We start from the raw sequence: 57,671 nt of genomic DNA, 5'->3' as shown, positions 1-57,671 counted from the left end.
TGTCCGCGGGCTCGTCGCCCGGTAGGACAGCTGACACGCTCGCCGATGTCCGGCCCGGTGTGTCGTCCGGCGCGTGGCGTGGCGGGTTGCCCGCTACCTGTCCCGACCGGGACCCCGGCACGTGCCCGGGTCCCGCGTCCCGCTTGGCGCCCGGCGCATGGGTCGGCCCCTCGCCTGGCACACGGGTCTGTGCTTCGCCCGGCGCTTCGCCGAGCAGCGCGGCGACCGCATCGGCGTCCGCCTCCGGCCCCGGGTGCAGGCTCAGCAGACGGAAGGTGCGGGCGGCCGGGGCGGGGAGCCGCTCGTACGACCAGGAGAAGACCGCCTCCACCGCCGCACGCCGGTCCCCGCCCGCGTCCAGGAGGTCGAGCCGCCGCTGCTGGTCGGCCAGCTCCGCCACCAGGTCCGCCAGCCGCGACGACGGGTGGGCGACGGCGAGTTCGGCAGCGACCCGCAGCGCCAACGGGAGACGTGCGCACTGTTCGGCCAGGGTGGCGGCCGCCCCCGGCTCGGCGCTGACACGCGCACCGACGAGTGCGCGCAGCAGGGCGACCGCGTCGGGCGGCGGGAGCGGGCCCAGACCGATACGGCGGGCGCCGTGCAGAGCCACCAGTCCGGCGAGGCTGTCCCGGCTGGTGACCACGACGGCACAGGCCGGCGAGCCGGGAAGCAACGGGCGGACCTGCTCCTCGGACAGGGCGTTGTCCAGGACCACCAGCATCCGCCGGTCGGCCAGTTCGGTCCGGAACCGGCTCGCGCGGTCGTCGACGTCGAGCGGGATCGCGTCACCCGGGACCCCGAGGACGGTGAGGAACCGAGCGAGGGCGTCGCCGGGCGGCATGGGGCGCTCGGGGTCGTAGCCGCGCAGGTTGACGTAGAGCTGGCCGTCGGGGAACCGGTGCCGCGTGCGGTGCGCCCAGTGCACGGCCAGCGCGGTCTTTCCCACCCCGGCAGTGCCCGAGACGACCGAGACGGCCCCGGCGGTCGGGCTGTCCGCCGCCGCGGCCAGCAGCCGGTCCAGTGCGGACAGTTCCGGGTCACGGCCAGCGAAGTCGGGTACGTCCGCGGGGAGTTGCGCGGGTAATCGGTGCGCCGAGGGCGGGTACGGGGGTACGTGGGCCGGCACCTGCGCCGGCAACTCGGCGGCGCTTGCCGTGCCGGGGCCACCGGCGGGAGCGTGCCCGGTGCCGGGAGCGGAAGGCCGGGAGCGGTGGCGCAGCAGAGCGGCATACGCCTCGGCCAGCGCGGGTCCGGGGTCGACGCCGAGTTCGTCGGCCAGTCGACGGCGGCTCCGCCGGTAGACGGCGACCGCCTGGTCACGTCGACCGACGGCCTCGTACGCCCGGATGAGCCGGGCCTGGGCGTCCTCGTCCAGCGGCTGCGCCACTGCGGTCTCCTCCAGGACGGGCAGTGCGTCGGCGCTTCTGCCCGCCGCGATCATGGCCTCGCCGTACTGGGCGACCACCCCACGGCGCTCGTCCGCCAGCGCGACGACCACCGGGTGCGCGGAGAGGAAGGACAGGTCCGCCAGGGGCGGTTGCTGCCACATCCCGAGCGCGTCGGTCAGCAGGGCGGCGGCCCGCTCCTGGCCGCCGCGCCGCCCGTCCCGTCGTACGGTCACCGCCCCGGCGACCAGGTCCCTGAACCGGAGCAGATCGATGGCGTCGTACGGGACGCGCAGCGCGTAGCCGTCGCCGAGCCGGGGGAGCACCGCACTGCGGGCGCGCGGTGGCCGGTCCGGCTCCAGCAGGTGGCGCAGGTGCTTGATGTGGGTCTGGACGACGTTCGACGCGGTCGCCGGCGGGCGCTCGCCCCACAGCGCGTCCGCGAGCCCGAAGAAGGGCAGTTGCTGTCCACGGGACACGGCGAGCAGGGCGAGAACCGCGCGGCGCCGGGGCGAACCGAGGTCGAGGCGGGTGCCGTCCCGCCAGGCGCATACCGGCCCGAGTACCTGAATGCGCATCCGCTCCCCGCCCGCCGTTTTACAACTCCCTCACCATTCCCTTTCTCTATCCCCCTCATCGGCATATCCGGAAGGCGTATTCCGGCCCACTGCCGCGCAGTTGTCACACAGGTCTGTGGGCAGGCGCCCCGCGTTCAGCGCTCGTCGACGGAGAGGTCCGGGTGATCGTCGAGGCGTCGTACGTACTCCTCGATGTGGCGGTACGGGGCGAGGGTGCCGGCCGCGTCGAAGTGGTCGAGGTGGGTGAGTGTCACCCAGAGGTCCCTGTCCGCGGTGCCGAGCTCATCGCCCAACACGTAGGGGTGGCAGGCGAGTTGCCGGTCGAGCCGGGCCAGTGCGGACTCGCATGCTCCGTCGGCGAGCAGGCCGGCGAGGTCGCGGAGGATGTCGGGTGTGTGGTTGCTGACGACGCGTCCGCTCCAGCGGTCGCACAGTGCGGGCGCGGTGAGCGGGCCGTCGTAGTGGTGCCAGGTCGCCTCGTAGGCGCCGCGCAGTGATGCGAAGGCATCCGGCGTCTCCGCGGGGAGCTTCAGAACCGTGGTGGTGAGCGAGCCCGTGAGGCCTAGCAGGTCGAGGACGACCGCTACGCGCCCCGAGTAGGGACAGGCCTCGGACAGGTACAGCTGAAAGCGGTGCGGCGCCGGGTAGAAGCCGCCGGCGAGACCGACGCCGATGCGGCCCCGGAAGCGGTGCGGACGGGTGGCCGAGCCGGCGACGGACGACGTGCCACCGGCAGACGGGCCGCGGCCGGACGAGTGCGGGGCGGTCGTGCGAGAGGCCGCCGTCGTGAAGGTGTCAGTGCTGCTGGAACCGCGGGAAACTGTCTCGGGCATGACTCTCCAGGGGGAACGCGGAGGCCCTGGCCGCCTCGTGGGCGCCAGTGGCGGAACGGAGTGACTGCGCTGCCGTACAGGTCCGGATCGGTCGGACGCGTAGCGGATCAGTAAGCGCTGGAGACACGCGACAAATCGATGTGCAGGCGCCTCGTCAAGCCGTTCCTGGACAATTCCCACCGGTCCTGCCGTCGGGGCTCGCGAGACGCGAGACCACGCTTGCCCCGCCGCTCCGGCGGAACCCGGTCGTCACCCGGGGCACCCCGTCGCGGTGGAAGGGTTGCCTGCCAGCGGGCCGGGGCCGATGACCGCACGAACGGGGAGTCCCCGTACGACGGGCGCTGGCAATCGTGACCGTCCCCGTCAGTGTTGATGCGCTCAGCGTGACCGTCAAGGCGGCGTCTCAGCAGCTGGGCATCCGGCCGCCGGGCCATCGGACAGGCCTCGCCCCTCGTGACGGGAAGCCTCCCGACAAGAACTCCGAACGAGAACTCCGAAGAACTCCCGACAAGAACTCCCTATCGCAGGAAGAAAAGGCACAGCCGTACAGTTGTGCTTGTTGACGACGAGGCGGTGCCCGATAGAGGGCCCGCGAACGCGAGGACGGCCGGATCCCGGTCCGCCGAGCCGGAAGGGCGGAGGTGACGCAGGTGCGAGCGCGAACCGTGTCCCGCCGCAGCGTCCCGAAGGCCGCCCCGCTCCACCGCGTACGCCTCTACTCCCGGCCGCACATCGACCTGCTGCGCGTTGCCGGCGCGCTCTGTTGCTCCTGACCCGAATCCCACGCGGCCGCGCCCTCCGGTGAGGGCCGGCCTTCTCGTACGGTCGATCAGGAAGGCACACCTCTCGTGTCCTCAGCACCTTCTGCCCTGCCCTCTTCCGCGCATCTGCACCTCGCCGTGGCGCTCGACGGCGCCGGCTGGCACCCCGCCGCCTGGCGCGAACCGGTGGCCCGGCCCCGGGAACTGTTCACCGCCGAGTACTGGGCCGACCTCGTCGCCGAGGCCGAGCGCGGTCTCCTCGACTTCGTGACCTTCGAGGACGGCCTGGGACCGCAGTCCTCGCACTTCATCGAGCCGGACGGGCGGACCGACCAGGTCCGCGGCCGGCTCGACGCCGTTCTCGTGGCAGCGCGCATCGCACCGTTGACCCGCCACATAGGTCTGGTGCCGACCGTGGTGGCCACGCACACGGAGCCGTTCCACATCTCCAAGGCCATCGCCACCCTCGATTATGTGAGCTCCGGCCGGGCGGGCCTACGGGTGCAGTTGACGGCACGACAGAACGAGGCGGCGCACTTCGGCCGCCGTACGCTGCCCCGCCTGGACGCCTACGACAGCCCGGCCACGCAGGGCGTGGTGAGCGAACTCTTCGACGAGACGGCCGACTACGTCGAGGTCGTACGCAGACTCTGGGACAGCTGGGAGGACGACGCCGAGATCCGGGACGTGGCCACCGGCCGCTTCGTCGACCGCGACAAGCTCCACTACATCGACTTCGAGGGCAGGCACTTCAGCGTCAAGGGCCCTTCCATCACCCCGCGTCCGCCCCAGGGCCAGCCCGTCGTCAGCGCTCTCGCCCACCAGACCGTCCCGTACCGGCTGGTGGCCCGCTCCACCGACATCGGCTACGTCACCCCGCACGACACCGACCAGGCCCGCGCGATCGTCGCCGAGATCCGCGCCGAACAGGCCCTCGCAGGCCGCGCCGGAGAGCCGCTGCACGTCTTCGGTGACCTGGTGGTGCTCCTCGACGACGATCCGGCCGCCGCGTCCGCCCGCAGGGACCGCCTCGACGCCCTCGTGGGAACGCCGTTCACCAGCGACGCCCGCGTCTTCACCGGCACACCCACCCAACTCGCCGACCTGCTCCAGGAGTTGTGGTCGGCCGGGCTGAGCGGCTTCCGGCTGCGCCCCGCCGTCCTCGGCCACGACCTGCCGGCCATCACCCGGGGCCTGGTCCCCGAACTCCAGCGCCGGGGCGCCTTCCGCCGCGCCTACGAGGCCGACACCCTGCGCGGACTGCTCGGGCTCGCCCGCCCGGCCAACCGCTACGCCGCCAACGCCACCGGCGCTGCTGCCGCCAACGCCGCTGCCAACGCCACCGCCTGAGCCGGACGGAGACCGCAGGACCATGAGCAAGCCGCTGAAGCAGATCCACCTCGCCGCCCACTTCCCCGGCGTCAACAACACCACCGTCTGGAGCGCCCCGGAGGCCGGCAGCCACATCGAGTTCAGCTCCTTCGCGCACTTCGCGCGGACCGCCGAACGCGCCAAGTTCGACTTCCTGTTCCTCGCCGAAGGGCTGCGACTGCGCGAACAGGGCGGAAAGATCTACGACTTGGACGTCGTCGGCCGCCCCGACACATTCACCGTCCTCACCGCGCTCGCCGCCGTCACCCGGCACCTGGGTCTGACCGGCACCATCAACTCCACCTTCAACGAGCCCTACGAGGTGGCCCGCCAGTTCGCCAGCCTCGACCACCTGTCGGGCGGGCGCGCCGCCTGGAACGTCGTCACCTCATGGGACGCCTTCACCGGCGAGAACTTCCGCCGCGGCGGCTTCCTCCCACAGGACGAGCGCTACTCCCGGGCCAGGGAGTTCCTGGCCACCGCGAACGAACTCTTCGACTCCTGGCACGGCGACGAGATCGTCGCCGACCAGGAAACCGGCACCTTCCTGCGCGACGCGAAGGCGGGCGCCTTCGTCCACCAGGGCCAGCACTTCGACATCGAGGGGCAGTTCAACGTCCCGCGCTCCCCGCAGGGCCGCCCGGTGATCTTCCAGGCCGGCGACTCCGAGGAGGGCCGCGAGTTCGCCGCCGCCGGAGCCGACGCGATCTTCAGCAGGTACGCCACCCTCAAGGACGGCCAGGCGTTCTACTCGGACGTCAAGGGGCGCCTGGCCCGCTACGGCCGTACGCCCGACCAACTGCTGATCCTGCCCGCCGCGACCTTCGTCCTCGGGGACACCGACGCCGAGGCGGAGGAACTGGCCCGCGAGGTGCGCCGGCAGCAGGTCAGCGGGGCGACCGCCATCAAGCACCTGGAGTTCGTCTGGAACCGCGACCTGTCCGCGTACGACCCCGAAGGACCGCTGCCCGACATCGACCCCGACCTCGGTGAGCACACCATCGCGCGCGGCCGGGCCCAGGTCCGCATGTATCGCGACCCGCTGGCCACCGCCCGGGAGTGGCGGGAGCGCGCGGCCGCCAACAACTGGTCCATCCGCGACCTGGTCATCGAGACCGGCAACCGCCAGGCCTTCGTCGGCTCCCCGGCCACGATCGCGGCCACCATCGACGACTTCGTCCAGGCCGACGCGAGCGACGGCTTCATCCTCGTCCCGCACATCACCCCCGGCGGCCTCGACGCCTTCGCCGACACGGTGGTCCCGCTGCTCCAGGAACGCGGCGTGTTCCGTACGGAGTACGAGGGCACGACCCTGCGCGACCACCTGGGCCTGGCCCATCCCGATTCCCGTACGAATGCCGCTGTTGCTGCTTCCGCCGCCGACATCGATGAGCGGGGTGAGCGGGTGGCCTCGTGAACGTACCGGCGGTCACCCCGATCGCGTAAGCGCGAGACCACAGAGTGGGGGTCGAAACCGGTCATCTGGCTTGATGCGGATGCCGAAAGGGACCATTCTTGTACACATGGTGACATTGCCGCGCGACGGAGGACCCGCGGCCACGGCCGGTGACGCCATGGCGGTGGTCGACGCGAGCGGCAAGGTCACGGGCTGGAGCGAGGGCGCGCGGCTGCTGACGGGGTACACGGCCGAGGACGTGACCGGGCGGCCGGCGTCGGAGCTGGTGGCGGGGGAGCCGGCGGCGGCCTGGCGGGCCCTGCTGACGCACGGCGACGCGGTCGTGGCCGTGCGCCACAAGGACGGGCGGCGGCTGGAGCCGGCACTGCGGATGTGCCCGCTGCAGGGCGGGAAGGGGCGGCGGCCGGGGTTCGTCGTCACCGCGACCCCGGACCCGGGCGAGCGGACCCTGGGCGAGCTGGCCTTCAAGCAGGCGTCGATGTCCATGTCGATCTTCGACACCGGGCAGCGCTACCTGCGGATGAACGACTTCGCGTGCCACGTCATGGGGCGGCCCGAGGAGGCGTTCCAGTACCGGTACTTCCCCGACACCGTGGAGAACGCGGAGCACAGCCGTGGCTTCCTGCGCCATCTGGAGATCGTCGCCGAGACCGGGCAGCCGGTGCACTACGAGAGCTGGACCCGCTCGCCGTCCGGCCGTCGCATGCACGCCTGGAGCTTCGAGATGTGGCCGGTGCGGGACCGGGCCGGAGAGCTGCTGGGCACCGCGCTGGCCGGGTTCGACAGCAGTGAGCAGTACTGGGCGAGACAGCGGCTGGCCCTGCTGAACGAGGCCGCCGGCTCCATCGGCACCAAGCTCGACGTGATCCAGACCGCCCGTGAGCTCGCCGAACTGGCCGTGCCCCGGCTCGCCGACTTCGCCAGCGTCGACCTGCTGGACTCGGTGCTCCAGGGCGAGGAGCCCGAAACGGGGCCGGTGGAGGACGGTGTGGAGCTGCGCAGGGTGGCCCACCACTCCGACACCCCCGGTGTGCCGGAGGCGGCCATCGACCTGGGTTCCGCCGACGTCTACCCGGCCTTCTCCCCGCCCGCCCGCGCCCTGGCCACCGGCGAGCCGGTGCTCACCCGGACCGGCGACAGCGGCCTCGACACCTGGTTCACCGAGCACCGCGCCCGCTCCGCCAAGCTGCGGGAGGGCGAGGACCACGAGCTGTCGCTGATGGCCGTACCGCTGGTGGCACGCGGCACGACACTGGGCGTGGCCGTCTTCGTGCGCATCCTCACTCCCGAGCATCCCGACGCCTTCGACCTGGACGATGTGTCGCTGGCGGAGGAACTGTCCAGCCGGGCGGCCGTCTGCGTCGACAACGCCCGCCGCTACACCCGGGAGCGCACGACCGCGCTGGCCCTGCAGCGCAGCCTCCTGCCCCAGGTGATGGCGGTGCAGGCGGCCGTCGAGTTCGCCTCCCGCTACCTTCCGGCGCTGTCGCAGGCGGGAGTGGGCGGCGACTGGTTCGACGTGATCCCGCTGTCCGGTACCAGGGTGGCGCTGGTCGTCGGAGACGTCGTCGGACACGGCCTCCACGCCTCCGTGACCATGGGCCGGCTCCGTACGGCGGTCTGGACCCTCGCCGACGTCGACCTGCCGCCGGACGAGCTGCTCACACACCTGGACGACCTGGTCGGACACCTCGCGGCCGACGAGAGCGCGATGATCGGCGAGATCGGCGCCACCTGCCTGTACGCGGTGTACGACCCGGTGTCCCGCCACTGCACCGTCGCCTCCGCCGGCCACCCGCCGCCCGTCGTGCTGTTCCCGGACGGGACGGTGAAGGTCGTCGAGGTGGCCGCGGGACCGATGCTCGGCGTCGGCGGGCTCCCGTTCGAGGCCATCGAGCTGGACGTGCCCGAAGGCGCCGTACTCGCCCTCTACACGGACGGTCTCGTCGAGGCCCGCGATGTCGACGTGGACGCGGGCACCGCCGCCCTCTGCACCGCCCTGGCGGCCCCGGCCCGGAATCTGGAGGACACCTGCGACAACGTCCTCAAGGCCCTGCTCCCGCAGCGCCCCGCCGACGACGTGGCGCTGCTCCTGGCCCGTACCCGAGCCCTGGACACCGACCAGGTGGCCGTCTGGGACCTGGAGTCCGATCCGGCGCTCGTCGCCACGGCCCGGCAGTACGCCACCGAGCAGCTGACCCGCTGGGGGCTCGACGAGGCGGCCTTCGTCACCGAACTCGTCGTGAGCGAACTGGTCACCAACGCCATCCGCTACGGCGGCTCCCCGATCCAGCTCAGACTCATCCGCGACCGTGCGCTCATCTGCGAGGTGTCCGACGCCAGCAGTACTTCGCCCCATCTGCGCCGGGCCCGCACCTTCGACGAGGGGGGCCGGGGCCTGCTGCTCGTCGCGCAGCTCACCGACCGCTGGGGCACCCGGCCGAGCGGCGCGGGAAAGACCATCTGGGCCGAGCAGGCACTGCCGGTCCAGTGAGAACCGGGCCGGGCGCAAGAATCGGGCCGGGCTCAAGAAATCGGACCGGGCCAAGAACTCAAGAACCGGTTCGGCTCAGTCGAGGCCCACGTAGTCGCGCAGGGCCTGGGAGCGGGAGGGGTGGCGGAGCTTCGACATCGTCTTGGACTCGATCTGGCGGATGCGCTCGCGGGTGACGCCGTAGACCTGGCCGATCTCCTCCAGGGTCTTCGCCTGCCCGTCGAGCAGCCCGTACCGCAGGGTGATGATGCCTGCCTCGCGCGGGGTCATATGGGCGAGGATCTCCTGGATGGTGTCCTTGAGCAGGAGGAACGTCACCGCGTCGAAGGGGGAGATGCTCTCGCTGTCCTCGATGACGTCGCCGAGTTCGCTGCCGCCGTCCTCGCCGAGCGGCAGGTGCAGGGAGACGGGGTCCTTGGTGTATCCGTCGAGCTCGATGACCTTGGAGATGGGCAGCTCCATCCGCTCCGCCACCTGCCCCACCGTGGGCTCGACGCCCAGTTCCTGAAGCATCTCCCGGCGGAGCCTGGCCATTCTGTTGATGACCTCCACCGCGTGGACCGGAATGCGGATCGTGCGGCTCTGGTCGGCCAGGGCCCGTGTCAGTGCCTGCCTGATCCACCAGGTGGCGTAGGTCGAGAACTTGAAACCCTTGACGTAGTCGAACTTTTCCACGGCCCGAATCAGACCTGTGTTGCCCTCCTGGATCAGGTCCAGAAAAGTGAGACCCCGTCTCGTATAGCGCTTGGCGATGGAGACGACCAGACGGAGGTTGGCCTCGATGAGGTGGGATTTCGCCCGGTGGCCGTCCTCGACGAGGATTTTCAGCTCGCGCCGGAGCGACGGGTCAAGATCAGGTTCTTCCGCGAGCATGTGCTCGGCGAACAGGCCGGCCTCGATCCGCTTGGCGAGGTCGACCTCCTGTGCGGCGCTGAGGAGGCGGACCCGGCCGATCACCTTCAGGTAGTCCCGGACCGGATCGACCGAGGCACCGTCGGAGCCGAGCCGGGGCTCGGGAGCGTCGGCGTCGTAGTCCGGAGACAGCAGAAGAGTCTCCTGGCCCTGTCCCTGTTGTTGTTCCGGGGTATCCGTCTCCATTGCGGTCAACATCTCTTCCCGTGCCTCAGTTCTTTGTGCAAACTCAACAATGTCGAGCAAGACCTTCGGTCTTCAGGAATCCTGAATTTTCGTCGTCCACGGTGCTGATTGCTCGGCGTGGGAATCTTCATCAGGCTCGCCCCATTACGGTACACCCGCCGGAGCCCCGGTCGGCGGCCCCGCATTGCCTCTGAATGTGGGTGACATGAATCACGTCGTCGGCGCGGTTGATTTTCTCGACGGATTCTGAGCGCCCAAAATTCCGTGGCCCGCACGGCCGGGACGAGCCCATACTTCGACACCGATGAGCACACAGACTTCCGGGGAGATCCCCGAAAAGTTCGCCGCCGGGGACTTCCTGGACCGCTGGGCACTGACGCCGGACGGCCCGACGGCACGCGGTATGGCCTCCGTCGTCCTGCCGGTGACCCGCGCGGACGGCACGCCCGCGGTCCTGAAGTTCCAGGAACTCAGCGAGGACAACGCCGGCGCCGCACTCGGGCTGCGGGTGTGGAACGGCGACGGCGCGGTGCGTCTGCTCGACCACGACCCGGACACCGGCACCATGCTGCTGGAGCGACTGGACGCGGCGCGGCCACTGTCGTCGCTGACCGATGACGACGCCGCCCTGCGGATCCTCGCCGACCTGTTGGCGCGACTGGTCGCGGTGCCCGCGCCGGACGGCCTGCGACGGCTCTCCGACATCGCCGCCGCGATGCTCGACCAGGTACCGCATGCGCTGCCGGCTCTCCGCGACCCCGCCGACCGGCGTCTGCTGCGCACCTGCGCGTCCGCCGTGGCCGAACTCGTCGGCGAGGCGGGGGACCGGCTGCTGCACTGGGACCTGCACTACGACAACGTCCTCGCCGGGCAGCGGGAACCCTGGCTCGCCATCGATCCCGAACCCCTCGCCGGGGACCCGGGGTTCGACCTGTGGCCCGCGCTGAACAGCGGCTGGGACGCGGTGGCGGCGACCGGCGCCGAGGCCCGCGCCGTGCTTCGCCGCTTCGACGTGCTGACCGAGAGGCTCGGCCTGGACCGGCAGCGGGCGGGTGGCTGGACGCTGGGCCGCATTCTCCAGAACGCTCTGTGGGACATCGAGGACGGTAAGACGGCGATCGATCCACCTGAACTGGTCATCGCCTCGGTGGCGTTGGGGCGCTGGGCCGGGAAGGGGTAGGGGGTGACTCCGGGTCGTGTGGTGCGTGCGGGGCGTACCGGGCTGGTCGCGCAGTTCCCCGCGCCCCTGATGGGGCGCCCCTCCTGATCTGGGCCCAAGCGCCGGCGAAAGTTTCGAATAGTCCTGCTCTCGCGATGTGAGCGTTGACCCTGTGGCAACCGGTTCCTACATTGAGCGCGCCTCAGTGAGGCGCGACGGACTCCGTGTGAAGGGACCGCATGACCGTGGGCCACATCCGCAATCCCGTGCTGCCCGGATTCCACCCGGATCCGAGCATCGTGCGCGTCGGCAAGGAGTACTTCCTCGCCACCTCCACCTTCGAATGGTTCCCGGGCGTACCCGTGCACCGCTCGACCGATCTCGCCCACTGGGAGCGGGCCGGTCACATCCTGGACCGGCCCGAACTGCTCGACCTCCGCGGAGTCGCCGACTCGGCGGGTGTGTGGGCGCCCTCGCTCTCGTACCACGAGGGCCGGTTCTGGCTCGTTCACAGCATCGTGCGGACCATCGGGCACCCGTACAAGGACGTCGACAACTACCTGACCACGGCCCCTTCGATCGACGGCCCGTGGTCCGAGCCGGTGTTCCTCAACTCCTCCGGCTTCGACCCGTCGTTCTTCCACGACGAGGACGGCCGCAGTTGGCTGCTCAACATCCAGTGGGACCCGCGCGACGGCCACCCGTCCTTCGCCGGGATCCTGCTCCAGGAGTACGACGCCGAAAAGCGGGCCCTGATCGGGCAGCCGCGCACGATTCTCACGCACGAGGAGCTGATCGAGGGGCCCAACGTCTACCGGCGCGAAGGTTGGTACTACCTGATGCTCGCCGAGGGCGGCACCGGCTGGAACCACGGCATCCTGATGGCCCGCTCGCGCGAGCTGACCGGGCCGTACGAACTGGACCCGGACGGCTCGCTGTTGACTACGCGCGACGCCCCGGAGTGGCCGCTGCGGAAGGCCGGTCACGGCGAGCTGGTCGAGACGCCGGAGGGGGAGTGGTATCTCGCCCACCTGGCCTCCAGACCCGTGGAGACACCGGACGGGCCGCGCTGCATCCTCGGCCGGGAGACCTGTCTGCAACGCGTGGCCTGGACGGACGACGGCTGGCTGCGGCTGGCGGACGGAGGGCGGCGGCCGCGTCTGGAGGTTCCGGCGCCCATGGGGGTGGAGCCTGGACTAGTCGCACTAGCCGCCACCAGGGACGACTTCGACTCGCCCTCTCTGGACGGGAGTTGGAGTTCGCTCCGGACGCCCGCGACCCCCGACTGGCTGACCCTCCGCGAACGTCCCGGACATCTGCGGCTGCGCGGCAGGCAGAGCCCGCACTCGCGGTTCGACCAGAGCCTGGTCGCTCGGCCGCTCACCTCCGTGCGCTGCGAGGTGACGACGGTCGTCGACTTCCGCCCCTCGCACTTCAGCCAACTGGCGGGCCTCATCTGCTGGTACGACACCTCGACGCACTTCTATCTCCGCCTCACCCATGTCGAGGGCCGGGGGCGCGTCCTGGGCGTGGTCCTCACCGACGACGGCGCGTACGGAGAACTCCCTAAAAGCGAACTCGCCACGGACGACTGGCCGTTGGTGCATCTGCGGGCCCGACTCGACGACGCGGAACTCCGTTTCTCCGCGTCGCCCGACGGCACGGTCTGGCATGCCGTGGGCCCCGTCCTGGACGCGAGCAAACTCTCCGACGACTACGGGGACCGGCTGCGGTTCACCGGCGCCTTCGTCGGCATCTGCGCGCAGGACCTGGGCGGGACCCGCACCTCGGCGGACTTCGACTGGTTCGAGATGCGGGAACTCGACGGCCGGCAGTAGGCGTTCTGCGGTTTGCCGATGAACAACCGGTTGTGCCGCTGCTTCGACGGTCGGACCGCGCGTCATCACCTCACCGGCACCGCCGGTCGTCACGCCCCGGACCTCTGGTTCGGGGTGCTCTGTCCACCGGGTCTTTTCGAAAGTCGGTGAAGACCCTTGACGCGGTTTCCGGACAGGAAGAAGCTCTGCGCACCCCATTATGGCAACCGGTTGTCACGATCGCCGTCGCACACAACCCGGAGCAGGAGATGACCAGTTGATGCGCTCACCAGCCGTCGCTCCCCTTGGCCGAGGCCCCTTCCTCACCCGGTCGGCGGCCGGTACCGCCGGAGCGGAGGACGGACCGGAGGCCGCCGACCGGCTGGTGGTGCATCCCGTCCCGACCGGGCTGCCGCTCAACCCCAGCTTCTCCGTCAAGGCCCGCACTCCCGGCGGCGGATGGCGGACGGTGCCCGTTCTGCGCGCCCGGACGAGGACCGTCGACGAGAGGACCGGCGCGGGCGTCGTCAGGAACTCCTCGGTCGCCAACCTGGACTTCACCGGCACGGTCGAGGTCGAGATCACCTCGGCCAAGGGTGCCATCGGCTCCGCACGGATCCGCCCCTTGTCCTACGCCGTCGAGCACGAGGCGAGCGGCGACACCGTCCGTTTCAGCCTCACCGAGCCGCGCAACCTCTCCGTCGAGATCGACGGCGACCTCTACGACAACCTCCACCTGCACGCCAACCCGATCGAGCAGCAGCGACCCGACGCGGACGACCCCGACGTCCTCTACTTCGGCCCCGGTATCCACACGGTCCCGGACGACGTGCTGCAGGTGCCCGGCGGAAAGACGGTCTACCTGGCCGGTGGCGCGGTGCTCAGGGCCCGGGTCGACTTCACCGGCGTCGAGAACGCCCGGCTGATCGGCCGGGGCATCCTGTACGACGCGGACGGCGGCATCACGGTGGCGTTCTCCAGGAACATCGAGATCGACGGCATCCTCGTCCTCGACCCGAGGACCGGCTACTCCTGTGCCATCGGCCAGTCCCAGCAGGTCACCGTCCGCAACCTGCACTCGTACAGCTGCGGCCAGTGGGGCGACGGCATCGACGTGTTCAGCAGCGAGGACGTCCTGATCGAGGGCGTCTTCATGCGCAACAGCGACGACTGCATCGCCCTGTACGCCCACCGTTGGGACTACTACGGCGACTGCCGCAACATCACCGTCCGCGACTCCACCCTGTGGGCAGACGTGGCGCACCCGGTGAACATCGGCACGCACGGCGACCCGGAGCAGCCCGAGGTCATCGAGAACATCGTCCTGAGCAACATCGACGTCCTCCAGCACCGCGAGCCGCAGGTGCTCTACCAGGGCTGTCTCGCCCTCAACCCCGGCGACGGCAACCTCATCCGGAACGTCCGTATCCAGGACGTCAGGGTCGAGGACTTCACCTGTGGCCAGCTGGTCAACCTGCGGGTCATGGCCAACCGGTACAACGCCTCACCCGGCCGGGGCATCGAGGACGTGTACGTGCGGAACCTGACGTACGACGGCACGCACGCGGACACGGCGATCCTGACCGGCTACGACGCCGACCGGCCCATCAAGAACGTCACCTTCCAGAACCTGACGGTCAACGGCACGGTCGTCCACGACGGGATGGGGAAGCCGGGCTGGTTCCTGACCACCGACATGGTGCCGATGTTCGCCAACGAGCACGTGTGGAACCTCCGCTTCCTCGACGGGGCGACGGCCGCCTCCACGGCGGCGCCGTTGATCACCAGCGCGGGCGAGGCGACGGCCACCACGAACCGCGCCTTCAGCCACCTCGTCACCGCGACCGCGCTGCCGACGTCGTTCGACGCCGAGGGGCTGCCGAGAGGCCTGGCGATCGACAAGGGCACGGGGCTGATCTCCGGAACCCCGAAGGCGCCCGGCACCAGCACGGTCACCGTCTCGGCCACGAACGCGGCCGGCACGGCGACCAGATCCCTCAAGCTCACCGTCCGGAACGTGTGAGAGGGGGTCGGTCGTGGCGGGATCGAAAACGCTTTCTGTGCGAACCGAGCAGTACGGGCGAGCCGTACGTACTACAGCACGGTCTCCGCCACCAACCCGCAGGAGGCAAGCGGCAGCAACTCGGGGTGGGTGGCGGCGACCGTCGGCCTCCCCGCTGTGCCGCGACCGACGCGCACCCGGACTGCCTCCAGCGCGGCCGTTTCCCCGATGACGGCGTCGCCCGAACCCCCCTCGCCGATGGAGAGATCCCCGGCTTCGGCGACGACTGCCCCCACCCAAGCGGTCCCGGTCAGTGCGGGTGCGTTGCCGTGCTGCCCCCGGCCGCTGATCCTTCACAGGATTGGAGATGCACAGAATGAGCCGCACATCCCCCCACCAGCACCTCCCCAGCACGGAGTTGAGCCGCCGCGGTCTGCTGAGGACCGCCGGTGGTCTCACCGCCGCCCTGGCCGTCGGCGCCTCCGCCGCGGCCCTCACCGGCAGTACGGCAGCGGCGGCCCCGGCCACCTTCACCCACCCGGGCATGCTGCACGCGTACGGCGAACTCAACCGGGCCAAGGTACGGGTGGCCGCGGGGAACGACCCCTGGCTGTCCGGCTGGAACCGGCTGACCGCCAACTCCCACTCCGCAGGCACCTGGACGGCGCGTCCGCAGGCCACGATTGTCCGCGGCGGCACCGGCGAGAACTACGGCATCCTCTACAACGACATCCACGCCGCCTACCAGAACGCCCTGCGCTGGAAGATCGCCGGCACCACGGCCCACGGCGACAGGGCCCGCGACATCCTCAACGCCTGGTCGGCCACGCTCACCACGGTCACCGGCAACGCCGACCGCTTCCTGGCCGCCGGGATCTACGGCTACCAGTTCGCGAACGCCGCCGAACTCATGCGCGGCTACAGCGGATTCGACCTCGACCGGTTCAGGACGATGATGCTCGACGTCTTCTACCCGCTCAACAACCAGTTCCTCAACAACCACAACGACGCCTGCATCACCAACTACTGGGCCAACTGGGACCTCTGCAACATGAACTCGGTCCTGGCCATCGGCATCCTCTGCGACGACGCCGCCAAGTACGACCAGGCCGTCAACTACTTCAAGAACGGCGCCGGCAACGGCTCCCTCACCCACGCAGTCCCGTTCGTGTACGACTCGCAGGGCCTCGCCCAGTGGCAGGAGAGCGGGCGCGACCAGGGCCACACCATGATGGGCATGGGCCAGATGGGCGCCTTCTGCGAGATGGCCTGGTCCCAGGGCGACGACCTGTACGGGTACGGCGACAACCGGTTCATGAAGGCCGCCCAGTACGTCGCCAAGTACAACCTCGGACAGGACGTGCCCTTCACGACGTACACCTGGGGCACCGGCCAGAACTGTGCCCAGCAGTCGCACACCGTGATCTCCGCCTCGGGCCGGGGGCAGGTCAGGCCGGTGTGGGACATCCTCCACTACCACTACGCCCGCCGGCGCGGGCTGTCCGTCCCGTACATCACCGCCATGGCCGAGAGCGTGCGGCCCGAGGGCGGTGGGGGTGACTACGGCGCCAACAGCGGGGGCTTCGACCAGCTCGGCTTCGGGACACTGATGTACGCCAAGTAGGTGCCGCCTTCCGGCACTTGGGGGAGGGCGCCAATGCCTGCCGGGTGCCGGCCGCCGGTCACCGACGTGTGTCCGGCGGGGGCGCCACCGAGGCCCGTACGACCACGTGGGTGCCCAGGAGCAGGTGCTCGTCGGGGGCGTCGGGGGTGCGGGTCAGGGCCGTGCGGACCGCGAGCCGGCCCAGGTCCTCGTAGGGGACGTGGACCGTGGTCAGCGGCGGGTTGAGGTCCCGGGCGAAGGGGATGTCGTCGTATCCGACCAGGGAGACGTCCTCCGGGACGGAGAGGCCTGCCTCGTGGAGGGCGGTCAGCGCGCCCGAGGCGACCATGTCGGTGGAGGCCATGACCGCGGTGAAGTCGAGGCCCTGGGCGAGGGCCTGGCGGGCGAGGCGGTGGCCCGAGTCGCGGGTGAAGTCGCCGAAGAGGCGGAGGGCCGGGTCCGCGGTGACGCCGCGGGCCCGGTGGGCCGCGAGGTAGCCCTGTTCACGGCCCTGGGCCGTGGTGTTGGACGGGTTGCCGCCCAGGAAGAGGACGCGGCGGTGGCCCTGGGCGAGGAGGTGGGCGCAGAGTGCGTACGCTCCGCTCTCGTTGTCGTATTCGATGACGGTCACCGGGGTGCCCGGGTCCAGGGGCGGGCGGCCGCAGAGGACCAGGCGGGAGCCCGCGGAGGCCAGGGAGTCGGCGATACGGGCCATGCGTTCGCGGTACTCGGCGGTGTCCGCGGTGCCGCCGACCAGGATCACCGCGGCGGCACGCTGGGCGCGCATCATCTCGATGAACTCCAGCTGGCGTTCGGAGTCGCCGTCCGTGCTGCACACGAGGGACAGATGCCCGAGCCGGGTCGCCTCACGTTCCACACCGTGTGCCATGTGGGCGAAGGACGGACCCGTGATGTCGTCGAGGACGAACGCGAGCGTGGGAGTGCCTGCCCCGGCGATGGCCTTGGCGCGGGCGTCGGCCACGTAGTCGAGGTCGCGGACCGCCCGCATCACGCGGGTACGGGTCGATGTGCTGACCGGGTAGTCGCCGCCGAGAACGCGCGACACCGTGGACGCCGATACGCCGGCTCGCGCCGCCACGTCCCGGATGGTGCGTCGGCCCGCGACGTCGCCGGTGGTCTTCCTGGTCATGACCCGCCCCTCTTCTCCGCCCCGGAAGCGACTCGTCCGCCGTCCGGGTGCGCCCCACCCCCGGGAAGTGCGGCAACGCTCGTGGCAACCGGTTCCCGGGCCGGAGGCTAGCAGGGGGAGCGGCGGACGGGGAGGGGGCGGAATTCGGCTGTCACAGGGAGTAGCCCCGCAGCTTTCGGTACAGGGTCGCGCGGGCGATGCCCAGCGCCGCGGCGGCGCGTGCCTTGTTGCCGCCGTGGCGGCGCAGCGACTCCAGGATGGCGGTGCGCTCGGCGAGTTCCATCGGGCTCAGCTGCCGGGTCGCGGGGCCCTCCCGGACGGGGTCCGGGAGTTCGGTGCGTCGCACCGGGCCCGGCACCTGGCGGTGCTCGGCCAACGCCCTGACGAGATGGGCGAGTTCCGTGATGTTCCCGGGCCACGGATGGCGTTCCAGGGCCCGCAGCGCGTCCAGTGTCCAGGTGAGCGGAGGCCGTCCCGGTGCGGGCCTCGGCGCCAGTTCCGGGAGCAACTCCCTGATGTCGTCCGGGCGTTCGCGCAGCGCCGGGAGGGTCACCGAGCGGGCGGCCAGGGTGTCGAGCAGCCGCTGGAGGCAGGGGCCCGGGGGAGTGCCGGGCGTGTACGTGAGGAGCAGCGGCGCGTCCGGGCGTTCGTCGAGCAGGGAGTTGAGGGCGGCGACGTCGGCCTGGGCGAGGCGCTCGGCATGGCGGAGGAGAAGAGCGCGGTCGCTCGCCAGAGTCGTTGCCCAGATGTCCGGTTCGTCGGCCGGACCCTCCGCCGCGTCCACGACCAGCGGATCCAGATCCCCGCGCGCTGTCAGCAACTCCCTTGCCAGGGCGGTCTTTCCGGTGCCGCGTTCCCCGGTCAGGAGGAGGGGCTCCCGGGAACGGGCGAGTTCGGCGGCCTTCGCCGTCGCGTGGCGCCATGGCACCGAGCGCCCCGTGAGCGCGACACGAGGGTGCTGGGCGTGAGGTCGCACCGCCTCGTCGGCGGGCGGCTGGACCACGGCGACCACACCGATGACCGCGCCCCCGTGGCGCACGGGGGTGACATGCGCCGTGCCCGTGCCGTCGGGGAGTTCGAGGTCGTAGGCGACGGAACCGTTCCTGTTCCGCGCCGAGTCGTGCGGCTCGGAGGTGTCGTGCGGCGCAGAAGGGCCGGCCGGCTCTGAGGGGTCGTACGTCTCGGAGGGGGCGGTGTCGTCCCGTCCCGAGCCGTTCGCCGCCGCGGTCCGCTCCAGCACCGCCACCGCGCCCGGCGACAGCATTCCCGCCGCCGCGTCGCTCAGCAGCCGGTTCTTGCCGTCGAGCGCCACGACCGCCGCCCCCGGCCGTGCGGCGGCCCGCTGGAAGGCGTCGAGCAGCACTCGTTCCGTCGTACGGGACCGGGCCAGCAGCTCCGCCTCGACGGCCGCCGCAGTGGCCTCCGCGAGGGCGGCGCCCGGATGCGGCGTACACCCCGTGCACAGGCCGGACGCGACGGTCACGGTGCCCAGGATCTGGCCGTTCTCCGGGGCCAGCACCGGCACGCTGACGGCGGACACGTCCTGCCACAGGTCGAGGAAGTGCTCGGGGCCGTGCACCTCCGAGCGACGCCGGGTGCGCAGGGCGAGAGCCGCGCTGTTGTGCCCGACCTCCTGCTCGGACAGGTCGTGGCACTTCTCGTCGCCGGGCCCGCTCCCGGCCGCCCAGAGCACGCGCAGCCGCTCGTCGGTGAGCACGAGGGCCGACTGCCCGGAGGCGAGGGCGGGGGCGAGCCGTTCGAGCACGGGCCGCGCGGCGGTCAGCAGGGCGGACCGGGCGGGAGGCAGAGGCTCGGTGGGTTCCGTCAAGTCGTGCCGTACGCCGAAGAAGCGGGCACGCCGCCAGGCGGCGACGATCTCCTCCGGCACTCCGTCGGGCAGCGGGCGTCCCGTCAGGAACCGCTCTCGGGCCTGGCGCAGCGGCGTGAGAGCGGGACGGGCGGGGGACTCTTCGGTGGTGGTCACGGCGCCTCCCACCGTACCGGGCATGGTTGAAGAGGTAACAAAGGGGCGCACTCGCCGTGCTCCGCCGCCCGCACCGGAGTCGCGCAAACCCGCACCGGTGTCTCGTAATGAGACACCCGCGCTCCCGCGCACCGCACCATGATCATGAACGGTTGGTGCTGTTCTCATCCTCTGGAGCGTGCCCGTGCACACCGTCGAGCCCGTAGTCGAGACCGACGTACTCATCGTGGGCAGCGGCCCCGCGGGCGCCTCGGCCGCCCTGGCCCTGAGCACCTACGGCGTGCCCAACATCGTGGTCACCCGCTACGCGAGCCTCGCCGACACACCCCGCGCCCACATCACCAACCAGCGCACGATGGAGGTCCTGCGCGACCTCGGTGTCGAGCAGGACGTCGTCGCGCGGGCCACGCCCCAGCACCTGATGGGCAACACCACCTTCTGCACCAGCCTGGCCGGCGAGGAACTGGGCCGCGTCCGCTCCTGGGGCAACGACCCCCTCGTACAGGCCGCGCACGACCTCGCCAGCCCCACCCGTATGTGCGACATGCCCCAGCACCTCATGGAGCCGGTACTCGTCGACGCAGCCGTCGCCCGCGGCACCCACCTCCGCTTCAGCACGGTCTACAAGTCCTTCGTCCAGGACGCCGACGGAGTCACGGTCACCGTCGAGGACCGGCTGCGCGGCGACGAGTACACCATCCGCGCCAAGTACCTGATCGGCGCCGACGGGGGCCGTTCGAAGGTCGCCGAGGACGCGGGCCTGCCCATGGGCGGCCAGATGGGCGTGGCCGGCAGCATCAACATCGTCTTCGACGCGGACCTGAGCAAGTACACCGCGCACCGGCCGTCCACTCTCTACTGGGTGCTCGCCCCGGGCGCCACCGTCGGCGGCATCGGCGCGGGCCTCGTGCGCAACGTCCGCCCCTGGAACGAGTGGATGATCGTCTGGGGCTACGACGTGACCGCGGGCGCCCCCGACCTCACCACCGAGTACGCGGAGTCCATCGTCCGCAGACTCGTCGGCGACGACGAGATCCCCGTGACCATCAAGTCCTCCTCGGCGTGGACGGTCAACGAGATGTACGCCGAGACGTACTCGAACGGCCGCGTCTTCTGCGCGGGCGACGCCACGCACCGCCACCCGCCGTCCAACGGGCTCGGCTCCAACACCTCCGTCCAGGACGCGTACAACCTGGCGTGGAAGCTCAGGCTCGTCCTCGACGGCACCGCCTCGCCGAAGCTCCTCGACACGTACACCGCCGAGCGCGCTCCGGTCGGCAGGCAGATCGTCACCCGTGCCAACAAGTCCATCGGCGAGACCGCGCCGATCTTCGAGGCGCTCGACGGCCTCTCCCCGCAGAGCCCCGAGCAGCTGTGGGCCAACATCGCCGCCCGCAAGGACGCCACCGAGGCCGCCGAGAAGCAGCGTGCCAGGCTCCGCGAGGCGATCGCCTTCAAGGTGTACGAGTTCAACGCGCACGGCGTCGATCTCAATCAGCGGTACGTGTCGGACGCGGTTGTCCCCGACGGTACGGAGGATCCCGGGTTCGAGCGGGACCCCGAGCTCCACCACCAGCCCTCCTCGCGGCCCGGTGCCAAACTGCCCCATGCGTGGATCACGGCCGGGAACCGGACCCTGTCCACGCTCGACGCGGCGGGGCAGGGGCGCTTCACGCTGTTCACCGGGATCGGTGGGGACTGCTGGGTGCGGGCCGCCGAGGCCGTCGGCCTCGATATCGCCACCGCTGTCATCGGGCCCGGGCAGCAGTACGAGGATCCGTACGGTGACTGGGCGCGGCTGAGTGAGGTCTCCGACTCGGGTGTGCTGCTCGTTCGCCCCGACGGGTATGTGGCGTTTCGGTATGCGACGGCTGTCCGCAATGCGGAGGAGTTGCTGGAGGATGCGGTGCGGCGGATTCTCGGTCACGGGTAGCTCTGTGGGTTGTGCGGGTGGGGTGCGGGGTGCTGCGGACCGGCGTGTTCGTACGGGTCGTGCGTGGCTGGGCGCGCAGTTCCCCGCGCCCCTGAGTGCGAATGGTTTGCGTCGCTCACAAGGCGAGGCAGGTTGTACGGGACAGTGATCGTCGGGAAGCGGGACACAGCGGATCAGGAGTCGTCATGACCATCGATGCCAATGGGACCTCGGTCACCGAGGAGGCCGTCGGGAGTCTCGGCGCTGATACCGATCCGCGGTTGCGGGAGTTGCTCACCGGTCTGGTCCGGCACCTTCACGACTTCGCGCGGGAGACGCGGCTCACCCAGGAGGAGTGGGAGCGGGCGATCGGGTTCCTGACGGCGACCGGACAGACGTGCACCGACACCCGGCAGGAGTTCATTCTCCTGTCGGACGTGCTCGGCCTGTCGATGCTGGTCGAGACCCTGAACGCCGACCGCGGCCCCGGCGCCACCGAGTCGACCGTCCTCGGCCCCTTCCACATGACCGAGTCCCCGGTCCGTGAACTCGGCGCGGACATCGACCTGGTGGGCAGCGGCGAACCGTGTGTGGTCAGCGGCCGGGTGCTCTCCCAGGACGGCACCCCGCTGCCCGGCGCGGTCCTCGACGTCTGGCAGGCCGACGCCGACGGCTTCTACGACGTGCAGCAACCGGACCTCCAGCCGCCGGGCAACGGCCGAGGTCTGTTCACGGCGGACGCGGCGGGCCGCTTCTGGTTCCGAACCTGTGTACCGAGCCCGTACCCCATCCCCACCGACGGTCCGGTCGGCGACCTGCTCCGCGCCACCGGCCGGCATCCCTACCGCCCCGCCCACATCCACTTCATCGCCACCGCCGAGGGCCACGCGCCCGTCACCACGCACATCTTCGTGGCGGGCAGCGACTACCTCGACTCGGACGCGGTCTTCGCGGTGAAGAGCAGTCTGGTCGAGGACTTCGCGGAGACCGACGACCCTTCCCTGGCGCGGGAGTTCGGCGTCCCGAACCCGTTCCGGCACGCCCGGTTCGATCTCGTACTGACTCGCGGGGCGAAAGCGTGAACTTCTCGTACGAGGCGCAGCCGATGCGGGTCGTCCTCCGCCCCGGCGCCTCGGTGAGCGCGACGGCCGGGGAGGTCCAACGGCTCGGTCTGCGGCGGGTGTTGGTGGTGTCGGGCGCGCGTGGCGCGGACACCGCGCGGGCGGTCGCCGACTCGCTGGGCGAACTGTGCGCGGGACTGCACGCCGAAGCCCGGATGCACGTCCCGGTGGAGGTCGCCGACAGGGCCGTCGAGGTGGCTCGCGCGGCCGGCGCCGACGGTTGCGTCGCCGTGGGCGGCGGCTCGTCGATCGGCCTGGGCAAGGCGATCGCGCTGCGCACGGGACTGCCCCTGATCGCCGTGCCCTCCACGTACTCCGGTTCCGAGATGACCCCCGTGTGGGGCCTCACCGAGCACGGCGCGAAGCGCACAGGGCGTGACCCGTCGGTCCTCCCGCGCAGCGTGGTGTACGACCCCGAGCTCACCCTCTCCATGCCCGTGCCCCTCTCCGTCACGAGCGGAATCAACGCCGTCGCGCACGCGGTCGAGGCGCTGTACGCCCCCGACACCTCGCCCCTCGTCTCCCTGATGGCCGAGGAGGGCGTACGGGCGATGGCCTCGGCACTTCCGGAGATCGCTGCCGACCCTTCGAACCTGGAGGCCCGCAGCCGAGCCCTCTACGGCGCCTGGCTCTGCGGTTCCTGCCTGGGTGCCACGACCATGGGCCTGCATCACAAGCTCTGCCATGTGCTGGGCGGCACGTTCGGCCTGCCGCACGCCGAGACGCACACGGTCGTCCTCCCGTACGCCCTCGCGTACAACGCGCCGGCCGTTCCCGAGGCGATGGGGGCCCTTGATCGCGCCCTCGCCACCGACGACGCCCCGCTCGCTCTGCGGACCCTGTCCGGACGTCTCGGTGCACCTCGCTCCCTCGCTCAACTGGGTCTCGCCGAGGCCGATTTGGCGGTTGCGGCCGAGCAGGTCGCGGGGCAGGCGTACGCCAATCCGCGCGAGGTCACGCACGAGGGTGCGCTCGCCGTGCTGAAGGCGGCGTTCGCGGGGGACAACCCTCGCGCCGAGCTCCCGGAATAACCACTTCCACCGCACCGAGCTGCGGCTTTCGGAGTACCGGAGCCGTCGCCTCCGGGCCAGGTGTGACGACTGTGAAAACTCCAATCCATGTCTTGACATACGCCTGAAACGATTCTTAGCTGGCTGCGCGCTATCTAGATTCGTGAAGCCGATTCATGAATATGAACGGAGTGTGCGTGCCCATGGGTGACGTACGACGAGGCCGCCGCCTGGCCGCCACGCTCGCCGCGGCGGCGCTCCTGTTCGGAACGGCCGCCTGCGGTGCCGACTCCGACTCCGCCGACAGCGGTGACCCGAACGCCCTGGAGGTGTGGACCCGGAGCAATCCGGACTCCGCGGCCACCTACGACCGCGTGTTCGCCGCCTTCACCAAGAAGACCGGCATAAAGATCGACTATCAGCCGGTCGTCAACTTCGACCAGCAGCTGCAGAGCCGGGCGTCCACCAAGGACCTGCCCGACGTCATGATCAACGACACCGCGTTGATGGGCAGCTACCAGCACCAGGGTCTGCTGAAGCCCATCGACCCCGCGTCGATCTCCGGGCACGGCCAGATCGACGCCAAGACCTGGTCCTCCACCGTGGGGCTCGACGGCAGGCACTACGGCGTCCCGTACTCGCGCCAGGCCATGACCCTGATGGTCCGCAAGGACTGGCGCGAGAAGCTCGGACTGCCGCAGCCGAAGACCTGGCAGGACATGCTCGCGCTCGCCAAGGCCTTCGCCACCCGCGACCCGGACGGCGACGGCAAGAAGGACACGTACGGGATGGTCGCCCCCGGCAGCGCCCAGAACGGCTACGTCGCCTGGTGGGGCGCGAGCTATCTCTGGCAGGGCGGCGCGAAGATCATCGAGCCGGACGGCAAGGGCGGCTACCGGCCCGTCATGGACTCGGCGGCCGCCGTACGCACCGTCAGCTGGATGAAGGACAACCTCTTCTGCGGGGACAAGAACGTCGTCCAGCCCGGCGCGCTGACGGCCGTCACCTCGACCGCCACCAACTTCCAGGACGGAAACGCCGGCATGTACCTCACCGGCCCCTACAACATCGTCACCTTCGACGGGACGCTCGGCAAGGACAAGTTCGAGGTCCTGCCCGCCCCCGCGGGACCGGCCGGCTCCGACGCGCTGGCCGAGGGCGAGAACGTCTACTTCGGCGCCAAGACCGGCAAGGACGAGCAGGAGAAGGCACTCGCCGCGTTCCTCGTCTCGCCCGAGGGCCAGAAGCTCGCCATGACCGGCAAGAACCAGCCCGTCGTCCGTATCCCCGTCAACACCACGCTGGACGCCGCGAAGGTGCACGACGACCCGCGCTGGAGCGTGGTGCAGAAGGCGTACCGCGAGGCCTCCGAGCAGTTCCCGAACGCCCCGGACTTCGCACCGATCAAGCAGGACACCGCCGACAGCCTCAACGCGCTGTTCACCTACTGCGGCAGCGATGTCGGCGCCGGCCTCAAGGAGCTCGACGACACCCTCGCCGGTGACCTCAAGGACCAGGACCTGATGCCATGACCGCAACCGTGACCACAGCCCCCCGGCGGCGCGGAGTCCTCACCAGGAAAGCCCTGCTTCCCTGGGTGTTCCTCGCCCCTGGCCTGCTGCTCGCCCTCGTCTTCAAGTTCGTCCCGATGGGCAAGGGCATCTGGCTCAGCTTCTTCGAGGTACGGCCCTTCCTCGGCGACAGGTGGGTCGGACTCGACAACTACACCCGGGTCCTGACCGACCACCGCTTCCAGGAGGCGATCGGCAACACCCTGCTCCTCGGCATCGGCATGTCCCTCGGCGCCATCGTCGTCGGGTTCCTCCTCGCCCTGCTCCTCGAAGGCCAGGCCCGCTCGCTGAAGTTCGTCCGCACCGCGGTCTTCCTGCCGGTCGTCACCGCGACCGCGGTGGTCGGTGAGCTGTGGCGGCTCATGTACTACCCGACCTCCGACGGCCTCATGAACAGCGCCCTCGGCTTCCTCGGCCTCGGACCCGTGCCGTTCCTCGACAACCCCGACACGGCCCTGTGGGCGACCATGGCCATGGGCATCTGGATGACGGCCCCCTACAACATGGTGATCCTCCTCGCCGGACTCGCCGGCGTGGACCGGACGCTGTACGAGGCCGCCGCGATGGACGGCGTCTCGCTCCGGCAGCGACTGCGGTACGTCACCCTGCCCGCGATCCGCCCAGCCCTCGCCATCGTCCTCACCCTCGCCGCGATCCGCGGACTCAGGGTGTTCACCGAGGTGTACGTCCTCACCGGCGGCGGTCCCGCCGGATCCACCGAGGTGTGGATGACCCGTGCCTACACCCTCGGCTTCACCCGCAACGACATCGGCGGCGCCTCGGCGGCCTCCGTCGTCCTGCTCTGCGTGACGCTGCTGCTCACCGTCACGGTCAACTACTTCCGAAAGAGGGGAGACGTGCGATGAGCGCCCCCGCCCTCGATCCCGTCCGGACCCCGTCCGGTGAGATCTCCGCCGCCCGTGCCCGGCGCGGTGGCAAGCAGGCCCGTACCACCCCCGCCCGCTTCGACACCGCACTCGGCTGGAGCGACAGGCCCGGTCCCGCCTGGGCCCTGCGGATCCTGCTCTGCGCGATCGCCCTCGCGATCTTCGCGGCGCCTTTCCTGACGATCTTCTCGGGTGCCTTCAGCACCAACCCCAGCGGTTCGTCGCTGTCCTTCCTCCCGCACGACTCCACGCTCCTGAACGTCCGCGTGGCCGGCGAGCGGGGCATCTGGGACTACTTCTCCAACTCGCTCGTCATCGCGGGCGGCGGACTGCTGCTCCAGCTCGCCGTCTCGGTGCTCGCCGCCTACGCGCTCGCCCGGCACCGGTTCCGCGGACAGGCCCTGATCCTGACCCTGTTCATGCTCACGATGATGCTCCCCGAGGAGGTCATCGCGATCCCGCTGTCGCTGGTCCTCGGGCATGTCCCGGTCGTCGGACTCGACCTGAAGGGAACCGTCTGGGGCGTGATCCTGCCGCTCGGCGCCTGGGGCTTCTCGGTGATGCTGCTGACCGAGTTCATGAAGGACATACCCACCGAGATCGAGGAGGCCGCCCGTCTCGACGGCGTCGGCGAACTGCGGATGCTGTGGCAGGTCGTCCTGCCGCTCTGCAAGCCCGCGCTCGGCGTGGCCGGTGTCCTCGGCTTCATCATGATCTGGGACCAGTACCTGCTGCCGCTGATCGCCGCCAAGGACCCCACCGACTACACGGTCACCGTCGCCCTGTCGATCCTGCGCACCGATCCCGAGGTCGGCTCGGGTGTGGTCCTCGCCGGTGCCGTCATCGCGCTCGTCCCCAGCCTGGTCGTCTATCTGCTCCTCCAGCGCTCGCTGGTCACCGGCATCGCCGCCGGTGCCACCAAGGGCTGACCTCCACCCCGCAGTTACGAGGGAGACATGAAGTTCCAAGGAGTGCTGTTCTTCCCGGTCACCCCGTTCGACACGAACGGAGATCTCGACGAGGACCGGCTCGCCCAGCACGTCGAGGCAGGCGTCGCCGCCGGAGCGGGTGGCGTCTTCGTCGCCTGCGGCACCGGCGAGTTCCACGCCCTGTCTCCGGACGAGATCGAGCGCGCGACCCGGATCGCGGTGACCACGACCGCGGGCCGCGTACCCGTCCTCGCGGCCGCGGGCGGCCCGGTGCCCGTCGCCGCCGACCAGGCCGCCCGCATCGAACGGGCGGGCGCCGACGGCATCCTGCTCCTGCCGCCCTACCTGGTGAGCGCACCCCAACAGGGCCTCGTGAGATACGTACGGGAGGTCACCGCCGCCACCGAACTGCCCGTCGTCTTCTACCAGCGCGGCTCCGCCCGTCTCACCGGTGAGACGGCCGCCGAGATCGCCGGCCTGCCCGGTGTCGTCGGACTAAAGGACGGCATCGGCGACATCGAGCGGATGCACCGCATCGTGCGGGCCGTACGGGCCGTGCCGGGCACCGAGGACTTCCAGTTCTTCAACGGCCTGCCCACCGCCGAGATGACCGCGCCCGCCTACCGCGGCATCGGTGTCGGGCTCTACTCGTCGGCGGTGTTCGCCTTCGCCCCGGAGATCGCCCTCGCCTTCCACCGGGCCCTCGACGAGGGAGACGAGACACTGGTCGGCACGCTCCTCGACGAGTTCTACGGACCCCTCGTCCAACTCCGCGACGAGGTACCCGGATACGCGGTGTCGCTGGTCAAGGCCGGCGTCACGATCCGGGGCCTGGACGTCGGCGGCGTCCGGGCACCCCTGCTCGACCCCACGCCGGAGCACCTCGCCCGGCTGACGAAAATCATCGCCCACGGCCTGGAGGCAGTCCGCGCATGACCACCCCCGACAGTCGCATCCGTGAACTGATCGTCACGCCGATCGCCTTCCGCGACCCGCCGCTCCTCAACTCCAGCGGCGTGCACGAGCCCCTCGCCCTGCGGCTGATCCTCCAACTCGTCCTGGAGGACGGCACGGTGGGCCTCGGCGAGTCGACCGGGGGTGACATCCGCCTCGAACGGCTGGCAGCTGCCGCGCAGGCGGTCGTCGGCATGGACGTCTTCGACACCACCGCCGTCGCGGCCGCGATCGACTCCGTCCTGCTGCCCACCGTGCCCAGTTCCCACGAGCGCGGCTGGACCACCTCCGCCGTGGAGGTCGCCTGTCTGGACGCCCAGGGCAAGCTCCTCGGGCGCCCGGTCAGCGACCTGCTGGGCGGCAGCGTCCGTGACGCCGTGCCCTTCGCCGCGTACCTCTTCTACAAGTGGGCCGAACACCCGGCGCTCGACGGCAATCCGGCCGTCGGCGACGAGTGGGGCGAGGCCCTCGACCCGGCGGGCATCGTCGAGCAGGCCCGGCTGATGCAACAGCGGTACGGATTCAGCTCGTTCAAGCTCAAGGGCGGTGTCTTCCCGCCCGACGAGGAGATCGCCGCGATGAAGGCCCTCGCCGAGGCCTTCCCGGGGCAGCCGCTGCGGCTCGACCCCAACACGGCCTGGACGGTGGAGACTTCGCAGTACGTGGCGCGGGAGCTGGACGGCTTCCTGGAGTACTTGGAGGATCCCACCCCCACGATCCCCGGCATGGCCGAGGTCGCGAAGACCTCACCCATGCCGCTGGCCACCAACATGTGCGTGGTCGCCTGGGAGCACCTGAAGCCGGCCGTCGAGCAGGACGCCATCCAGGTCCTCCTCACCGACCACCACTACTGGGGCGGGCTGCGCCGCACCCGTGAACTCGCCGCCGTCTGCGAGGCGTTCGGCATCGGTCTGTCCATGCACTCCAACTCCCACCTCGGTATCAGCCTCGCCGCCATGACCCATGTGGCCGCCGTGATCCCGAACCTCGACACCTCCTGCGACACCCACTACCCGTGGAACTACGCGGACGACGTCATCGTCCCCGGCGCCCTGGAACTGCGGGACGGCGCGGTCAAGGTCCCCACGGGCCCCGGCCTCGGCGTCGAACTCGACCACGACGCCCTGGAACGGCTCCACCGGGTCTATCTCGACTCGGGCATGAAGGGCCGCGACGACACCGGATACATGCGGCGCGTCCACCCCGAGTACGAGCTCAAGCTTCCTCGGTGGTGACGCCGGCGCGCCGATGAGGCCGCGCTGACATCGGCGCCCATGAGACCGCGCCGACACGGGCGCCCGTACGCCACTGCTGTGGCGCGGGCGCCCGTAGTGCTGTGGTGGCCGGGACGCCTGTGAAGCCGTGTGGCACCGGCACCCGCAAACTATCGAAACAGAAAGCGCTGTCACGCGTCTCGACAACCGTTTGCCCCCGCCTCATTCTTCAACCAGGTTGTGGCATGAGCGCGACAGGAGACCTCCATGATGAAGCGCAGATCGCTGCTGGCGGCGGCGGGTGGCACACTGCTGGGCAGTGCGCTGGCGACGGGTACCGCCCGCGCCGACGCGACCGTCGCAGTCAACCCCGGTACCAGCTACGGGCGTTGGGAGGGATGGGGGACCTCGCTCGCGTGGTGGGCCAACGTGTTCGGCGCGCGGGACGACTTCGCCGACATCTTCTTCACCACCAAGTCCGTGGCGTACGGCGGCAGGACGCTGCCGGGCCTCGGCATGAACATCGCCCGCTACAACCTGGGCGCGTGCAGCCCGAACAGCGTGGGCGGCCAGTCCATGGTCGCCTCGCCCAACATCCCGGCCTTCAAGCAGATCGAGGGCTACTGGCAGGACTGGAACAACGAGGACCCCACCTCCTCCGCCTGGGACTGGACGGCGGACGCCAACCAGCGCGCCGCCCTGGTGAAGGCCGTCCAACGGGGCGCCGTCACCGAACTGTTCGCCAACTCGCCCATGTGGTGGATGTGCAGCAACCACAACCCGTCGGGCGCGTCCGGCGGCGGCAACAACCTCCAGTCCTGGAACTACCGGCAGCACGCCTCCCACCTGGCGGCCGTCGCCCTGCGCGCGAAGAACAACTGGGGCGTGAACTTCGCGACCGTCGACCCGTTCAACGAGCCCTCGTCGTCCTGGTGGACCGCCACCGGCACCCAGGAGGGCTGCCACATGGACGCCGCCGTCCAGGCCGCCGTCCTCCCGTACATGCGCAGTGAACTCGACACGCGGGGCCTGTCCGGCATCAGGATCTCCGCCTCCGACGAGACGAGCTACGACCTGGCCCGTACGACCTGGAACTCCTTCGGGGCGTCGACGAAAGCACTGGTCAGCCAGGTCAACGTGCACGGCTACCAGGGTTCGGGCGGCCGCCGGGACCTCCTCCACACGGACGTCGTGACGACCGCCGGCAAGAAGCTCTGGAACTCCGAGACCGGTGACAGCGACGGCACCGGTCTCACCCTGGCGAGCAACCTGTGCCTGGACTTCCGCTGGCTGCACCCGACCGCCTGGGTCTACTGGCAGGTGATGGACCCCTCGACGGGCTGGGCGATGATCGCGTACAACGCGAGCACCCTGCAGCCGACCACCGTCCAGACCAAGTACTACGTGATGGCCCAGTTCAGCCGCCACATCCGCCCTGGGATGACCATCCTCGACACCGGCGTGGGCTACGCGGTCGCCGCCCACGACGCCACGCAGAAGCGCCTGGTCGTCGTGGCCGTCAACTCCGGTGCCGCGCAGACGCTCACCTTCGACCTGTCCCGCTTCGCCCAGGTCACGGGCGGCAGCGGCGGGCTCGTACGGCGCTGGAACACGCTCACCTCAGGCAGCGGCGACCTCTACACGGCACGCTCGGACACCTACCTCAACGGCAAGAGCCTGAGCGTGCCGTTCGCCGCCGCCTCGGTGCAGACCTTCGAGATCGACGGTGTCACCGTGTGAGGGCAGCTCCGCCCGCGCCGGTGACCTTCAGGTCGCGCATCCGCCCGGTGTTGTCGAACGAGCCGAAGCCCACCCGGCCGGAGGAGAGCGTGGTGTCGACGGCGGTCATCAGGGGCTGTTTCGAGCCGTCGAGGTAGACCGCGATCTCACCGGTGCCGGGGCAGTGCACCACCCGCACCTTGTGCCAGGCCGAGTCGGTGACGGCCGGTGGCGCACCGGTGGTGCCGTTCCACTGGTCCTCCAGGCGCAGCCGGTCGGCGTCGTTGACGACGAAGATCCCGTTGTGCGGATAGATGGTGTTGTCGGTCGACAGGTGCGCGTAGTAGAACTTCGTGTCCGACTGGTGGCCGAAGACGATGATCACGTCCCGGTTGGTGATCTCGACGGGTGTGTCGAGACGGACCTGTGCGTCGATCCGTACGGAGCCGAAGGCCGGGGGACCCGCGGTGAGCACGGCGTACTCGAAGGGACGTCGGGGACCGGGGCGGGCGGCCCCGGCCTCGGCGAGGATCGCCTCACGCCCGGGGAACCGCCACTTGGACGGGGTGACCGGGGCCCAGTTCCGTCCGGCCATGACGTTGGTGACCTTCGTGCCGCCGGTGTCGCAGGAGGCGAACTTCCGGGTGCCGGTCACCTTCCAGATCCTGCCGTTGGCCTTGGAGAGCAGATAGAGCCCGCCGTCGGCGTCCTGCCCGAAGCGCAGGTCGACCCGGTCGTCCCCGGCCAGGTCCTGCAGGGTCACCCGGGTGCCGCTCTCGTCGTACAGCATCAGGTCGTACAGCTTGGCCAGGTCCGTGCCACCCCGGCGCATGTCCTTGGTGTCGGCGTAGAGGAGCCTGCCGTCGACGAGGTCGCCGAAGACGTACTTGCCGTACAGCTCGGGCAGGTCGCGGTCGCGGAGGACGAAGCCGCCGACGATCGCCCGTCCGACGTCGGAGGTGCAGTTCCAGTCGGCGGGCGGGTCGTGGTCGTAGGCGGCGACGGGATACGTGTAGCCGTACTTCTCGTCGTCGGCGGGCAGCGGCTGGATCTTGGCGCAGGGATCGGTTGCGGCCTTGTCGAAGACGAAGGCGCCCTCGCGTTCGCTCCAGCCGAGGTTGTCGCCGGCCCTCACCTCGTACACGGCCTCTATGGCGTGCTCACCTATGTGGCCGAGGTACATACGGTTGCGGCCGCCGGAGTCCCAGCTGAACCGGTGCGGGTCGCGCATGCCGTACGCGTAGATCTCGCCGAGGGCACCGGCGGTGCCGACGAAGGGGTTGCGGGACGGGATGCCGTACTTGCCGTTGGCGCTGTCGCTGCCCCGCGGATCGATGCGCAGGATCTTGCCGTGCGGCACGGCCAGGCTCTGCGGTTCGCCGTTCCTGGCACCCTGGCCGCCGTCGCCGACGGCGAGATAGAGCAGCCCGTAGTCCTTGTCGTGGGGCCGGGCGGTGGGGTTGAAGTCGATCTGCTGGATGCCGTGGACGCGGCCCGTGAAGCCGATGCGGAGGACCTCGCGGCGAGTGCCCTTGAAGGTGTCGGCGGAGGGGTCGTCGGCCGTCCACTCGGTGACGACGCCGTGGTACACCGTGTTCGACGCCTGCCGCATGTCGGGCACGACGGTGGTGGCGGAGGCCAGCTCGGTGTGGACGGTGTAGAAGCGGCCGTTCTTCTTGAAGCGGGGGTCGAACGTGGCGAACCCGAAGCCCATGCCGAGACCCTGGCTGCCGAAGAACGCGGGGGAGAAGGTGCCGGCGACGTCGAGATAGACGCGCGGGGTGCCGTTCTCGACGAGATACAGCTTGCCGTTGAGGTCCGGCACGGCCATCCGGCCCGAACCGTCGGGGAGTTCGCTCAGGTAGTTGATACGGGCGTGCCGCATCAGACGCGGATCGGTGACGGGACCGTCCGGCGGCACGCTCTTCGGGAAGGCGGCGAACTCCTCGACGGTCAGCCCGATGCCGGAGGTGGTGGGCCGCTCGGGGATCGGGTCGGTGATCGGTTCGGCCGCGTGGGCCGTGGCGCCGGGCAGGGCGACGAGGACGGACAGCAACAGGGCGAGAACGAGTAACGGTGTCAGGACGATGGGCCTGTGGCTGGGCCCGAGTCTGGGTCTGGTGCCGGGGGATCCGGTCATGGCTGTCACTCCTCTGCTGCCTTGTGCGTGACCAGTCGGTACTGCGCTCGGACCAGCGCGGCGTCCACCGCACGGTCGAGGAACATCAGGCTGTCCATACGGCAGTTGCAGGGATTGCCCTCCCGGGTGTTCTGCGGGAAGCTGCCGCCGATCTTGATGCCTCGCGGGTCGGTGGCCGAGGTGCGGTGCGGGCCCGGGCCCGAGAGGTCCCAGGGGTCGCCGGGCACGGTGTAGAAGCCGTCCAGCGGCCTGCCGTTGCGGTAGAGAGCCATCTCACCGCTGTCGAAGTCGAAGGTCGCGGCGAGGAAGACCCACTTGCCGGGCGGCAGCAGGGTCCGCCAGTCCTGGGAGGCCGCGAAGGTCTGGGAGGCGGCCCCGTCGATCCGCCGGCCCAGGGCGACCAGCCGGAGTTCGCCGTTCACGTTGATGAGTTCCAGCAGGGCGCGCACACCATGTCCGTCGGAGTCGCCGGAGAGCACTCCGGCAAGGCCGATCGCGCCGTAGAGGTCGTCGGGGGCGGCCGTGTTGGTGTTGGGGCTCGGGTTCTGCCCGGTCATCCTGAACCACCCCATGACGGTGGTCCCGCGCACCGCGTTGAAGGCGTTCAGCGTCGGCACGCCGGACGCGGAGTACACGCCCGCCTTCCAGTCGTCGTTGCCCGCGGCCGCCGGGTCGGTCTGCCGCACCTGGAGCGAGGTCCGGCTGCCGTGGTGTGCGCCGTCCGGCGCCCGCATCCGGGCGCCGCCGCCCACCAGGTCGATGTCGGTGCCGGAGAAACCCCGGTCGCGTTCGCGGGCCGGATTGCCGCGTACCGGGTGCTCGAAGTCGTAGTGGGCGGCGAGGTGGGGTCTGAGTCCGGGGTGCACGGTGGGTGGTGGCCGGTGGTGGCCGCTCGCCCCGGCCGGGGCCGCGGCGAGAGCCGTGAGAACTGTCAGGAGAACGGCGAGGGCCGCTCCCGCGTACCGTCTGCGTTTGACCATGTCGCTCGCTCCTTTGCGAGGCGTGTCATGACATCGATGTCCTTGCCTGGCATCGCGGGTCCCCGCCGGGTCACCTCTTGGGCGCGGCCGGTGGCTGAGCCGGCCTGCCCCCGAGGTAGAGCTCGCCGAGCTGTGGATCGGCGAGCAACTCCCTTGCCGGACCCGAGATATGGACCCGTCCGAGGTCGAGTACGCAGCCGATGTCGGCGGTCTCAAGGGCGCGGCGGGCGTTCTGCTCGACCAGCAGTACGGCCGTGCCCGCCTCCCGCATCCGCACGATCTGCTCGAAGACCACGCCCGTCGTCTTCGGGTCGAGCCCCATGGACGGCTCGTCGAGCAGCACCACCCGGGGCCTGACCATCAGCGAGCGGGCGAACTCCACCTGCTTCTGCTGGCCGCCGGAGAGCAGCCCGGCCAGGCTCGTCCAGCGTTCGGCGACGAGCGGGAAGAGGTCGCGTACGAAGTCGGCGCGCTCGGCGACGACCGCCTTGTCCTTGATGGTGTAGCCGCCGAGGAGGACGTTCTCGGCGACCGTCATCTCCCGGAAGACGCTGTGTCCCTGGAGGACATGGGCGACTCCCGCGGCGAGCAGTTGCTGCGGCCCGCGGCCGGTGACGTCCACGCCGTCGACCAGGACCCGGCCGGAGCGCGGCGCGAGCAGACCGCTGGCCACCTTCAGCACGGTGGACTTGCCGGCGCCGTTCGGGCCGACCAGGCACACCACGGCTCCGGCGGGCACCCGGACCGTCAGACCGCGCAGCACCAGGGCCGCCCGTCCGTATCCGGCGCGGATGTCGTCGAGTTCGAGAAGGAATCCGGAGTCGGAGTGCGAGGAGGGGCCGGAGCCGGAGGGGGACGGGGAGACAGTGGAGGAGCCGGAGTCAGACGCCAAGGTAGGCCCCCAGGACTCGTTCGTCGGACTGGATCACCGAGGGCGGGCCCTCCGCGATCGGCCGCCCGCGGTCGAAGACGACGATGTGGTCGCTGAGGGACATGACCAGGTCCATGTTGTGCTCGACGATCAGGAACGTCCTTCCCTCGGCGTTGAGTTCGCGCACCAGGTCGCAGATGCGGTCGATCAGCGCCGGGTTGACCCCGCCCGCCGGTTCGTCGAGCAGGATCAGGTCGGGCTCGCTCATCAGGACGCCCGCGAGTTCCAGCAGCTTCTGCTGCCCCCAGGACAGGTTCCGTGCCTCCGCCCTCTCCAGGTGGTCGATGCCCATGCGGGTCAGCCAGTACCGGGCCCGTTCCGTCTCCTCCCGCTTGCGGGCACCGGCGAGCTGGGCCAGGAGGTTCGGCGGGCGTACGGCGACGAGCAGGTTGTCCAGGACCGTCATCCGCGGGAAGACACGGCAGAGCTGGAAGGAGCGGCCGATCCCCGCCCGGGCGATGCGGTGCGGCGGCTTGGCGGTGATGTCCCGGCCCCGGTACGTCGTGCGGCCCGCGTCGGGACGGATCATGCCGGTGACGCAGTTGAAGTACGTGGTCTTGCCGGAGCCGTTCGGTCCGATCAGGGAGTTGACCTTGCCGTGCCGGAAGGACACGGTGGCCCCGTCCAGGGCGGCGACCCCGCCGAAGGTCTTGGTGAGTCCGACGGTCGCCAGGCTCTGCTCACCCTCGTCCGCGCTCACTGCCTCACCTCTCTTTTCCCGTCTCTCTTCCCGTCAGGTCTTTTCCCGTCCGGCCGGTGGTCCGGCCGGACGTCCGCCTCGCGCTCGTCGCGCTCGTCGCGCAGTTCGGCCGCGGTGAGTTCGCGGATCGACGTCTCGCCGGTCCCCCGGACGCGGGCGATCAATGCGGTGGCCGCAGGGATGACCCCGTCCGGCATGAACATCACGACGACACCCAGCAACAGGCCCGCGAAGACCAGGTGCAGCGGCGTGTCCCCGTACTCGAGCTTGGAGTACTCAAGGCCGTACCCGACGATCACGGCCCCGAGCAGCGGCCCGTACAGATGCCGTACGCCCCCGAGGAGCGCCATCAGGACCATGTAGGCCCCGCTCAGGATCGAGAACTGGAAGACGGGGTCGAGGTCGCCGAACCACAGCCCGTAGAGCCCTCCCGCCAGAGCGGTGAAGGCCGCCGAGACCACGAAGACGACGAGCTTGTACGTGTAGGTGGGGGTGCCCAGCGACTGGGCCTTGTCCTCGTCCTCGCGGATCGCCTTGAGGCCCATGCCGAACCGGGAGCGGTCGATGATCCACCAGGCAAGCAGCGCCAGCGCCAGCAGCCCGAGGAACAGGAAGTAGAAGATCTCGTGGTGCTCGGAGCGCAGCTTGCCGGGGAACGGCCGCGGGACCACCAGACCGCGCGAGCCGCCGGTGAACGAGGCCCAGCTCTGGAAGACCAGCAGCATGATCAGCACGAGTGCGATCGAGACGATGACGAAGGACGCGCCGCGTACCCGCAGCGCGGCGTAGCCGACGGGTATCGCGAGCACGGCGACCAGGGCGGCCGCGACGAACAGCGCGACGAAGGACGGCAGTTCGCCCTTGGTGACGAGCAGCCCGGTCGCGTAGGCGCCGAGCCCGGCGAACGCGCCGTGCCCCAGGGAGATGTAGCCGGTGAAACCGCCGACGAAGTTCCAGGAGGTGGAGAGCACCGCGAAGTTGAGGATGGCGATGCCCACGGTCAGTTCGTACGGGCTGGGGGCCATGGACGGGAAGGACAGCGCGACGGCGATACCGGCGAGCAGTGCTCCGAGTCGCAGGAACCTGCCGGTGTGGCGCGGGCGTTCAGAATCTCTGGGCAAGCCGACCCCCGAAGAATCCCTGCGGCCGGACGGCCAACGTGGCGAAGAGCGCGACATAGAACACCGTCTGTGCCCAGGTCGTGCTGAGTTCCAGTTGCAGCAGGCTCTGTGTGAGACCGAGGGCCATGGCGGCGATCGCCGCGCCCGGCACGCTGCCGAGGCCGCCGACCACGATGATCGCCATCAGCGGGCCGATCCAGTGCCAGTGCAGCGACGGATAGATGGTCGAGTCGAGCGAGAGCGCCGTACCGCCGACCGCCGCCGTGGCGAGCCCGAGCCCGAAGCCGTACCCGGCGATCCGGTCGGTGTCGATGCCGACCAGCGCGGCGGCCTCCCGGTGCTGGATCGTCGCCCGCAGCGCCTGGCCGAACCTGCTGTGCCGCATCAGGAGATACAGCCCGAGCAGGGCGGCGGCCGCCAGGCCGAACGCGATGAGCTTGACCACGGCTACGCGCGCGCCGAAGAACTCCAGGCTCGCGGAGGAGTAGTTGAGCCGGATCCGGCGCTGGGTGCCGGAGAAGGCGTACCCGAGAAGCCCTTCGATGACGAGGGCGACGGAGAAGGTCAGGAGTACCGACATCATGGTCAGCGTCGCCGGGCGCAGCCGGGTCAGGAGCAGCCGTTGCATGGCCACACCCGCGACGAAGAACAGCGGCACGGTGACGAGCAGGGTGAGCAGCGGGTCGACACCGGTCTCCCGGTGGGCGTACCAGGCGAGGTAGGCGGCGAGGATCAGGAACGCGGAGTGGGCGATCATCACGACGCGCATGACGCCGAAGTAGAGGGTCAGGCCGGCCGCCAGGAGGGCGTAGAGCCCTCCCAGCAGCACGCCTAGGACGATGCTCTGGAAGACGAGGCTCGCGGAGGGCACGCAGGCATCACCACTTCGGCTTGGGGTGGACCAGGTCGGCTTCCTTCTGTTCCTCGGGCAGGACGATCTGGATCTCGCCGTCCACCCACTGCTGGATCATGTGCGCGCTCTGCGGGCGCCCCTTGTCGTCCCACTTGAGAGGGCCGACGACCGTCTCCACCTCGTTGCCGCGCAGCCACTTCACGAGCTTCTGCTGGCACTCCTCGTCCTGGGAGGCGCACTTGGCCGCCTCGACGGCCGCGGCGACGACCTGTCCCGTGGTGTAGGCGTTGGCCTCGTCCTCCTCAGGGGCCTTGCCGAACTGCTCGGTGTACTTCTCGACGAACTCCTTGTTGCTCGGGTAGTCCGCGTGCTGGGTGTAGCCGGTCGGCGCGAGGATGCCCTCGGTCTTGTTGCCGATGGCTTTGGCGAACTCCGGTTCGGTGGGGGCGGTGGAGAAGGCGGCCATCTTCGGCTGGTAGTTCAGCTGTTGGAGAGCGACGATCAGGTTCACCCCGTCCTGGTACTGCGAGCCGCCCACCACCATGTCGGCCTTGGAGGAGGCGATCTGCGCGGCGATCGAGCCGAAGTCGGTGGTGTTGGGCGGGTAGACCTCGTCGACGATGGTCTTGATACCGCCCTTCTCCAGCTTGTCCTTGAGCCCGTACGCCGTTCCCTGGGCGAAGGGGTCGTCCATCGCGGCGTACGCCACGGACTTGGGCCGCTCCGCCTCGGGCAGCGCCAGGATGTATTCGGCGAGGTGGTTGTAGTGGTCGTTGGCGACCGCCGGGGCCGCGTAGAAGAGGTTCTTGAAGCCCTGGTCGAAGACCTCCGGGGCCGCTCCGGCCGGCTCGACGAAGAGCAGGCCGTACTCCTCCGCCACCCGGGCCGAGGGCACCACGAGGCGGGTGGAGAACGGTCCGAAGACCAGGTCGACCTGGTCCCTGCCGATCAGTTGCTCGTAGTCGGAGACCACGCGGTCGGCGTTCGACTGGTCGTCGAGGATCTTCAACTCGACCTTGCGGCCGAGCAGTCCGCCATTGTCGTTGATGATCTTCGCCCATGCCTTGTAGCCGCGCTGCACACCCTTGCCGGGTTCCGAGAAGTCCCCGGTGAGCGGGAGCGAGACACCGATGGTGATGGGGTCGTCGGGTGAATCCTCCGAGCCGCCACCCGAGCCGCAACCGGCGGCAGTGAGTGCCGTGGCGGACGCGAGGGCGGCAACTCTCCATGAAAGGCGCTGTGTTGTGCTCATCGCTGGACTCCCCTGTCCGCAGGCACTCTCTTCGCCGTTCGAAAGCGCTTTCGCGAGCGCTTGCGTACTATGTAAGCCACGTCACATGAGTTGAGACAAGCGTCGTGCACGGACCGATTGACAAGGCCCTGTTCGGAGGCGGTGACGAATGCCAAGGCCCCGTTCACGACTGCGGCTCGCCGATGTGGCCGAGCGCGCGGGAGTTTCACTGACCACGGCGTCCCGGGCGCTCGCCGGACGCGACGGGGTGCGCGAGGAGGTGGCCGAGCGGGTCCGCCGCATCTCGCGGGAGCTCGGCTATGTCGCCAATCCCCATGCGCGCACCCTGGCGGGCGGTACCGCGTCGACGGTGGGGCTGATCGTCCATCAGATCGACGACCCGTACTTCTCGGAGATCGCGGGCGGGGTCGTGCAGGTGGCGGGCGAACGCGATCTGATCGTCCAGATCTGCCACTCCGGCCGGAATCCGCAGAACGAACTGCGTCAGATCCGCCATCTGATCGCCCAGCGTGTCGGCGTCATCATCATCGCGGGCTCCGGGTACGTCGATCCCCGGATGGAGGCCGAGTCCAGGGCCGAGCTGTCCGCCTTCCAGGACGCCGGCGGGCGGCTCACGGTGATCGGCCGTCACTTCCTCAACGCGGACGCGGTGCGGCCCGACAACAAGGAGGGGGCGGAGACCGTCACCGGCCATCTGCTGTCGCTCGGGCACCGCCGGATCGCGGTGGCGGCGGGGGAGATGCTGCTGTCCACGGTCGCCGACCGGTTCGCGGGGGTGACGGCGGCGTTGGAAGGAGCCGGACTGTCCTCGGACGAACTGCCGTTGGCGCAGGCCGAGTTCACCCGGGACGGCGGGCGCGACGCGGCCGAGCGGATCCTGCGCGACCACCCGGACACCACCGCGATCGTCGCTCTCAACGACGCCATGGCCATCGGCGTCCTGTCCGCACTCCGCGCCCACGGCGTACCGGTCCCGCACCGGATGTCGGTCGCCGGATTCGACGACGTGTCGTTCGCGGCGGACCTCGCCCCCGGCCTCACCACCGTGCGGCTTCCCCTCGCCGAAATGGGCCGGCAGGCCCTCGCGATGGCTCTCAGGCCGCCCGCCTCCCGGCCCCGCCGGAAATCCACCGGCCATGTGCTGGTGGTACGCGACTCCACGGGGCCCGCGCCCTCGCGGTGAGGCCCGGGCGGGCTCGCGGTGTCCGGACGCCGCACCGTCGAACCACTGTCGCGTGTCGAGGCACTGTCTCGTATTGAGACACCCACGCCGTGGACGGCTGGATCATGATCATGAGTGGCTCACGTCCCGGTTCGCCGTGCCCGTGTCCGTGCGGCCCACGGGCCTGCCGGGTGCGTGGGAGGGCGTCGAGCCGTGGCTAGCAACGGAATTGAGAAGACAGGTGAACATCATGGCCCTCGGGCTGCTTCGGCGTCGGCGTTCCAAGGACGCCTCCGCCGCCGCGTCGGGCCTCACGCTGCCCCTGCCGCCCGGCGCGGGCGCGGTCGGCTGCGAGGTCGCGGACCCCATGGGGCAGCCCATGGGCGGCGCCGACGTCACGATCACCGCGCTCGACTCGCATCGCGTCGCGGCCCGCGGTACCACCGACCCGTACGGCTTCTTCATGGCCGTGCTGCCGCCGGGCGGCTACAGCATGATGGTCATGGCCGAGGGGCTCTCCCCGGTCCGCGAGACCGTCGAGATCGTCGCCGGCGTCACCCTCCCCACCCTGTACGCCCGCCTGGAACCGGCCCGTCAGCTCGACCTGCCGCCGACCGGCACCTGGCTCTTCGACCCGCCCCACACGGCGATCCGCTTCATCGCCAAGCACGTCGGGATGGCCCATGTGCACGGCCGCTTCGAGCGTTTCGACGGCGGCATCCAGATCGTCGAGGACATCACCGAGTCCCGGGTCCACGTCCGGATCGACGCGGCGAGCATCACGACCGGCAACACGACCCGTGACAACCACCTCCGGTCGGCGGACTTCCTGGACGTCAAGCGGTTCCCCTTCATCGACTTCCACAGCACGCGGTTCGCCTACCGCGGCGGCAGCAAGTGGATCCTGCAGGGTTCGCTGACGATGCACGGGGTGAGCCGCTCGGTGGCCCTGGACACGACGTACCTCGGCATGGTGAACGGCGGTTACGGCGAGGAACTGCGCTGCGCGGCCCTGGCCAAGGCCGAACTGCACCGCGAGGACTACACACTGAACTGGCGGAACATGCTGGCGCGGGGCATCGCGGTGGTCGGTCCGACGATCCAGCTCGAACTGGACGTCCAGGCGATGTACCGCACGCACGACACACCCACTCCGCCGGAGTAGCGCGGCCTCCCCGGACTCACCGGCCGATCGAGTTGAGGGCGTCGAGCAGCCGGGGACTCGCCGGGGAGCCCTCGTCGGGCGGCCCGGCCGTGCGATGCAGTTCGCCGTCGACGATCTCGTAGTGCCCGATGGCCTCGATCGGCGGCGAGTAGACGTGGACGGTCACGGCGCCGGCGTCGTGGTCCATCCGGTGGACGCCCGAACCCGGGAACGAGAACGACTCCCCGGGCCCGTACCGGCGGGCGCGACGCGGGCCGCCCACCGGCAGCCCCTCCTGCCAGGCGGCGCCCTCGATCACATGCACGCCGACGCAGGACCCCTGGTGGTCGTGGTAGCCGGTGTCGCGCGCCTGCCACCAAGTGTTCAGCCACGCCTCGGAGTTGGCGTTCCGCCACAGCAGCAGATACGAGCCGGGGCCGGAGCGGTCGAGCGCGGCGGTGTCGACGAACGCCGCCGCGCGGCGGGCCCGGTCCGCACACTCCTCGGGCCGGAACGGCCGGTCGGACGCGCCGAGTTCGGCGAGCGCGGCCGTGTCGATCGGGGTCGGGTTCATGGTCATCCCCCTGGTGCCGATTGGGTGTTGGACGACGGTCATGGGTGGCCGTCGGGCGCGGTCAGTCCTCTCCGGTGAGCAGGCGGCGTGGATTGGTGATGCGGAAGGCGTACGCGGTTGCCCCGCCCAGACCGAAGCCGGGCTGCTGCGGCGGTTCCGCGTAGGGCCGGTCCGAGCCCATCACGACGACGTCGGTACCGAGGACACGGACGACCGAGTCGACGGCACGCGGACCGTACGAGGACGTCTCGACGAACACGTCGGGATCGACCGCCGAGCGCCCCTCGTCCCCGCCACGGGCGGCGAAACGCTCCCCGTGCAGCGGGGCGAGCCCGGCCAGCAGCGCGAAGCACACCCGCAGCCGGGGATGACGAGGCCTGCCGAACGCCCGGAAGGCGAACCACGCGGAGTGCATCTGCTGCACGTACGGCACCATCGCGGGCCACCAGCCGGGCCCGGGAGACGTGCCGGGCGCCGGGCCCGGGTGGACGAACAGCGGGAGGCCGCGCGCTTCGAGCAGATCCAGCAGCGGGGCGCAGCGCGCGTACCCCGCCTCGTCGGTGAGGGCGTTCGCCGGGAGCTGGAGCCCGGCGAACCCCCGGTCGAGGTCCGCGGCGGTCGCGTCGGCGTCGATGTCCCGGACGCAGGCGGCGGCCCACGCCCCGAACGGTTCGGGCAGTCCTGCCGCGTCCTCGTGGTAGGCGGCGAGCAGCGGGCGGGCCTCTTCGGACGGCAGCCACTCCACGCCGAGCGGGGCGGACATCGAGACGAGCGCCCTGCCGAGCCCGTCGGCGGCGGCCAGTTCGGCACGCGCGGCGACGTCGTGCTGGGCGGCCGGGACCTCGTACGGCGGCTCGCCGGCGGTGTGCAGGGTCCAGCCGTCCAGGAACGGCGGCTCGTCACGCGCTCGGAGGGCCGCGAGGAACGAGGCGGTCCACAGATGCTGGTGTACGTCGACGTTGGTCACGAAGGTCCTTCCACCAAAGCGTGCAGAGCGCTTCGTACCTCGTCGGAGTCCAGGACGTCCCGGCTCACCAGGTCCACGTCCGCTCCGCAGGGCCGGTCGTCGTCCAGGCGCGGGACCAGCTCGCGGATCGCGCGGTGCAGGAGACCGGGTCCCCGTCCCATGGTGACCGGGGCGGCCAGGTCCACGGCCTGTGCCGCGGCCAGGGCCTCGACGGCGAGCAGCTGCCGCAGCCTGACCAGCATCGTCGTCAGCCGTCGAGCCCCGAGCGCCGCGTTGGTCGAGTCGTCCTCGACCGCGTCCGCGCCATGCCGGGGGTCGGTGCACACGGGTGCGGACAGGGCACGGATCTCGGCGACGAGCGCCTGCGCCGTCTTGGCCAGCGGCGCGAAGCCCGAACGCTCCGGACCGTACGGCGAGAGGTTCGCGGGGAGTCCGCTGACAGCGGGATCGAGCAACCGCCGCATGCGCTCGGCCGAGATCGCCGCGGTCTGCGTCAGTGCCAGCGCGACGGTGTCGAAGCCGAGGGCCAGGGCCGGGGTGTGGAAGTTGCCGGAGGAGAGGATCTCCCCGGTGTCGGCCAGGACCACAGGGTTGTCGCCGCAGCCGTTGAGCTCCGGTTCCAGCGCGGCCCGGGCGAAGTCCAGGGCGGCGTGCAGCGCCCCGTGCACCTGGGCGGCGCAGCGCAGGCTCACGGGGTCCTGGACGCGCCTCGCGTGCCGGGGATCAGTGAGCTGGCCGCCGTCCAGCAGCGCGAGCAGTTCGCCCGCCGCGCGGGCCTGGCCGGGGGCCGGACGCAGGCCCAGTACGCGGGTGTCGAGCGGGCTGGTGTTCGCCCGGAACCCCTCGAAGGTGAGCGCGGTGACCGCCTGGGCGAGGGTGAGGACGGCGGCCGCCTCGTGGAGGGCGAGGGCGCCGACGCCGGCCGCCAGCGGGCTCGCGCTGCAGAGCACATGCCCGTCCTTCGGCCCCAGTTCGGCGGGGGCCAGCCCGGCCCGGCGCAGTGCCCGCGCACCGTCGAGCACCTCACCGGAGACCTCGGCACGGCCCTCGCCGATGACGACCAGGCCGACATGGGCCATCTGACACAGGTCGGAGGCGCCGATCGACCCCACCTCGGGGATCACCGGGTGCACCCGTGAGTTGAGCATGGAGACCAGCAGCGGCACGATCTCCGGCCGCACTCCGCTGCCACCGCCCGCGACGCCGTTCACCCGGGCGAGCAGGGCGGCGCGTACGACGGGGACCGGCAGCGGATCGCCCACCGCGTTGGCCCGTCCCCGTACCGTGCGCACGCTGAACTCGCCGAGTTCGGTCCGCGGCAGCGCGTACGACGACCGGCTGCCGAGGCCCGTCGTCAGGCCGTACGTCGGCACCTCGCGGTCGACCACGTCGTCGACGACCGCGCGGTCGCGCTCCAGCCGGGGCAGGACCTCCTCGGCCAGGGCGACCCGGGCGCCGCGGAGGGCGACGGCGGCGACGTCTTCGCAGGTGAGGGCGCGCCCGTCGAGGACCACGGCGTCAGCGGCGGCGGGCGGGGTAGGAGCGGGAGACGTACCGGTCATGAGAACCGCAGGTTCTGTCCGAGGCCACGCTCTTCGGCCTTCTTGAGCATGGCCGCGCCCAGCGCGATGTCGGACAACGAGAGGCCGCGATGCCAGAACAGGATGGTCTCGTCGTCGTGCTCACGGCCGGGCTTGTCGCCGACGACGATCTCGCACAGCTCGCCGTGCAGGGTCTCCTCGCTGAGCCGCCCCGACTCGACATGGGCGCGGAGGGCACCGAACGGCCCGGACCGGCACTGGCCCCAGTCGTCGACGACGACCTTGTCCATGATGTCGGTGAGGGAGAGTTCGACCGCGCTCATCGTTCCGTACGGTACGACAAGAGCTCCCGGCGCGATCCACTCCGTCCTCAGCAAGGGCTCGGGCCTTTCCAGCCGGGACGCCTCCACGACGATGTCCGCGCCCTCGACGCACGACTTCCAGTCGTCGGTGACGATCACGGGCTTGCCGAGGTCGCGCTCAAGGCGCTCGGCGAAGGCCTCGCGGCTCTCCGGGCGGCGCGAGTGGACCCGTATCTCGTCGAAGCCGAAGATCCGGTCGAGCAGGCGGACGTTCCAGTACGAGGTGGCGCGGGCGCCGATGTGACCGAGCACCTTGGAGCCGGGGCGGGCCAGGTGCCGCGCCCCGAGCGCGGTGAGCGCGCCGGTGCGCATCTCGGTGATCGCGGTGGCGTCGACCACTGCCACCGGCATGCCCGTACGTGGGTCGAAGAGGTTGAGCAGCGCCATCTCGGACGGCAGCCCGGCCTTGTAGTTGCCGACGTAGTCGCCCACAATCTTGACTCCGGCCAGCCCCAGTGGCGCGATGTAGCCGCGCAGGACGTTGAAGTGGCCGTTGAACGAGGGATCGGGCGTGAGGTGGACCCGTGGTTCGATGACCGTTTCCCCGCGGCCCTGAGCACGCAGCCCCTGCTCGACGGCGTCGAGCACCTCGGTGTCGTCAAGTTCGAGCTGTTCGATGTCCGAGCCGTTCAGGAACGTGAACCAGACCGGGTCAAACGCCTGCATTTCGGGCGCCCTTTCACTTTCTTCGGACGAACGTAACGTGCCGTTTACAAAAGGGGATTGACTGTAATTCAGCCACACACAACTCTGCATGACCATATGCAGTCGGGTAAGGGGCAGCTTTGATCAGATTCGACGCGGTGAGCAAAAACTATCCCAACGGCACGACAGCCGTGGACGAGCTGTCGCTGGAGTTGGCGGAGGGTGGCATCACGGTCCTGGTCGGCCCCTCCGGCTGCGGCAAGACCACGACGTTGCGCATGGTCAACCGCATGGTGGAGCCGACGGCGGGCACCGTGAGCCTGCGCGGCCGGGACATCCGGGAGATCGCCGCCCCGGAGCTGCGCCGGGGCATCGGCTATGTGATCCAGCACGCGGGTCTGTTCCCGCACCGCACGGTGCTGGACAACATAGCGACCGTGCCGCTGCTGCTCGGCTGGGGCAAGAAGAAGGCACGCTCGCGGGCGGCTGAGCTGCTGGAGCTCGTGGGGCTGCCGGCCGCCATGGCAAAGCGCTATCCGTACCAGCTCTCCGGCGGACAGCAGCAGCGCGTCGGGGTGGCCAGGGCACTGGGCGCGGACCCGCCGGTGCTGCTGATGGACGAGCCTTTCAGCGCGGTCGACCCCATCGTCCGGGGGGAGCTGCAGGCGGAGTTCATCCGGCTGCAGAAGGAACTGCACAAGACGATCGTGTTCGTCACCCATGACATCGACGAGGCGATCAAGCTCGGCGACAACATCGCCGTGTTCCGCACCGGGGGCAAGCTCGCGCAGTTCGACACCCCGGAGCGGCTGCTCGCGCATCCCGCCGACGACTTCGTGGCCGATTTCGTCGGCCAGGACCGTGGCATCCGCCGCCTGTCCTTCGTCAAGGCGGCCGATCTGCCGCTGCGGGACGGGCTGGTCCTGCCGGCCGACTCCCCGGTGGCGCGGGCCCGGGCGGCGGACGAACCCTGGGTGCTCGTCGTCGACGGGGACCGGCGGCCGCTCGGCTGGGCCGCGGTCGCCGACCTGCCGGCCGGCGGCACGCTCGCGGACGCCCCACTGACCCCGCTCGGCCACACGTTCAGCCTGGCCGGCGACTCGGCACGGGCCGCCCTCGACTCGGCACTCCTGTCTCCGTCCCGGCTCGCGGTGGGCGTGGACCCCCAGGGCGCGGTCGTCGGGGTCGCGGACGCGTACGAGCTGTCCGCGGCGATGACCGGGGACGGGACGGCCGTCGACGCGGCGGCCGAGGAGTCCGCGGCCGGGGAGGCGACGGCCGCGGCCGAGACGGCCCAGGCGGCGACGACCGAGGCGGAGACCCCCGGGACGTCGGCGACCGACGCGGAGCCGGCCGAGGACGCGGTGTCCAAGGTGCCGGTCGTCAAGGGAGAGACGAACGGCGGCAGTGGCGACGACGCCGACGGCCCCGGCGCGGGCGGTGACGGGCGATGAGAGACGGCGAACCCCTCATACGCTGGGACTGGATCGGCGATCACATCGGCGAGCTGGCCGACTACACCGGAGTCCATCTGCGGCTCGGACTCCTGCCGGTGCTGTTCGGACTGATCATCTCCGTGCCGCTCGGCATCCTCTGCCACCGCTGGCGGTGGGTCTACCCGCCGACCCTGACCGCGGCCAACGTGCTGTACTCGATCCCGTCGCTTGCCCTGTTCATGATCTTCGTGCGCTACACGGGGCTGACCGAGCGCACGGTGATGATCCCGCTGACCCTCTACACGCTGTCGGTGCTCATACCCAACGTCGTGGACGGACTGGCCTCGGTACCCGAACCGGTACGGCAGGCGGCCACCGCCATGGGATTCAGCACCGTACGCCGTGTCGTCCAGGTCGAGCTGCCGATCGCCGTGCCGGTCGTCGTGGCCGGTGTCCGGGTCGCCGCCGTCTCGTCCATCAGCCTCGTCGCCGTGGGGCAACTGATCGGACAGGGCGGCCTCGGGTACTACATCACCCGCGGGCTCCAGCTCGACTTCCCGACCCCGATCATCACCGCGACCGTACTGATCATGCTCCTGGCCCTCGTCACCGACGCACTGCTCGTGCTCGCGCAGCGGCTGCTCACACCATGGGCGCGCGGCAAGGGGGCGACGGCGTGAACGACTTCCTGAACCAGATCGAGCTCGTCGGCGACTGGCTGACGGCGTCCCAGCAGTGGCGCGGGGACGACGGCATCCCCCACCGGCTCGCGGAGCACCTCACCTACAGCGGCATCTCGCTGCTGTTCGCCACCCTGATCGGGCTGACGTTCGGACTGCTGGTCGGGCACACCGGCCGGGGCGCGTTCGCCGTCGCGACCGTGGCGAACCTCGCGCGGGCCATCCCCACCTTCGGCCTGGTCGTCCTCGTCGTCACGGTCGCCGGGCTGAGCACCACGCCGGTGCTGGTCGCCCTGGTCGCCCTGGCGGTCCCGCCGATCCTCATCAACACCTTCGAGGGCGTGCGCGGCGTGGACCCCGACACCAGGGACGCCGCGCGCGGGATGGGCATGACCGGCTGGGAGGTCCTGCTGAAGGTCGAGGTGCCGATGGCCCTGCCGCTGATCCTGCTCGGCCTGCGGGTCGCCGCGATCCAGGTCGTGGCAACGGCGACCGTCGCCGCGTACCCCGGTCTCGGAGGTCTGGGGCGATTCATCGTCGACGGACTCGCCCGCAACAACTACGAACTGGTCATCGGCGGCTCCGCCGTCGTCGTCATGCTGGCGCTCGTCGTCCAGGCCGTCTTCACCGCGCTGCGGCGCTTCGTCGTCTCGCCGGGGCTGCAGCCTTCGGCGACCAAGTCCTGATGTCCCGAGTTCCTGATCTCCCGAGCTCCCACGCTTCTGAAGGCCCCGAGAGCTCCTGAGGGCTCCCAAGAAAGGAAACACCCATGAAAGCCAAAGCCATCGCCCGCGTCACCGCGTTCGGCCTCATCACTACGTTCGCCCTGACCGCCTGCGGAGGCGGCGGCGACAGCGACGACAACCCGCTGTCGGGCGGCAGCGAGGACAGCGGAGGCGGCAAGTCCATCGTCGTCGGCTCGGCCAACTTCCCCGAGAACCAGCTCCTCGCCGAGATCTACGCCCAGGCCCTGGAGGACAAGGGCCTGAAAGTGACGCGCAAGTTCGACATCGGAGCCCGCGAGGTGTACTACGACCAGGTGGTCAAGGGCGGCATAGGTGTCTTCCCCGAGTACAACGGCGCCCTGCTGTCCGTCGCGGTCGACAAGAAGAGCACCGCCACCGGCACGGAGGAGATCAACGCGGAGCTGAAGGCGAAGCTCCCGAAGTCCGTGGAGATACTCGACTCCGCCGCGGCCGAGGACAAGGACTCGGTCACGGTCACCTCCGAGATCGCCGCCAAGCACAACCTCAAGACCCTGGCCGACCTGAAGCCGGTCGCGAAGGACATGACCATCGGTGCCGGCTCGGAGTTCAAGACCCGCACCCAGGGCGGTGTCGGTCTGAAGACGGTCTACGGCGTCGAGTTCGGGAAGTTCCAGCCGCTGGACGCGGGCGCCCAGAGCACCCTGCTGAAGCTGCTGAAGGACAACAAGGTGCAGGCCGCCAACCTCTACACGACGGACCCCGCCATCGTCGAGGACAAGCTGGTGGTCCTGGAGGACCCGAAGAACCTCTTCTCCTCGCAGAACGTCACGCCCCTCGTCTACAAGTCGGCGGTCAACGACAAGGCCAAGGCGGCGCTCAACGCCCTCTCGGCCAAGCTCACCACCGAGGACCTGCTGGAGATGATGAAGAAGCTCGTCAACGACAAGGAGGACGCCTCCGACGTCGCCAAGGAGTGGCTGACGAACGCCGGTCTCGCCGGCTGACGTTGACGGTCCTCCGGACCTTCCGCACCGGTTGTGGAAGGTCCGGTACGCCCGGCGAGGAGTCGGGTACGCCGGGCAGGAGTCAGGCACGCCCGGCAAGGAGTCCGGTACGCGCGGCAGCGAGGGGGACCAGGGTGACCGACACGGACGGGGCCGGCGTCGGTGTCGGCGCGCCTCAGGGGGCCGTCGCGCCCGCGCGGCTGCACCAGCTGTTCGAGGGGCGCCGGCTGACGCCCACGCAGCGTCGTATCGCTCACTGTCTGGTCCGGCAGACCGCGGCCGCGCCCTTCCTGTCGAGCGTGGAGCTGGCCCAACTGGCCGGTGTGAGCCAGCCGTCGGTGACCCGCTTCGCGGTCGCCCTCGGCTTCGACGGATACCCGGCCCTGCGCAGACACCTGCGGGACGTGGCACCTGCCGGACCGGCCGTGGACACGCGGCCGGCCAACCCGTACCAGCAGGCCGTACGGGCCGAGATCAGCCACCTGCTCCAACTCGCGTCCCTGCTCGCCGATGCCGGGCCCGTGGAACGCGCGGGACGGCTGCTCGCGGCCTCGCGGCCACTGCCGGTGCTCGGACTGCGTGCCTCCGCGGCCCAGGCCCGTGGCTTCGCCTACTTCGCGGCCAAGGTCCACCCGGACGTACGTCTCCTCGACGAGGGAGGCTCACGGCTGGCCGACCGCATCGACATGGCCAGGAACGCCGGCGCGAGCGCCCTCATGTGCTTCGCCCTGCCGCGCCACCCGGCCGAGCTCCTGGACGCACTCGGCCACGCCCGCACAACGGGGCTGACCGTGGTGACGATCGCCGACGGCACCTTCGCCCCGGTGGCCGCCCACAGCGACCTGCTCCTGCCGGCCGCCGTCGGCACCGACCTGGTCTTCGACACGGTGAGCGCCCCCATGCTCCTCGGCCAGGTCCTCCTGGAGGCGATGTGCGACGCCCTGCCCGACGCCCAGGCCCGCCTGGAGGAGTTCGACACGCGGGCGGCCGCACGGGGCCTGTTCGTCGACTGACCGGCCTCGGTCACCGGGCGCGTACGGTAGGGTTTACCTGCGTGTTCACGCGGAACTCCGCGACGAAGCGCATCGGGACGTGGCGCAGCTTGGTAGCGCACTTGACTGGGGGTCAAGGGGTCGCAGGTTCAAATCCTGTCGTCCCGACAGAGCGAAGGGTCTTCGCAGGCGAGAGCCTGTGAGGGCCCTTTTCGCGTGCGGGCGTGGTGCCGATGCTCAGCATCGACGGGGGAGAGGCGCGTGCCTCTGGCTGGAACCGATCATCATCAACGTCCGATATTTCGTTCGTAGTTCGAAGTTTCGGTGCTGAAAATAGAGCCGTGCCCGAAGCGCGTCAAGCCCCTTGCCGTGAACCCGCGTTGTGGACCGCCGGCCCGACACCACGTGCTTCCGCCGCGTTACTCAAACGTGACGTCCTCCTGCTGTTGGACCCCTTGACCGGCATGAATTGTTAGCGCTCACAATGACCTCCGCAATCACCGGCCGACTTCCAGGGAGGTACGACCATGGCGTTCGCGACGCCCCAACTCGCCTCCATGGCAACTGCCGTGGTCGGAGGGCTGCCGCCCGGAGAGTTACCCGGCCGTCCGGCGGACCGGTTGCCGTTGTTGCGGGCCGGGCCCCGTCGCGCGGAGACGTCCACGGGTGTCACAGAAATCTTCCGGTATACGACCGCCAAGGAGGTGCGGCCATGGCACAATCGCAGCTTCGGCCGCCCACCATGGCCGATGTCGCGCGACTGGCGGGCGTGTCCCACCAGACTGTTTCCCGTGTGCTGGGGGATCACCCCAACGTGCGGGACGAGACTCGGGCCAGGGTGCTGCACGCGATCGAGGAAATGGGCTACCGCCGCAACTCCTCCGCACGAGCCCTGGTCACCCGGCGCACTCGGACCCTGGGTGTCGTCGCCTCCGACACAACGCTCTACGGTCCGGCCAGCACCCTCTTCGCACTCGAAGAGGCGGCGCGTGCCGAGGGCTACCTCGTCTCCACGGTCAGTCTGCGCAAGCTGACCGTCGAGGCGCTGTCCGAAGCCCTGGACCACCTCAGTGAGGGCGGGGTGGAGGGAGTGGTCGCCATCGCCCCGCAGCGGTCGGCGGTCGAGGCCCTCGCCGAACTCCGCCACCCCTTCCCGGTGGTGACCGTGGGCAGCGGACCGGGCGTGGGGATTCCCTGCGTCAACGTGGACCAGCACATGGGCGCACGGCTGGCCACCGGTCATCTGCTGGCCGCCGGCCACCGTACGGTCTGGCACCTCGCCGGACCCGAGGACTGGCAGGAGGCGGCGGACCGGGCCGCAGGCTGGCGGGCGACCCTCGAAGAGGCCGGTGTCGAGCCGCCGATGTTCCTGCGCGGGGACTGGAGTCCGCTGTCGGGCTACCGTGCGGGCCAGGAACTGGCCGGCTGGGTGGGCCGGGGGCTGACCGCGGTCTTCGTCGCCAACGACCAGATGGCACTGGGGGTGTTGCGTGCTCTTCGGGAAGCGGGCGTGCGAACTCCCCAGGACGTCGCGGTGGTCGGCTTCGACGACATACCGGAGTCGGAGTTCTTCGCCCCACCGCTCACCACTGTCCGGCAGGACTTCTCGGCGGTGGGCAAACGGAGCATCGCCCTGCTCCTGGACCTGATCGAGGGCCGTGACCCGGCCGGGACACCCCGGTTCGCCATCGAGCCTCAACTCGTGGTCCGCGCAAGCACTTTCCCGTACACCGCGGACCCGGGTGCAGCCCCCACCTGACACCGCACACAGCACCCCACGGCCGATTTTCACCGCATCCGTATGGCCGATATGTCGAACAATGATCGACAGGCTGGACGCAGGGCAGCCTGTCCCGGCGAGTAGCACGGCGTACCAGCAGGTCCCTCAGGGCCCTGCTCTTCAAAGGAGAAGACACATGCTCAACAGAAGGAACTTCCTCACCGCGGCGGTCGGCGTGGCGGCGGCGGGCGGCCTGGCGGCCTGTGCCAAGGAGGACGAGGGCGGCTCGAGTTCCTCCGACGGCAACGGCGGTGGCAAGAAGATCACCCTCGGCTTCGCGCAGGTCGGCTCGGAGAGCGGCTGGCGCACCGCCAACACCAAGTCGGTGAAGGAGGCGGCCAAGGAGTCCGGCTTCACCCTCAAGTTCTCCGACGCCCAGCAGAAGCAGGAGAACCAGATCTCGGCGATCCGCAGCTACATCGCGCAGAAGGTGGACGTCATAGCCTTCTCGCCGGTGGTCGTCACGGGCTGGGACGCGGTGCTCAAGGAGGCCAAGTCCGCCAAGATCCCGGTCATCCTCACCGACCGCTCCGTCGAGACCTCCGACGACTCCCTGTACGTCTCCTTCATCGGCTCCGACTTCACCGACGAGGGCCGCCGCGCGGCGAAGATGCTGGAGAAGGTGCTCGAGAAGGCCGGCCACAAGGGTGCGGTGAAGATCGCTCAGCTGGAGGGCACCACGGGTGCCGCCCCCGCGCTCGAGCGCGCCAAGGGCTTCAAAGAGATCATGGACGCCGACCACAAGGACGACTGGAAGGTCGTCGTCAGCCAGACCGGCGACTTCACCAGGGCCGGCGGCAAGCAGGTCATGGCGGCCTTCCTGCAGTCCAACCCGGACATCAACGTGCTCTACGCGCACAACGACGACATGGCCCTCGGCGCCATCCAGTCCATCGAGGCGGCCGGCAAGAAGGCCGGCAAGGACATCCTGATCATCTCGGTCGACGGCGTGAAGGACGGCTTCGTCGCGATGTCCGAGGGCAAGATCAACGGCATCGTCGAGTGCAACCCGCTGCTCGGCCCCCAGCTGATGGAACTCGTGAAGAAGGTCAACGACGGCGAGACGGTCGAGCGCCGGATCAAGACCAAGGAGGGCGACTTCCTGCAGGAGCAGGCCAAGGACGCGCTCCCGACCCGCAAGTACTGACCTTCGGGTTCGAACCAGCAGGTACTGATCCGCGGGTGTCGATCCGCAGGTACTGATCCGCGGGCGTCGACCCGCACGTACCGACCGACCGCACCCACCGCCAGGGAGCCTCCGTCCGGCCGAACGCCTCGGCTCAGGGGGCTCCCTGCGGGCCTGAACGAAATCCATGAGGAGCGCTGCCATGGCAGAGCCGCTGCCCGTCCTGGAGATGACGGGCATAGTCAAAGAGTTTCCGGGGGTACGGGCTCTGTCGGGTGTCGACTTCCGGCTCTTCCCCGGCGAGATCCACGCACTGCTCGGCGAGAACGGCGCCGGCAAGTCCACCCTCATCAAGGTGCTGACCGGGGTCCACTCCCTGGACGGCGGCACCGTCACCCTGAACGGCACGTCCGTACGGTTCACCAGCCCGTCGCAGGCGCAGCAGGCCGGCGTCAGCACGGTCTACCAGGAGGTCAACCTCTGCCCCAACCTGTCGGTGGCGGAGAACATCTTCATCGGACGCGAACCCACCCGCTTCGGCCGCATCCAGTGGAAGCGGCTGCGTCGTGAGGCCGCCGAGCTGGTCGACCGGCTCGGTCTCGACATCGACGTCACCGCGCCCCTGTCCTCGTACCCGCTGGCCGTGCAGCAACTGGTCGCGATCGTACGGTCGGTGGGCACCGGAGACGCCGACGGTCAGGGGGCGGGCACCAAGGTGCTCATCCTCGACGAGCCGACGTCGAGCCTCGACCGCGACGAGGTCCTCGAACTCTTCGCCCTGATGCGGCGGTTGAAGGACGACGGCGTCGCGATCCTCTTCGTGTCGCACTTCCTCGACCAGATCTACGAGGTCTGCGACCGGATGACCGTCCTGCGCAACGGCACCCTGGTCGGCGAGCACATGGTCCGCGACCTCGACCAGGTCGGCCTCGTACAGCTGATGATCGGCAAGGCCCTGGACCAGCTGGAGGAGCTGCACGACCAGCAACTCCACTCCGACGTGGGCGAACCGCTGCTCCAGGCGGACGGCCTCGGACGCGTCGGCGGAATCGCGCCCTTCGACCTGGAGATCAAGAAGGGCGAGGTCATCGGACTCGCCGGACTCCTCGGATCGGGCCGCACCGAACTCGCCCGGCTGCTCTTCGGTGCCGACCACCCCGACAGCGGCAAGCTGACCATCGGCGGCAAGCAGGTCTCGATGAGCGCCCCGAACGACGCGATCGCCGCGGGCGTCGCGTTCTGCTCGGAGAACCGCAAGACCGAGGGCCTCGTACCGGACCTGACGGTGCGGGAGAACATCATCCTCGCCCTGCAGGCCACCCGCGGCTGGACCCGGCCCATCCCCGTCGCCCAGCGCGACGAACTCGTCGCCAAGTACATCAAGGCCCTGGACATCCGGCCGGCCAACCCCGAGGCCAGGGTCGGCCAGCTCAGCGGCGGCAACCAGCAGAAGGTGCTGCTCGCCCGCTGGCTGATCACCCAGCCGAAACTGCTGATCCTGGACGAGCCGACGCGCGGCATCGACATCGGCGCGAAGGCCGAGATCCAGAAACTCGTGGTCTCGCTCTCCGAGGAGGGCATGGCCGTGCTGTACATCGCGGCCGAGCTGGAGGAGGTCCTGCGGCTCAGCCACACCATCGGAGTGCTGCGTGACCGCAAGCTGGTGGCGCAGCTCGCCAACGGGCCCGAGATCACCACCACCCGGATCCTGGAGACCATCGCGAGCGGAGAGCACCAGTGACCACCACTCCCCGATGGCGAGCGCTGACACACCATCACCTGTTCTGGCCGGTCGCCGTGCTGGTCATCCTGCTGCTCGTCAACGTTCCCTTCACACCCGACTTCTTCGCGATCAAGATGACGGACGGCCACCTCTACGGCAGCCTCGTCTCGATCGTCCTGTTCGGCTCGCCCCTCATCCTGGTCGCGGTCGGCATGACCCTGGTCATCGCCACCGGCGGCATCGACCTCTCGGTCGGCGCCGTGGTCGCCATCACCGGCGCCCTGACGTGTTCGTACATCAGCGACCAGGCCGACCAGAGCGCCCTGTCCGGGGTGTTCCTGGCCCTGGGCATCGGACTGGTGGCCGCGATCGTCTGCGGCCTCTGGAACGGCTTCCTGGTCGCCAGGATGGGCATCCAGCCGATCATCGCCACGCTGATCATCATGGTCGCCGGCCGCGGTGTCGCCCAGCTGATCACCGACGGGCAGATCATCACCGTCAACAGCGAGCCGTACAAGCTGATCGGCGGCGGCTACTGGCTGACGCTGCCCTTCTCCATCTTCATCGTGGCCGCCGTCGTGGCCGTCACCGTGGTGATCACCCGCCGCACGGCCCTCGGCCTGCTCGTCGAGTCCGTCGGCGGCAACGCCGAGGCCAGCCGCCTGGTCGGCATCAGGTCCATGCGGATCAAGATCATGGTGTACGTGTTCTGCGCGCTGTGCGCCGGTATCGCGGGCCTGATGATCAGCTCCAACACCTCGGCCGCGGACGGCAACAACGCCGGTCTGTGGATCGAGCTCGACGCGATCCTCGCCGTGGTCATCGGCGGTACGTCGCTGCTCGGCGGCCGGTTCTCCATCGGGGGCACGGTCGTCGGCGCCCTCGTCATCCAGACCCTGACCACCACGATCTACACCATCGGCGTGCCGACCCAGACCAACCTGGTCTTCAAGGCCGCCGTCGTCATCATCGTCTGCCTGATGCAGTCGCCGAAGTTCCGCGCCAAGGTGTTCGGCGCGAAGGGCGGCGGCAAGAAGGCCGCGGCACCGGCACCGGCGGAGACCGCCCCGGCGGCCGAGGCCTCTCCCAAGATGGAGGTGTCGTGATGAGCACGACCACCCAGCGGCCGACGGCGGCGGACAGCCGCACGACCAGCAAGGCCGCACGCGTACTCGGCGACCGGCGGCTGCCCGTCCTGGTGACGGCCGGACTGTTCCTCGTGATGTACGTCATCGGCCTGAGCCGGTACCAGAACTACGGGTTCGCCGAATCGCAGGTCTTCCTGAACCTGTTCATCGACAACAGCTATCTGCTGGTCGCAGCCGTCGGCGCCACCTTCGTCATCCTGTCCGGCGGCATCGACCTCTCCGTCGGCTCCGTCATCGGCTTCACGACCATGTTCACGGCATGGCTGGTGGAGCGGCAGGGCCTGCCGATCGTGGTCGTCATCCCCATGGCGCTCGCGGTGGGAGCCTTCGGCGGCTTCCTGATGGGCTATGTGATCCAGAACTTCGAGATCCAGCCCTTCATCGTGACCCTCGCCGGCCTCTTCCTCTTCCGGGGCCTGTGCCTGGTCATCAGCAAGGAGTCCATCTCCATCAGCGACTCCTCCGTGAGCAGCATGGCCCAGACGCAGGTGTCACTGGGAGGGGCCTTCCTCTCCATCGGGGCCATAGTGGCGCTGGTGGTGCTGGCCGCGGCGTTCTACGTCCTGCACTACACGCGCTTCGGACGCCGGGTGTACGCCATCGGCGGCAACGAGCAGTCGGCCCTGCTGATGGGCCTTCCGCAGGGCGGCACCAAGATCGCCGTATACACGATGAGCGGTTTCTGCTCGGCGCTCGCCGGACTCCTCTTCACCCTCTACATCCAGTCCGGCGACCCCCTGCACGCCACCGGTATGGAGCTCGACGCGATCGCCGCGGTCGTCATCGGCGGCACGCTCCTCACGGGCGGCTCCGGCTATGTGATCGGCACCCTCTTCGGCGTCCTCGTCCTCGGCCTCATCAAGAGCCTCATCCAGTTCGAGGGCACGCTGAGCTCGTGGTGGACGAAGATCGCGACGGGTGTGCTGCTGTGCGCGTTCATCCTGATCCAGCGAGCGATGACGTCCCGCCGCAAGACCTGACCCACCGTCCGCTCCTCGCCTGTGGGCCCGCCCGGAAACACTCGGGGCGGGCCCTTGGCGTGAGTGGCGGTCGAGTCAGGACAACGGTGGCAGTTCCCCGCCGCGGTGGGCCGAGCCGTCCGGGGCCAGCGTCTCCTTGATGGCGCCGAAGAGGGAACGCCGTGCCACGACCTGAGCGCCCGGCACGTCCGCGAGCGGTTCGGGGCGCCGGCCGAATCCGGCAGGCAGCGGTGGCAGCTTGAGCATCGCGAACGTCTCCCCGACGTGCTGCAGTGGTGCGCCGACGCCGCGCAGGGCGGCGGTGAGCGGCCGGTGGTCCGCGATGCCGTAGGAGGCCGCCAGCGCCGTCGCCCGCTTCGCCGCCTCTTCCTGCGTCGGCATCTCCGCCGGGTCGGTCCACCAGGTGTGGGCGGTCAGTTCCCGGCCGTCGCGGTACAGGCGGAGCGTGTAGTCGGCTCCTTCCCTCGCCACCACGAGGACCGGCCAGGTCTCCCCCCTGCTGAACGCGCGGGCGAGCCGGGGCAGGTCGCCCTCGCCCAGCAGAGTCCTGCGCGTGCCCTTGCGGCGGGCCGGCGGATCGGCCGAGGGCGCGGTCTCGACCAGGGTGCTGCCACGGGGCGCCGGAGCAAGGCGCACGGTCGTACCGGTGATCAGGACCGCCTCGCGGACCTCGCGCATCGGGGCACCGACGACCGCCAGGGCCATGGCCGCGGGTGCGGTCGCTGCCATGCCCGGCGCGGACGTTCCGGACGGG

The 57,671-nt window shown here is 70.2% G+C and carries 46 protein-coding genes, 1 tRNA gene, 1 pseudogene and 1 riboswitch (2 of these 49 only partly in view); of the genes and pseudogenes, 30 read left to right on the top strand and 18 right to left on the bottom strand.

Annotation, left to right across the window (positions count from 1 at the left end; all coding sequences use genetic code 11):
* Together OG718_RS12040 and OG718_RS12035 are read right to left on the bottom strand one after the other, a co-directional pair.
* On the bottom strand, nt 1-1,963 hold the 5' portion of the coding sequence (locus OG718_RS12040; RefSeq protein WP_328844113.1) for an AfsR/SARP family transcriptional regulator. The gene continues 1,310 nt to the left of window position 1, outside the view; 1,963 of the gene's 3,273 nt are visible here — the first part of the coding sequence; the start codon lies at nt 1,961-1,963; its stop codon lies beyond the left edge, outside the window.
* A gap of 134 nt (nt 1,964-2,097) precedes the next feature.
* Nucleotides 2,098-2,796: a glutathione S-transferase C-terminal domain-containing protein gene (locus OG718_RS12035; protein WP_328844112.1), complete on the bottom strand. Its 699-nt coding sequence runs from the start codon at nt 2,794-2,796 to the stop codon at nt 2,098-2,100.
* A gap of 210 nt (nt 2,797-3,006) precedes the next feature.
* A riboswitch (SAM riboswitch) is annotated at nt 3,007-3,152 on the bottom strand.
* Between the two features lie 294 nt (nt 3,153-3,446).
* On the opposite strand from OG718_RS12035, the gene OG718_RS12030 reads away from it, so the two are divergent.
* From OG718_RS12030 to OG718_RS12015, 4 genes are all read left to right on the top strand, one after another.
* Nucleotides 3,447-3,569 (top strand): putative leader peptide, encoded by a 123-nt coding sequence (locus tag OG718_RS12030; RefSeq protein WP_260694956.1) that lies wholly within the window; start codon nt 3,447-3,449, stop codon nt 3,567-3,569.
* A gap of 75 nt (nt 3,570-3,644) precedes the next feature.
* Nucleotides 3,645-4,907: an LLM class flavin-dependent oxidoreductase gene (locus OG718_RS12025; RefSeq protein WP_328844111.1), complete on the top strand. Its 1,263-nt coding sequence runs from the start codon at nt 3,645-3,647 to the stop codon at nt 4,905-4,907.
* A 22-nt stretch (nt 4,908-4,929) separates the two neighbouring features.
* Complete coding sequence (locus tag OG718_RS12020; RefSeq protein WP_143634482.1) at nt 4,930-6,345, top strand: NtaA/DmoA family FMN-dependent monooxygenase; 1,416 nt, start codon at nt 4,930-4,932, stop codon at nt 6,343-6,345.
* 106 nt (nt 6,346-6,451) lie between these two features.
* Complete coding sequence (locus tag OG718_RS12015) at nt 6,452-8,839, top strand: ATP-binding SpoIIE family protein phosphatase (protein ID WP_328844110.1); 2,388 nt, start codon at nt 6,452-6,454, stop codon at nt 8,837-8,839.
* 75 nt (nt 8,840-8,914) lie between these two features.
* Here OG718_RS12015 and OG718_RS12010 read toward each other — a convergent pair.
* A pseudogene (locus tag OG718_RS12010) lies at nt 8,915-9,976 on the bottom strand (RNA polymerase sigma factor); the annotation flags it as partial.
* 265 nt (nt 9,977-10,241) lie between these two features.
* Between OG718_RS12010 and OG718_RS12005 the strand changes: the two are divergent.
* From OG718_RS12005 to OG718_RS11995, 3 genes are all read left to right on the top strand, one after another.
* The gene (locus OG718_RS12005; RefSeq protein WP_328844109.1) at nt 10,242-11,117 is read left to right on the top strand and encodes an aminoglycoside phosphotransferase family protein; all 876 of its coding nucleotides are present in this window, start codon (nt 10,242-10,244) and stop codon (nt 11,115-11,117) included.
* A gap of 218 nt (nt 11,118-11,335) precedes the next feature.
* Nucleotides 11,336-12,934, top strand: coding sequence for a glycoside hydrolase family 43 protein (locus tag OG718_RS12000; RefSeq protein WP_328844108.1), 1,599 nt, complete (start codon nt 11,336-11,338; stop codon nt 12,932-12,934).
* Between the two features lie 259 nt (nt 12,935-13,193).
* Complete coding sequence (locus OG718_RS11995) at nt 13,194-14,936, top strand: putative Ig domain-containing protein (RefSeq protein ID WP_328844107.1); 1,743 nt, start codon at nt 13,194-13,196, stop codon at nt 14,934-14,936.
* A 71-nt stretch (nt 14,937-15,007) separates the two neighbouring features.
* On the opposite strand, the gene OG718_RS11990 is transcribed toward OG718_RS11995, so the two are convergent.
* The gene (locus tag OG718_RS11990) at nt 15,008-15,211 is read right to left on the bottom strand and encodes a hypothetical protein (protein ID WP_143634493.1); all 204 of its coding nucleotides are present in this window, start codon (nt 15,209-15,211) and stop codon (nt 15,008-15,010) included.
* An 80-nt stretch (nt 15,212-15,291) separates the two neighbouring features.
* On the opposite strand from OG718_RS11990, the gene OG718_RS11985 reads away from it, so the two are divergent.
* Nucleotides 15,292-16,539, top strand: a complete 1,248-nt coding sequence (locus OG718_RS11985; protein ID WP_143634494.1) for an alginate lyase family protein — start codon at nt 15,292-15,294, stop codon at nt 16,537-16,539.
* Nucleotides 16,540-16,597: 58 nt separating this feature from the next.
* Here OG718_RS11985 and OG718_RS11980 read toward each other — a convergent pair whose 3' ends face one another.
* Together OG718_RS11980 and OG718_RS11975 are read right to left on the bottom strand one after the other, a co-directional pair.
* On the bottom strand, nt 16,598-17,668 hold the full coding sequence (locus OG718_RS11980; protein WP_143634496.1) for a LacI family DNA-binding transcriptional regulator: 1,071 nt from the start codon (nt 17,666-17,668) through the stop codon (nt 16,598-16,600).
* 151 nt (nt 17,669-17,819) lie between these two features.
* Nucleotides 17,820-19,652, bottom strand: coding sequence for a helix-turn-helix domain-containing protein (locus OG718_RS11975; protein ID WP_443055003.1), 1,833 nt, complete (start codon nt 19,650-19,652; stop codon nt 17,820-17,822).
* Nucleotides 19,653-19,836: 184 nt separating this feature from the next.
* Between OG718_RS11975 and OG718_RS11970 the strand changes: the two genes are divergently transcribed.
* The 9 genes from OG718_RS11970 (at nt 19,837) to OG718_RS11930 (ending at nt 30,990) form a co-directional block, all read left to right on the top strand.
* Nucleotides 19,837-21,585 (top strand): FAD-dependent oxidoreductase, encoded by a 1,749-nt coding sequence (locus tag OG718_RS11970; protein ID WP_143635083.1) that lies wholly within the window; start codon nt 19,837-19,839, stop codon nt 21,583-21,585.
* A gap of 185 nt (nt 21,586-21,770) precedes the next feature.
* Nucleotides 21,771-22,646, top strand: coding sequence for an intradiol ring-cleavage dioxygenase (locus tag OG718_RS11965; protein WP_328844105.1), 876 nt, complete (start codon nt 21,771-21,773; stop codon nt 22,644-22,646).
* Between the two features lie 23 nt (nt 22,647-22,669).
* Nucleotides 22,670-23,716, top strand: a complete 1,047-nt coding sequence (locus tag OG718_RS11960) for a maleylacetate reductase (RefSeq protein WP_328847742.1) — start codon at nt 22,670-22,672, stop codon at nt 23,714-23,716.
* 182 nt (nt 23,717-23,898) lie between these two features.
* Nucleotides 23,899-25,227, top strand: coding sequence for an ABC transporter substrate-binding protein (locus OG718_RS11955; protein WP_328844104.1), 1,329 nt, complete (start codon nt 23,899-23,901; stop codon nt 25,225-25,227).
* Entirely contained in the window at nt 25,224-26,132 is a 909-nt protein-coding gene (locus OG718_RS11950) for a carbohydrate ABC transporter permease (RefSeq protein WP_143634502.1), read from the top strand. Before OG718_RS11955 ends, OG718_RS11950 begins: the two co-directional genes overlap by 4 nt.
* Nucleotides 26,129-27,082, top strand: a complete 954-nt coding sequence (locus OG718_RS11945; RefSeq protein WP_143634504.1) for a carbohydrate ABC transporter permease — start codon at nt 26,129-26,131, stop codon at nt 27,080-27,082. The genes OG718_RS11950 and OG718_RS11945 overlap by 4 nt, the downstream gene beginning before the upstream one ends.
* Nucleotides 27,083-27,109: 27 nt before the next feature.
* Nucleotides 27,110-28,018: a 5-dehydro-4-deoxyglucarate dehydratase gene (locus tag OG718_RS11940; RefSeq protein WP_328844103.1), complete on the top strand. Its 909-nt coding sequence runs from the start codon at nt 27,110-27,112 to the stop codon at nt 28,016-28,018.
* Nucleotides 28,015-29,271 (top strand): glucarate dehydratase family protein, encoded by a 1,257-nt coding sequence (locus tag OG718_RS11935; RefSeq protein WP_328844102.1) that lies wholly within the window; start codon nt 28,015-28,017, stop codon nt 29,269-29,271. Before OG718_RS11940 ends, OG718_RS11935 begins: the two co-directional genes overlap by 4 nt.
* A gap of 246 nt (nt 29,272-29,517) precedes the next feature.
* Nucleotides 29,518-30,990, top strand: coding sequence for a glycoside hydrolase (locus OG718_RS11930; protein WP_143634511.1), 1,473 nt, complete (start codon nt 29,518-29,520; stop codon nt 30,988-30,990).
* On the opposite strand, the gene OG718_RS11925 is transcribed toward OG718_RS11930, so the two are convergent.
* The 7 genes from OG718_RS11925 to OG718_RS11895 form a co-directional block, all read right to left on the bottom strand.
* Nucleotides 30,980-33,109, bottom strand: a complete 2,130-nt coding sequence (locus OG718_RS11925) for a PQQ-dependent sugar dehydrogenase (RefSeq protein ID WP_328844101.1) — start codon at nt 33,107-33,109, stop codon at nt 30,980-30,982. The genes OG718_RS11930 and OG718_RS11925 overlap by 11 nt on opposite strands.
* Nucleotides 33,110-33,114: 5 nt before the next feature.
* Nucleotides 33,115-34,089, bottom strand: a complete 975-nt coding sequence (locus tag OG718_RS11920; protein ID WP_328844100.1) for a hypothetical protein — start codon at nt 34,087-34,089, stop codon at nt 33,115-33,117.
* Nucleotides 34,090-34,159: 70 nt separating this feature from the next.
* Entirely contained in the window at nt 34,160-34,981 is an 822-nt protein-coding gene (locus OG718_RS11915; protein WP_143634516.1) for an ABC transporter ATP-binding protein, read from the bottom strand.
* Nucleotides 34,971-35,720 carry an ABC transporter ATP-binding protein gene (locus OG718_RS11910; RefSeq protein ID WP_328844099.1) on the bottom strand — a complete coding sequence of 250 codons (750 nt, stop codon included), beginning with the start codon at nt 35,718-35,720 and terminating at the stop codon, nt 34,971-34,973. Before OG718_RS11910 ends, OG718_RS11915 begins: the two co-directional genes overlap by 11 nt.
* Nucleotides 35,717-36,841 (bottom strand): branched-chain amino acid ABC transporter permease, encoded by a 1,125-nt coding sequence (locus OG718_RS11905; RefSeq protein WP_328844098.1) that lies wholly within the window; start codon nt 36,839-36,841, stop codon nt 35,717-35,719. The genes OG718_RS11910 and OG718_RS11905 overlap by 4 nt, the downstream gene beginning before the upstream one ends.
* Complete coding sequence (locus tag OG718_RS11900) at nt 36,825-37,712, bottom strand: branched-chain amino acid ABC transporter permease (protein WP_328844097.1); 888 nt, start codon at nt 37,710-37,712, stop codon at nt 36,825-36,827. Before OG718_RS11900 ends, OG718_RS11905 begins: the two co-directional genes overlap by 17 nt.
* A 7-nt stretch (nt 37,713-37,719) precedes the next feature.
* Nucleotides 37,720-38,946 (bottom strand): amino acid ABC transporter substrate-binding protein, encoded by a 1,227-nt coding sequence (locus OG718_RS11895; protein WP_328844096.1) that lies wholly within the window; start codon nt 38,944-38,946, stop codon nt 37,720-37,722.
* 148 nt (nt 38,947-39,094) lie between these two features.
* On the opposite strand from OG718_RS11895, the gene OG718_RS11890 reads away from it, so the two are divergent.
* Nucleotides 39,095-40,129: a LacI family DNA-binding transcriptional regulator gene (locus tag OG718_RS11890; RefSeq protein WP_143634527.1), complete on the top strand. Its 1,035-nt coding sequence runs from the start codon at nt 39,095-39,097 to the stop codon at nt 40,127-40,129.
* Nucleotides 40,130-40,358: 229 nt separating this feature from the next.
* The gene (locus OG718_RS11885) at nt 40,359-41,273 is read left to right on the top strand and encodes a YceI family protein (protein ID WP_143634529.1); all 915 of its coding nucleotides are present in this window, start codon (nt 40,359-40,361) and stop codon (nt 41,271-41,273) included.
* A 16-nt stretch (nt 41,274-41,289) separates the two neighbouring features.
* Here the strand turns inward: OG718_RS11885 and OG718_RS11880 are convergent, their stop codons facing one another.
* The 4 genes from OG718_RS11880 to OG718_RS11865 all read right to left on the bottom strand — a co-directional run bounded on the left by OG718_RS11880 (nt 41,290) and on the right by OG718_RS11865 (nt 45,362).
* Entirely contained in the window at nt 41,290-41,826 is a 537-nt protein-coding gene (locus OG718_RS11880) for a hypothetical protein (RefSeq protein WP_186001076.1), read from the bottom strand.
* Between the two features lie 61 nt (nt 41,827-41,887).
* Nucleotides 41,888-42,793: an amidohydrolase family protein gene (locus tag OG718_RS11875; RefSeq protein ID WP_143634533.1), complete on the bottom strand. Its 906-nt coding sequence runs from the start codon at nt 42,791-42,793 to the stop codon at nt 41,888-41,890.
* Nucleotides 42,790-44,355 carry an HAL/PAL/TAL family ammonia-lyase gene (locus OG718_RS11870; protein ID WP_143634535.1) on the bottom strand — a complete coding sequence of 522 codons (1,566 nt, stop codon included), beginning with the start codon at nt 44,353-44,355 and terminating at the stop codon, nt 42,790-42,792. The genes OG718_RS11875 and OG718_RS11870 overlap by 4 nt, the downstream gene beginning before the upstream one ends.
* On the bottom strand, nt 44,352-45,362 hold the full coding sequence (locus OG718_RS11865; protein WP_328844095.1) for an ornithine cyclodeaminase family protein: 1,011 nt from the start codon (nt 45,360-45,362) through the stop codon (nt 44,352-44,354). The genes OG718_RS11870 and OG718_RS11865 overlap by 4 nt, the downstream gene beginning before the upstream one ends.
* Before the next feature lie 119 nt (nt 45,363-45,481).
* Here OG718_RS11865 and OG718_RS11860 point away from each other — a divergent pair, with 119 nt between their 5' ends.
* The 11 genes from OG718_RS11860 (at nt 45,482) to yjfF (ending at nt 56,917) form a co-directional block, all read left to right on the top strand.
* Nucleotides 45,482-46,795, top strand: a complete 1,314-nt coding sequence (locus OG718_RS11860) for an ABC transporter ATP-binding protein (RefSeq protein WP_260694958.1) — start codon at nt 45,482-45,484, stop codon at nt 46,793-46,795.
* Nucleotides 46,792-47,457: an ABC transporter permease gene (locus OG718_RS11855; RefSeq protein ID WP_143634539.1), complete on the top strand. Its 666-nt coding sequence runs from the start codon at nt 46,792-46,794 to the stop codon at nt 47,455-47,457. The genes OG718_RS11860 and OG718_RS11855 overlap by 4 nt, the downstream gene beginning before the upstream one ends.
* The gene (locus OG718_RS11850) at nt 47,454-48,143 is read left to right on the top strand and encodes an ABC transporter permease (RefSeq protein ID WP_306936312.1); all 690 of its coding nucleotides are present in this window, start codon (nt 47,454-47,456) and stop codon (nt 48,141-48,143) included. Before OG718_RS11855 ends, OG718_RS11850 begins: the two co-directional genes overlap by 4 nt.
* A gap of 83 nt (nt 48,144-48,226) precedes the next feature.
* Nucleotides 48,227-49,168 (top strand): ABC transporter substrate-binding protein, encoded by a 942-nt coding sequence (locus OG718_RS11845; protein WP_260694959.1) that lies wholly within the window; start codon nt 48,227-48,229, stop codon nt 49,166-49,168.
* 134 nt (nt 49,169-49,302) lie between these two features.
* Nucleotides 49,303-50,181 (top strand): MurR/RpiR family transcriptional regulator, encoded by an 879-nt coding sequence (locus OG718_RS11840; protein ID WP_143634543.1) that lies wholly within the window; start codon nt 49,303-49,305, stop codon nt 50,179-50,181.
* Between the two features lie 73 nt (nt 50,182-50,254).
* A tRNA-Pro gene (locus tag OG718_RS11835) sits at nt 50,255-50,328 on the top strand.
* 544 nt (nt 50,329-50,872) lie between these two features.
* Entirely contained in the window at nt 50,873-51,919 is a 1,047-nt protein-coding gene (locus OG718_RS11830) for a LacI family DNA-binding transcriptional regulator (RefSeq protein ID WP_143634545.1), read from the top strand.
* Between the two features lie 157 nt (nt 51,920-52,076).
* Nucleotides 52,077-53,087 (top strand): ABC transporter substrate-binding protein, encoded by a 1,011-nt coding sequence (locus OG718_RS11825; RefSeq protein ID WP_143634547.1) that lies wholly within the window; start codon nt 52,077-52,079, stop codon nt 53,085-53,087.
* A 181-nt stretch (nt 53,088-53,268) separates the two neighbouring features.
* Nucleotides 53,269-54,807 (top strand): sugar ABC transporter ATP-binding protein, encoded by a 1,539-nt coding sequence (locus tag OG718_RS11820; RefSeq protein ID WP_143634549.1) that lies wholly within the window; start codon nt 53,269-53,271, stop codon nt 54,805-54,807.
* Complete coding sequence (locus OG718_RS11815) at nt 54,804-55,895, top strand: ABC transporter permease (protein ID WP_143634551.1); 1,092 nt, start codon at nt 54,804-54,806, stop codon at nt 55,893-55,895. Before OG718_RS11820 ends, OG718_RS11815 begins: the two co-directional genes overlap by 4 nt.
* Nucleotides 55,895-56,917 (top strand): galactofuranose ABC transporter, permease protein YjfF, encoded by a 1,023-nt coding sequence (gene yjfF, locus OG718_RS11810; protein ID WP_143634553.1) that lies wholly within the window; start codon nt 55,895-55,897, stop codon nt 56,915-56,917. Before OG718_RS11815 ends, yjfF begins: the two co-directional genes overlap by 1 nt.
* A 75-nt stretch (nt 56,918-56,992) precedes the next feature.
* Here yjfF and OG718_RS11805 read toward each other — a convergent pair whose 3' ends face one another.
* Nucleotides 56,993-57,671, bottom strand: partial view of a hypothetical protein gene (locus tag OG718_RS11805; protein ID WP_328844093.1) — the 3' end only. It continues 1,058 nt past the right edge of the window; 679 of the gene's 1,737 nt are visible here — the last part of the coding sequence; its start codon lies beyond the right edge, outside the window — the gene reads right to left on this strand; its stop codon occupies nt 56,993-56,995.

This window comes from Streptomyces sp. NBC_00258 (assembly GCF_036182465.1).
Taxonomy (GTDB): Bacteria; Actinomycetota; Actinomycetes; order Streptomycetales; family Streptomycetaceae; genus Streptomyces.
This window is presented reverse-complemented; position numbering and strand designations above follow the sequence as displayed.

Bases quoted from the DNA above. Each gene is read 5' to 3' on its own strand.
- OG718_RS12035 (WP_328844112.1), bottom strand. From the start codon at position 2,796: ATGCCCGAGACAGTTTCCCGCGGTTCCAGCAGCACTGACACCTTCACG.
- OG718_RS12020 (WP_143634482.1), top strand. From the start codon at position 4,930: ATGAGCAAGCCGCTGAAGCAGATCCACCTCGCCGCCCACTTCCCCGGC.
- OG718_RS12015 (WP_328844110.1), top strand. From the start codon at position 6,452: ATGGTGACATTGCCGCGCGACGGAGGACCCGCGGCCACGGCCGGTGAC.
- OG718_RS12005 (WP_328844109.1), top strand. From the start codon at position 10,242: ATGAGCACACAGACTTCCGGGGAGATCCCCGAAAAGTTCGCCGCCGGG.
- OG718_RS12000 (WP_328844108.1), top strand. From the start codon at position 11,336: ATGACCGTGGGCCACATCCGCAATCCCGTGCTGCCCGGATTCCACCCG.
- OG718_RS11995 (WP_328844107.1), top strand. From the start codon at position 13,194: ATGCGCTCACCAGCCGTCGCTCCCCTTGGCCGAGGCCCCTTCCTCACC.
- OG718_RS11985 (WP_143634494.1), top strand. From the start codon at position 15,292: ATGAGCCGCACATCCCCCCACCAGCACCTCCCCAGCACGGAGTTGAGC.
- OG718_RS11980 (WP_143634496.1), bottom strand. From the start codon at position 17,668: ATGACCAGGAAGACCACCGGCGACGTCGCGGGCCGACGCACCATCCGG.
- OG718_RS11965 (WP_328844105.1), top strand. From the start codon at position 21,771: ATGACCATCGATGCCAATGGGACCTCGGTCACCGAGGAGGCCGTCGGG.
- OG718_RS11960 (WP_328847742.1), top strand. From the start codon at position 22,670: ATGCGGGTCGTCCTCCGCCCCGGCGCCTCGGTGAGCGCGACGGCCGGG.
- OG718_RS11955 (WP_328844104.1), top strand. From the start codon at position 23,899: ATGGGTGACGTACGACGAGGCCGCCGCCTGGCCGCCACGCTCGCCGCG.
- OG718_RS11950 (WP_143634502.1), top strand. From the start codon at position 25,224: ATGACCGCAACCGTGACCACAGCCCCCCGGCGGCGCGGAGTCCTCACC.
- OG718_RS11945 (WP_143634504.1), top strand. From the start codon at position 26,129: ATGAGCGCCCCCGCCCTCGATCCCGTCCGGACCCCGTCCGGTGAGATC.
- OG718_RS11940 (WP_328844103.1), top strand. From the start codon at position 27,110: ATGAAGTTCCAAGGAGTGCTGTTCTTCCCGGTCACCCCGTTCGACACG.
- OG718_RS11935 (WP_328844102.1), top strand. From the start codon at position 28,015: ATGACCACCCCCGACAGTCGCATCCGTGAACTGATCGTCACGCCGATC.
- OG718_RS11930 (WP_143634511.1), top strand. From the start codon at position 29,518: ATGATGAAGCGCAGATCGCTGCTGGCGGCGGCGGGTGGCACACTGCTG.
- OG718_RS11925 (WP_328844101.1), bottom strand. From the start codon at position 33,109: ATGACCGGATCCCCCGGCACCAGACCCAGACTCGGGCCCAGCCACAGG.
- OG718_RS11920 (WP_328844100.1), bottom strand. From the start codon at position 34,089: ATGGTCAAACGCAGACGGTACGCGGGAGCGGCCCTCGCCGTTCTCCTG.
- OG718_RS11895 (WP_328844096.1), bottom strand. From the start codon at position 38,946: ATGAGCACAACACAGCGCCTTTCATGGAGAGTTGCCGCCCTCGCGTCC.
- OG718_RS11890 (WP_143634527.1), top strand. From the start codon at position 39,095: ATGCCAAGGCCCCGTTCACGACTGCGGCTCGCCGATGTGGCCGAGCGC.
- OG718_RS11885 (WP_143634529.1), top strand. From the start codon at position 40,359: ATGGCCCTCGGGCTGCTTCGGCGTCGGCGTTCCAAGGACGCCTCCGCC.
- OG718_RS11880 (WP_186001076.1), bottom strand. From the start codon at position 41,826: ATGAACCCGACCCCGATCGACACGGCCGCGCTCGCCGAACTCGGCGCG.
- OG718_RS11870 (WP_143634535.1), bottom strand. From the start codon at position 44,355: ATGACCGGTACGTCTCCCGCTCCTACCCCGCCCGCCGCCGCTGACGCC.
- OG718_RS11865 (WP_328844095.1), bottom strand. From the start codon at position 45,362: ATGCAGGCGTTTGACCCGGTCTGGTTCACGTTCCTGAACGGCTCGGAC.
- OG718_RS11855 (WP_143634539.1), top strand. From the start codon at position 46,792: ATGAGAGACGGCGAACCCCTCATACGCTGGGACTGGATCGGCGATCAC.
- OG718_RS11845 (WP_260694959.1), top strand. From the start codon at position 48,227: ATGAAAGCCAAAGCCATCGCCCGCGTCACCGCGTTCGGCCTCATCACT.
- OG718_RS11830 (WP_143634545.1), top strand. From the start codon at position 50,873: ATGGCACAATCGCAGCTTCGGCCGCCCACCATGGCCGATGTCGCGCGA.
- OG718_RS11825 (WP_143634547.1), top strand. From the start codon at position 52,077: ATGCTCAACAGAAGGAACTTCCTCACCGCGGCGGTCGGCGTGGCGGCG.
- OG718_RS11820 (WP_143634549.1), top strand. From the start codon at position 53,269: ATGGCAGAGCCGCTGCCCGTCCTGGAGATGACGGGCATAGTCAAAGAG.
- yjfF (WP_143634553.1), top strand. From the start codon at position 55,895: ATGAGCACGACCACCCAGCGGCCGACGGCGGCGGACAGCCGCACGACC.